Below are 57,671 nucleotides of genomic sequence, written 5' to 3' on the forward strand. Positions count from 1 at the left end.
TCCCAATCCAGAAAAAACCTTTCCCAACAACCCCATGCGAGGAAGCCGGAACATCCAGTATTAGACCCAGTTTCCCAGGCTTATCCCAAAGAAAAGGGCAGGTTACTCACGTGTTACTCACCCGTTCGCCACTCTCACCAAAAGTGCAAGCACCAATGGATCCCGTTCGACTTGCATGTGTTAAGCACGCCGCCAGCGTTCGTCCTGAGCCAGGATCAAACTCTCCAAACAAAAACATTCAGAAAACACCCAAAAAAGGGCAATCCCAACCAAAAAAACAAAAAACAGACTCACACAACCAAAAAAGAAGTGCAAAGCCCACACACAAAAAAGAGCAAAAAACAAAAACACACTATCGAGAACAAAAACAACCCCACCACGAACCCCTATACTTAGAGGTTGGGCAGCTGCGGCAAGCGCAGCAACGAGAACTCATTCTAGAATAGCGACTCCGACTTTGTCAAGATGACGCTTCCCGAGAACTATTTCTCTTGTCCGTCGCGGCGAACCGCAACGGGAAATACTATAAGCACGCACCCGCCCTATATGCAAAATTCGGACGCGGTGAGCCTCGCCACACCGCGTCCGAACTGGGAAAATATGCTACTCGGCGGTCGCAACCGCTAGATTTCGCTTGCCTTTTCGAATTAGTACTTTCCCACCGGACAGCAGATCTGAAGTACTAATCACTCGATCTTCATCTTCTACCTTCACATTGTTCAAGTAGGCACCGCCAGACTTAATAGTCCTCCGGGCAGCCCCTTTCCCTCTCTCGAGACCAGTGCCAACCAGTAAATCCACCACGGAAGAAGTACCCACTTCAAAGTGTGTAGCAGGCAACGATTCCGTTGCCGAAGCAAGAGTCTTTTCGTCAATAGCTTTCAGATCGCCCTTGCCCCAAAGGGCTTCGGTGGCCGCCAACACCTGATCCGTGGCCTGGTCGCCGTGCACCAGCCGAGTTACTGATTCGGCCAGCGCCTTCTGCGCCGCCCGCAGGTGCGGTTTTTCATTAGTCAACCGCTCGAGCTCTTCAATCTCTTCACGTGACTTAAAAGTGAATACCTTAAGGAAACGCACCACGTCTGCATCTTCCGCAGTCAACCAAAACTGGTAGAAAGCGTAGGGCGACATCATCTGCGGATCCAGCCAAATGGCTCCGCCCTCGGACTTGCCGAACTTTGTCCCATCCGCCTTAGTAATCAGCGGAGTAGTCATTACGTTAACCGACTTGCCATGCACCTTGCGGATTAAATCCATGCCTCCGACAAGATTCCCCCACTGATCATTTCCACCCGTTTCGAGGGTGCAGCCGTAGCGTTCGTACAGTTGTAAAAAGTCATTTGCCTGCAATACCTGGTAAGAGAACTCCGTGTAGGAAATCCCCTCCTCAGAATTCAGACGCTTGGCTACCGCATCCTTCGAAAGCATGGTGCCCATGCGGAAATTCTTCCCCAAATCGCGCAACAAATCTATAGCGGACAACTCGCTAGTCCAATCGAGGTTATTCACCATCACAGCAGCATTGTCGCCCTCGAACGAGAGAAAGTGCGCAATCTGCTTGCGCAACCGCTCAACCCAGCCCTCGACAACCTCACGGGACTGCAAAGTACGCTCGCCCTTCATACGCGGGTCTCCGATAAGCCCCGTAGCTCCGCCAACTAGCGCAATCGGCTTATGTCCAGCATTTTGCAGGTGGCGCATCATAAGCACCTGAACCAGGTGACCGTGATGCAATGAGGCCGCAGTTGGGTCGAAACCACAATAGAACGTGACGGGCCCCTCGGCTAAAGCCTTGCGCAACTCAGCTAAATCAGTATGCTGAGCAATCAGACCGCGCCATTGCAGCTCATCAATAATGTCGGTCACTGTGGTTCCTTCCCTACAGGTATTTACACATTCGCTCATAGTGTCTCGCACTTAGTAGACAAAATGCCAACTCGGGCATCCCCAGTTACTTCTTGCAACTCCATTTACGGAGGGCGTCAGCGAGGTTTTTCGCCTGGACAATCTGCTCTGCCACCCGTTCCGGAGCAGTCCCCCCGACCCCCGACCTAGCGCATACCGAGCCGGAGGCACTCAAAACACTGCGCACCTGCCCATCGAAAGCGGGATCAATCTGCGCAAATTCCTGATCGGTGAGCTCCCACAGTTCCCTACCAGTCCGTTCCGCCAAAGCAACCGCCTTTCCAGCAAGCTCGTGCGCACTACGGAATGGAACACCACGGCGAACCAGCCACTCCGCAATATCCGTAGCCAGCGAGAACCCCCTAGGGGCCAAGTACTCCATCCGCTCTGTATTGAGCTCCATCGTACGGACCATCCCCGCCATAGCCGGAAGAAGGACCGACAAAGTATCTATTTGGTCGAAAACCGGCTCCTTGTCCTCTTGCAAATCCCGATCGTAAGCCAGCGGAAGCCCCTTCAAAACGACCAGCAAAGACTGCAAATCCCCAATAAGGCGCCCAGCCTTGCCCCGAGCAAGCTCCGCTACATCCGGATTCTTCTTCTGCGGCATTATCGACGAGCCAGTAGAAAACTGATCGGCCAGCTTCACATACCCAAACTCGACCGTATTCCAAATAATTATTTCCTCGCCCAAGCGAGACAAATTCACACCGAGCAAGGCACAGATAAACGAAAACTCAGCAACCACATCCCGGGAGGCAGTCCCATCAATAGAATTCTGGCAAGGAGCAGAAAAGTCCAACTCACTGGCAATATTATTGGCATCCAAACCGAGCGTATTACCCGCCAACGCCCCACCGCCGTAGGGACAATAAGCTGCTCTCTCCTCCCAGTCCAGAAAACGTTGCAGGTCACGCAGCAAGGGCCACACGTGAGCAAGCAGGTGATGGGCAACCAACACCGGTTGAGCGTGCTGCATGTGAGTACGGCCAGGCATAATAGCCTGCCCTGCGGCCTCGACTTGGGCCAACAAAGCATCCACCAGCTCCAGGACTGCCCCACCCAAAGATTTTGCTGCATCCCTCAGGTACATTCTTATCAGAGTGGCAATCTGGTCATTGCGGGATCTGCCAGCACGCAGCTTGCCCCCTAACTGAGCTCCTGCTCGGTCGAGCAAACCGCGCTCCAATGCAGTGTGCACGTCCTCATCTGTAGGGCAGGGCTGGAACCGGCCACATTTTACGTCCGCCAACAAATTTTCCAAAGCCGCGAGCATTTGAGCCAGCTCGGTGCTCGTAAGCAGCCCAACGCGGCCAAGTTCGCGCGCGTGAGCAACAGAACCTGCAATGTCGTAAGGCGCTAGCCGCCAATCAAAATGCGTAGATACCGACAGCGCGTCCAGAGCTTGGTCGGGGCTGCCACTAAAACGACCGCCCCACAAAGAAAGAGGATGATTTGCCATTACGCTACCTAGAGATTCCCAATTCCAAAATCGACACCGCGACCAAACTTCACGTCACGTGCGGCCGCAAGTTTAGCTGGCAGCCCGTAGATTTCGATAAAGCCTTTCGCATGAGATTGGTCGAAGGTATCGCCGGTTTCGTAAGTCGCTAGATTGAAATCGTAAAGAGAAGAGTCCGAACGCCTCCCCGTAACAGTTGCGCGCCCACCATGGAGAAGCAAGCGAATGTCGCCACTCACGTAAGTTTGAGTGTCCTCGATAAACGCGTCCAAAGATTTCTTCAAAGGGGAAAACCACTGGGCATCGTAAACCAGCTCAGCCCACCTCTCGTCGACACGCTGCTTGAAGCGCGCCTGTTCCCGTTCAATCGTGACGTTTTCGAGTTCCTTGTGGGCTTCGATCAACGCAACAGCCCCAGGAGCTTCATAGATCTCGCGGGACTTGATGCCAACTAGGCGATCCTCAACAATGTCAATACGACCAATGCCCTGCGCTCCAGCCCTGGAATTCAACTCTTGAATAATTTGCAGAGGCCCGCAGGCCTTGCCATCAATAGCTACGGGGACACCCTTTTCGAAGGTGAGCGTAAGTTCGTCCGGCAAGGGCGGGTAAGTTGGATCGTCAGTGTAGGTGTAAACATCTTTAGTCGGACTATTCCATAAATCTTCCAAGTACCCCGTCTCGACGGCCCTACCCCAAACATTCTGATCGATGGAAAAAGGATTGTGCTTAGTAGTTTCAATTGGAAGCTCATGGCGCTGGGCATATTCAATTGCCACGTCACGGGTAAGTGCTAAATCGCGAACGGGAGAGATGCACTTCAAATCCGGAGCCATCGAGGTGAAAGAGACTTCAAAGCGGACCTGATCGTTACCCTTGCCAGTGCAGCCGTGAGCCATAGTGTCCGCCCCGAACTGCCGGGCAGCGCGAACTAGGTGTTTCACAATAAGTGGGCGAGAAATTGCCGACACAAGTGGGTACTTGCGCTGGTAAAGGGCATTTGCTTTCAAGGCTGGCATGCAGTATTCAGCTGCGAATTCCTCTTTAGCATCGGCGACATACGCCTCTACAGCACCACAATCGAGTGCCCTTTTCCTGATCACTTCGAGATCCTCGCCGCCTTGCCCGACATCAACAGCTACGGCAATCACCTCGGCTCCAGTCTGTTCCCCTATCCACCCGATCGCAACCGAGGTATCCAAGCCTCCCGAGTACGCTAAGACAATTCTTTTCTTCGTCATTTCTGCCTTCTTGTGAGATTCAATTTCCGCGTGATTCTGCGAATTTCATTAAATATTCAGTAATTAGCTCTGCCTGGTCCGAATCCACGCAAATGATGAGGACGGTATCGTCTCCGGCGACACATCCAATTACGCCCTCGAGCATCGCTCCGTCAATAGCTGAAGCGAGGAGCTGGGCCGCGCCCGCCGGGGTGCGCAACACTACCTGATGTGCCACCGCCGTAGCTGCGACGACAAGATCTTGACTCCATCGCCGCAAACGTACTACCCCAGACTCCGTACTTGCCTCGCCGGGAACGGTTTGCGGCGCCGACAAACCATAGACATAGTCCCCATGCTCGTTACGCATTTTAGTCGCGTGCATTTCAACAAGGTCACGCGAGAGCGTTGCCTGGGTAGTAGTAATTCCCCTCGTCTGCAACGCCTCACGCAACTGTGCCTGTGAACCAATAGTTTCAGACGCGAAGATCTCGGCGATCGCCGCCCTTCGCGCAGCCTTTGTTTCTGGACGTAGCCGTCCCATGCGTCCTCCTCGCTATCAACAAAGCACGCGTATAACTATACACTATTACGCATATTCATCAAAGGTGCTGGGGGCGCCGACAAATAAGCAAACTAAGACGCTCCCCAAAGGAAGAAACCGAAAATCCGGCCCTTCCAATGAGGAGCGCGAAGGTAAGCGTCAAACTCGACCGCTATTCGCCCCCGTCAGCCTCCTGCTGATACTCATTGAGGCTAGCCGCCACCTTTCCTGCCCAGGCACGAATGCGATCCCACTCGCGGAAATCCCCCTCCAGAGCGCCCCCTAGACGGGCTACGGTGCGCTCACGCAAGTTGAGAACCGAGGGGTCGAGCTTACCTTTGAAGGTTACGTAATCGATTGGCTCCATAGCCAAAAGCACCGGACCCACTCTAGAGGGATCTTGCACGTTCCCTTTAGGAACTCCAGAAAGGCCAACAGAAAAAGCCCACATAGGCAGCTTCCTAAGTTCATCACCGAACTTGTTGGCAAAATCGGACGCGCCCTCGAGCCACTGAGTCATATAGACCGCGCTACCCAAAATCACGGCATCTACGCCGGAGAGGTCGCGGACTTTAGCGGGATCAACTCGTTTCGCCTCATGGCCTGCATTGCGCAGCTCATCGACGATAACGTCACCGATTTCACCTGTGGAACCATGTTTTGTCGCAACTGCTACTAGCGTCTTCATGTTCTAAGTATCGCCCTAAAACTGTTCTCATGCGTAATAAAAGGTCCCAATAGATGAAATTCCGCGCTCCCGAAAGAGCGCGGAATTTTCTAGCTGGGTCCTCTTACCTAACTGCGCAATTTAGCACCAAACTTCCTCCCAGCTTTCTTCACAACCCGTTTCCGCAGGCCAGCCGTCTCTTCGGCGGTAAGAGTACGATCCGGGGCACGCATCTTGAGGGAGAACGCCAAGGACTTCTTCCCCGAACCAATGCCCTCGCCACGATAAACGTCAAATAGCCGAACGTCTTCACAAACTTCGCCGAGCGACGACCGAATCAAGGCTTCTACGCTGCCCGCCGGAACGGCCTCGTCTACTACTAGCGCAAGGTCCTCTTTGGACGGCGGAAATGTAGAGACCGGCAAAACCTGTTTGGCAGCCCGACCAGCGCTATCGAGTAGCTTAGACAGGTCAATCTCGCAAGCGGCCGAACGGGCAGGTAAGTGGTATTCCTTTACCACTCGCGGATGCAATTCACCTGCGCGTCCAAACACCTTATCTTCTACCTTGAGCAAACCAACTCGTCCAGGATGGAACGGGCCGGTGTCGCCGGAAGCAGACTCCACAGCTACGGATACCCCTACCGTGCGGCCAATCGAGCGAGCCACTTCAATAGCATCCGCCCAATCAAATTCGCGCGATTTACCAAGCACACTAATCGGCTGCGCAGCCCCGGCGAAAACCACCCCAAGGTGGTCGGGCTGAGCAGGGACACCGCGCTGCAACGCCGCGATCGTCTGCTCGTCGGGGCGCGAGTCAGCACTTGGCAGCGCTGCCGGCACAGTGCCCTGGGGATGGTAAACCTTCCCGCATTCAAAAATAGCGAGTGAATCTATCCCACGCGCCACATTGAGTTCCGCAACAGGCAACAGAGTATCCAGTATTGAGGTTCGTAAATACGGGTGGTCCCCAGCAAGGGGATTAGCAAGCTTCACACACTTACGTGCAGGATCATCTTCGGAAAGATGCTGCCGATCATGTGCGTTTCCAATAAATGGATAAGAAAGCACCTGCGTCAAGCCAGCCTGTGCCAAACCAGCTTGCACATCGCGCTTTACCCTCTGTGCAAACGAGTAGCCCGTGCCGGCCGGGGCAGCAGGAACTACAGAATCAATCTTGTCGTAGCCATCTAGACGAGCAATTTCTTCGACAAGATCAGCCGGTCCTGTAAGATCCGGACGCCAAGAGGGAGCGGTGACGACAAACGAATCGCTCTGTTCTTGAACCTTCGCACCAATCCTACGGAGCAACTCACAAATCCGTTCGCGAGAGTAGTCAACTCCCGTGAGTCTGCAAGGGTAATCCTCCGCCATAGCTATTCGGCGGGGCTCGGGTACCTCGTTCAAATCAGTGGCATGAGCATCTGCCACCCCAGAACCGTACTCGACTAACAGCTCTACCGCTCGCTGGGCAGCCACGGCAGGCAGCTGCGGATCCACCCCGCGTTCGAAGCGTTTGGCAGCCTCGGAAGGTATCTTGTGGCGCCGCGAAGAGCGAGCCACAGAAACCGGATCAAAGTGAGCAGCCTCGAATAAGACCTCGGTGGTTTCACCGTCGACTTCGGTATCGGCACCCCCCATGACCCCGGCAATTGCGAGCACTCTATTGGCCGAATCCGAATCACAGATAAGCAGGTCTTGCTCGTCTAGAGCGCGGTCCACCTCGTCCAATGTCTTAAGGCTTTCACCACTTCGAGCACGCCTTACGACCAGCGGCCCCCGGACTTTAGAGAGGTCGTAGGCATGCATAGGCTGGCCTAAATCCAACATCACATAATTAGTAATGTCGACAGGCAACGAAATAGAACGCATACCCGCCACCTCTAGACGGTGTGCCATCCACCCAGGCGTTTTCGCCTGCGGGTCCACGCCGCGCACAACCCGTGTGACAAAGCGATCACAACCCACATTCCCGCGAATGGGCGCCTCATCGCAAATATCGACTGGGAAGCCCTTCCCGTCGGCTGCCTTAACCTCAGCCAATCCGGGATCGGTAAATGGACGCCCAGTAGAGTGCGAATACTCGCGAGCCAAGCCACGCATCGAGAAACAGTAACCGCGGTCGGGAGTCACATTTACTTCCAGAATCTCCTCGCCAAAGCCGAAAAGCTCCATCAGCGATTCGCCCGGAGCCGGAATCTGCTCAGACGCATATTTTTCAGTCAGAACCAAAATTCCTTGATGCTCCCCAGACAGGCCGAGCTCTCGCTCAGAACAAATCATTCCGTCTGAAAAATGCCCGTACGTCTTCCTAGAAGAAATCGGGAACGGCCCGGGCAGTACCGCACCCGGCAATACCACAGCAACCAAGTCGCCGGGGCCGAAGTTGTGTGCCCCACAAATAATGCCTCGCGATGGCAGTTCAGAGGGCTCCTTGCCCTCTCCGGGAGCATCGTTGTACTTGCCCACATCTACGCGGCAATAATTTATGACCTTCCCGTTTTTCTGTTCTTTAGGCTCCTGCGTTAAAACCTTTCCAACTACTAAGGGACCCTGGACCTGGGAGGGGTGAATCTGTTCCTCTTCTATCCCCACTTTGACCAAGTCACTAGCTAGTCGCGCAACGTCAGTGCCTTCGGCAATTTGTACATGCTCGCCAAGCCAATCCAAAGTTACGTACGGCATTAGTTTCCCCTTCCTGTAGTACCGAATTGACTGGAGAAGCGGACGTCGCCCTCGACAATGTCGTGCATGTCGGCAATTCCGTGCTGAAGCATCAAAGTTCGTTCAATCCCCATCCCAAACGCAAAACCTGTGTAAACCTCGGGGTCGATGCCACAAGCGCGCAGCACATTCGGGTTGACCATTCCGCAACCGCCCCATTCAATCCAGCCCGGACCGCCCTTCTTTTGAGGGAACCACAGGTCCATCTCGGCACTGGGTTCAGTGAAAGGAAAATAAGAAGGGCGCAGGCGAGTCCGAGCATCAGGGCCAAACATCGCCCTGGCAAAATGGTCCAAAGTTCCCTTCAGATGCGCCATTGTAATGCCTCTGTCTACTGCAAGCCCCTCTACCTGGTGGAAAACAGGAGTGTGTGTGGCATCCAGTTCATCCGAACGGAACACCTTTCCCGGACAGGCCACATACACGGGAGGGGTACGGTCGAGCAGCACACGGGCCTGCACAGGCGAGGTGTGAGTGCGCATAACCAAATTTCCGTCGCGCAGATTCTTACCCCCGACAGAAGTGCCGTCTATGTAAAAAGTGTCCTGCATCTGACGAGCCGGATGGTCGATGTCGAAATTGAGCGCATCAAAATTAAACCACTCATGCTCGATCTCGGGACCGTCTGCAATATCCCATCCCATAGAAACAAAAAAATCAGAAATCTGTTCCATCAGCGTCTGCAGCGGGTGGCGAGCTCCCACAAGCGTCCGCCCAGTGGGGACGGTAACATCTACGACCTCTTCGGCAAGCGCCTTAGCTTCGGCTTCTTCGGCAAGTTCCTGATTGCGCTTAGCAAACGCCTTCTGCACGGTAGCCCTAGCGGCTCCCATGCGTTTGCCGGCCTCGGCCTTCTGTTCTTTAGGAACTTCGCGCATCTTGCGGTTTGCCGACGCAATCGGCGAATCGTCGCCAATATGCTGCGCCTTCAAGGACTTCAAATCAGCCAAGTTTCTTGCAGCAGAGAAGGCCTCTAGAGCTTCTTTGACCGCTGCTTCGATACCTGGCCCATCTAATGGGGTGAGCTGGGTTGTCATAAAAACTTTTCCTCCACCAAGTTCTTTTGCACCCCAAGGTTACCGCGCCTTGGACAAGCTTATGAATTTAGCCCACACGCGTTGCGCCATAGAATGAGGACATGACAAATCTAGCTAACCGCGCTCCTTTAGGAAATACCTCCCCCGGCACCATCTCGCCGCGCCGCTCTGTGCCCGCGCACATCGATCGACCAGAATACATGTTCCACGACGGCCCCGAAGTAGTAACCGCATCCGATACCAAGGACCCCGACACAATAGAAAAAATTCGCCGTGCCGGAACTATCGCTGCCGACGCCCTCGCCGCAGCTGCGAAAGCTGTTGCACCCGGGGTTACTACCGACGAACTAGACCAGATTGCCCACCAATACATTGTCGATCACGACGCCTACCCATCTTGCTTGGGATACATGGGTTTCCCAAAATCCATTTGCACCTCTGTCAACGAGGTAATCTGCCACGGAATCCCAGACGATCGCCCACTAGAGAACGGCGACATAGTAAATCTGGACGTAACCGCCTACAAAGACGGCGTACACGGAGATACCTGTGCAATGGTCGAAGTGGGCGATGTAGATCCAGAGTCCAAGCTGCTTATTGAGCGCACCGAAAAGGCAATGATGCGCGGTATCAAGGCTGTCAAGCCCGGCCGCGAAATAAACGTAATAGGGCGAGTAATCGAATCATATGCAAAACGCTTCAACTACGGGGTAGTTCGCGACTATACCGGCCACGGGGTAGGCGAGGCCTTCCACTCAGGCTTGATTGTCCCCCACTACGATGCCTCGCCCGGCGCAGCTGAAGTTATGGAAGTTGGAATGGTATTCACCATCGAGCCAATGCTGACGTTGGGTAGTATTGACTGGGAACAGTGGGAGGACGACTGGACCGTGGTCACAGCCGACCGCTCCCGCACCGCACAGTTCGAACACACGATTGTTGTCACAGAGGACGGGGCCGAAATCCTGACCCTGCCAACACAAAAATAGAAAGGTCTTTAAATGGCGCTCGCGTTTGGAGTTGATGTTGGCGGATCTGGCATCAAAGGAGCACTCGTCGACCTCGAAACCGGAGAACTAGTTCACGAACGCGAGCGCATAAAGACCCCTATCCCCGCCACTCCTAAGGCGGTCTCCCTCACCATCGGAGAACTAATCAAGCGATGCGAAGTTCCCGACGGTACCCCTATCGGGGTGGCGCTACCTGCGCCCCAACGCAACGGAGCTGTAGCCTTTATGGCAAACCTGGATCAATCCTGGGTTGGCGTGAACGTCTGCGAAGAAATCAAAAAATATACTGGCTACGAAGTCAGCGCAGTAAATGACGCCGATGCAGCAGGATACGCGGAGGTAGCCTACGGCGCAGCGAAGGGTCACAAGGGCGTAGTGATTGTAACTACCTTGGGAACCGGCATAGGTTCAGCGGTGGTGGTGGACGGCGTATTGGTCCCCAACACCGAACTAGGTCACATCGAAATTGATGGCCGCGATGCTGAAGAAAAAGCTGCCGCCTCCGTACGCGAAAAGAAGAAGCTCTCTTGGGACAAGTGGGCGAAACGTCTCCAAAAGTACTATTCCACCCTCGAAAAACTATTTACCCCCGATCTGTTCGTAGTCGGCGGCGGAGTGTCTAGGCATCACGAAAAGTTCTTGCCAAAGCTGTCGCTCAAGACCGAAATAAAACCTGCACAACTTCGCAACACGGCCGGAATTGTGGGGGCAGCAATTCTGGCGGCTAAAGGCTAATTTTTAGGGGCAGCAGCGCTGCCCCTAAAAATTAAAAGCTGGCCTGTAAGCCGGGTTCTGTACCTCCGAAAAGGCGACGGCCATCCATCTGCACCCCACGTTGCCGAAGGGCTCTAGCAACCTACCCGCAGATAAAGGCGGACAACCAATCTGCTGCTCGGTCTTGCTCCGGGTGGGGTTTACCTTGCCGCTCCAGTCACCTGGCGCGCGGTGAGCTCTTACCTCGCCTTTTCACCCTTGCCGTACGGCGGTTTATTTTCTGTGGCACTAGCCCGCGGGTTACCCCGGGTGGCCGTTAGCCACCACCCTGTCCTGTGGAGCCCGGACTTTCCTCGACTTGCGCCGCGACCGTCCGGCCAACTTGCCAACATATTTTACGCGTGCACGGGCAAAAGTAAAAGCTAGAGTTTGGGCAGCCTCACGATGAGGTATTCGTATTCCTCAGAGTAAATCACCTCGTCTGGTGCCGCAGAACGAATTTCTTCCCATTCCGCCGGCGAGAAATCGATGTTCGAATCAACGACGTTTCGCCCTCGCACGCACACTATGCCAACCCCACCGGTGCGGGACGCGATTCGCTCATACTCATCCAATAGCGGTCCGTCGATGTTGGCACTTACTAACTCACGCTGTTTTGAAAGGGCAGCTATCTGCTCTTCGAGGTGAGACGCTTCTTCGCCGCATTGGGACTGTTTCTGGTTAATTTTGGCCTCAATATCCTGAACCACTGCGCTAGCTTCGCGCAGCTGCTGCTCGAGTTTTTCAGCCCGCTCCAGCTGAGAGAGCGCTGCCGTCTCGAGTTCCTCGCGCCTGCGCGCCAGCTGCGCCAACTCCCCCTGCAGAGCCGAAAGTTCTTTATGGGAGGCCTGCCCGGAATCGAGACGATCTTGTTGGAGTTTTTGCCGACTAGTGACTTGATCCACATCATTTTCGGCCGCACGCTGGGCTCTCAGCGCATCGTGTGCGCGAGTCTTGAGCGCCACCTGGGAAGCCAATACGGACTTTTTCTCCTTTTCCAACTCACTGATCTGCACCAAAACAGGCATACTTTTCTTCTGGTGCCTGAGTTTGGCGAGCTTTTGGTCCAGTTCTTGTAGCTCTACCAGTTTGAGCTGTTCAGCTGAGGCTGCCTTCATAGTTCCTTCAATTCTGCCGGAAAGTACTCTACCCATGGATCTGTAATGGTATGGGATAAACATATCTGCATACCAAGTCCCTCCCGCTCAAACTGGACACCTAAATCCCTCGCCGCCATAGGTAGCCAAGGGAACTCCGTTGCGAAGTGGGAACCGTTGATCAGGGCGGGACCCCCATCTTCAATATGTTCCGAACTCGGGTGGTGACGCAAATCGGACGTGATATACGCCTGCGCTCCAGCTGACCTTGCCCGAGATAATAACGAATCGCCGGCCCCTGGCGATACAGCCAGTACCCTAACCTCGGAATCCAGATCGCCCGCCACGCGAATGGGAGACTTACCGACCGGCAATACGCGGGCAGCCTGTTCGGCCAAAGTCCGCACCGTGGTGGGTTCCTCTAGCATCCCAACCCGCCCGATCCCTAAAGTGGGTTCGCTCGCTAAAGGCTGAAGCGGGGATGCGTGAAAAAGGCCAAATAGGTTTGCCAGCGCTTCACTCACCCCTCGACGCGCGGCATCGGCATTGGTGTGCGCATTCATAAGCGAAATGTGATTAGTAAGCAAATCCTGAACGATTCTGCCCTTGTAATTCGTTGCCGCCACGAAAGAGGTACCCCGCAAATAAAGAGGATGGTGAGTAACAATCATGTCTGCACCTACGCCCAAGGCTTCCCGAACTACGCTCGGTACTATGTCTACGGCAAGCAGGATCTTCGAGACGTCCCAAGCTGGATCCCCAACAATTAGGCCCACTTTGTCCCACTCCTCGCGAAGCGCTTCAGGGTATAGACGCTCCATTACCCTTAAAACATCCTCGACGCAACTTCGCCTGCCTTGCAGGCTTGTTATTAGTTCAACATCAGGAATATACATACTCACACCTTGCAATATTCATCTTTAGCTGGGCACAATTTATAGGTCGGAAGTGCTTATAGCCCAAAACTAGCATGTTGATCTGTCCATTAGAGGAGTTCATGTGGGTAAACATCGTGTCGTCATAATCGGTTCGGGATTCGCAGGCCTATTCGCGGCCAAAGCACTGACGAACGAGGACGTTGCTATCACCTTGATCGACAGGACTTCACACCACCTTTTCCAGCCCTTGCTGTACCAGGTCGCGACCGGGATCTTATCGCCCGGACAAATTGCCCCCTCCACCCGCGAAATCCTGCACAAGCAAAAGAACGTGCGCGTACTGCTAGGTCTCGTTGAAGATATAGATCCCAAAAATAAGCAAGTAATATGGCGCAATCACACGAATCGATATTCGACAGATTACGATTCACTCATAGTTGCCACCGGAGCCGGACAGTCGTATTTTGGCAACGACCAATTTGCCCGCTTTGCCCCCGGTATGAAAAGCATCGACGATGCTCTCGAGCTGCGAGCCCGGATTTTCGGCGCCTTCGAGCGGGCCGAACTTGAAGAAGACTCAAAGGCCCAACAGCGACTATTGACCTTCGTAGTAGTTGGTGCGGGGGCGACCGGGGTGGAAATGGCCGGGCAAATCCGCGAATTAGCCTCCCGCACCCTAAAAGGTGAATTCCGAAATGTAAACCCCGAAGACGCCCGTGTGATCTTGGTTGACGGCGCCTCTACCCCGCTACCGGCTTTTGGCGAAAAACTAGGTGGACGCACCCGGCACGAATTAGAAAAGCTAGGTGTAGAGGTTCGTATGAACCAACTCGTAACAGATCTAGACGCCGACTCCGTAACTTTGCAGGACAAAGACAAAAATATCGAGGTCATCCCGTGCGTGTGCAAAGTCTGGGCGGCAGGTGTGCAGGGCTCCGCCCTCGGTAAGAAACTGGCAGCCGCCACGGGGGTAGAACTAGACCGTGCCGGCCGCGTAAAGGTAGACGAGCACCTGCAAATACCAGGCTATCGGGACATCTTTGTGGTGGGCGACCTCATGGCCCGCGAGGGCGTACCAGGAGTGGCTCAAGGCGCCATCCAATCGGGCCGATATGTGGCTAGAGTAATTAGCGCCAGGTTGGCCGGGCGCGAGGTTAGCCCCTTTGAATACTGGGATAAAGGATCTATGGCGACGATCGCCAAGTTCAGCGCGGTTGCTTCAATTGGAAAGTTTAAGTTCCACGGATTCCCCGCCTGGCTCGCCTGGTGCTTCCTACACCTCCTCTACATCGCCGGATTTAAAGCCCGAGTAGGTACTCTCTTGCACTGGCTAATTTCTTTTCTTTCCAACGCTCGCTCCGCTCGCACAACCACAAACCAACAACTAGTTGGCAGGCTTGCGCTTGAACGCTTCGGCACAGGTGCCTCCGGAAAACTCCTGAGAGGCGAAAATCTTCATTTAGATGAGGACACAGATACTGTTAAGTAATGCTGATTTTACTGCCCCCATCCGAGGGAAAGACTCGGCCAAATAAGGGCCCAGTATTGGACCTTTCTGAGCTTCAACCGTTTGCGCGGGAATTAGAACAAAGCCGTAGACAGGTGCTAAAAGAACTTGTCAATACCTCCAAGAGCGAAGAAGCAATGGAAATACTCTCGGTTGGCCCAACCCTTGCTGAAACTGTGGGTGCTAATACCGAGCTCGAGACGGCTCCCACAGCCCCGGCTTACGCGGTGTATTCCGGCGTCCTTTACGAGGATGGAGGCCTTAGTGCCATAGCTGCTCAGAATGGCCCTTCGCCGCAGGTCGAGATCTTAGTTTGCTCTGCCCTTTTCGGAGTAGTGGATCTCTTTTCGCGAATTCCCGCATACCGGCTATCAATGGCAGTAAAACTACCCGGGCTCGGGGCGCTAGCCTCCTACTGGAGGCCACACTTAGAGCCACTGTTGGATGCCCTTGCAGGAGACCAGCTAATTTTGGATTGCCGGTCGGGCCAATACGCCAAAGCATGGCCGGGCCACAGCCATCATCTTTTTCCGGTCAGAGTGGCCCGAATCAAAAACGGAAAAGAACAAATTGTCTCGCACATGGCAAAAAAGTACCGTGGGATGGTTGCCGCAGCCCTTTTAAAGCAGGGCCGAGACTGCTCTATTAGCGAAGTCGTGGAGGTTGCCAATTCTCTTCCTGCTGTGTGCCAAGCTCAGCTGAGAGAGGGATCCAAAGGCAGCTATTTGTCTCTCGTTGTAGGTTAGCTTCACCCTCCGGGCTCCAAGCAGCGTATGTATTAACGAGGGCGGAAATTGCACCTTAGGCCGCGAAAACTCTTAGATTGCCTAAAAGACGCCCTCGGTACGAGCGCGATAAGATTTAGAGGTGTCTAACAGTAAGCAACGAGCCCGCAGGCTGAGGCAAAGGCAGCAAAAAGCCGGGGTGATCGACAAAATTTTCTTCATCCTTGCCTTTGTTGCCGGCCTCTGGCTAAACATCTTCCTGCTCCTAGAAGTCTGGTCGCGAGGATGGTGGGCAATATTGCTGGCGCTAATCATTTGGGCGGTGGCCTCCTACCTCACCCTACCCAGGCTTCACTCTATCCTCACTGACATCTACGTACCGAATTATTTTATTGGGAGGGCGAGGACCTCAGACGGCTTACTTGGCGACCCAATAAATCTGGCTGCAATGGGGACAGCCCAACAGGTCCACGCGGCAATGCGAGGGGCAGGTTGGACTCTTGCCGACCCGATTACGGCCTCGTCTGCACGGAAGATGATTCAATCTACCCTTACCCGCAAGTCTTATCCCGAGGCCCCCATATCGCCGCTACACCTGTTTGGACGCAAACAAGACTTTGCCTATCAGCAAGAAGTTGACGGCAATCCGAAAGAACGTCACCACGTTCGTTTCTGGGCGGTTCCCAAAGACTGGCTGCTCCCCGGGGGCCATAGGGTGGACTGGCTAGCAGGTGGAACCTTCGACAAAGCAGTAGGACTTTCAATTTTCACGCTGCAAGTGACACACAAAATTGACGAAGACACCGACGTGGAACGCGACCATATAGTAGACACAGTGAGGGAGCATATTCCCCAGGTAAAGGTCGATGTACTAGAGGACTTTTCAACCGGCTACCACTCCCGCAACGGGGGCGGAGACCAGATCAAGACCGATGGCGATCTTCCGATATTAGATCTTCGCGAAGTAGAGGCCGAAGAAGTTGACAAACGACGCGCGCAAAAGACCCTCGACAACATGAAAGCCCAAGAAGCGACGGGGGGCAGTACCGATTCTTCGTTTATGGAAGCCTTCAAACTGCACGGAAATCACTCTCTGTCAGACGCTTCTAAGATAACGAAGGATCTGGCTCAATCTCGACCTCTTTCTGCTTTTCTAGGGGTCGTCACAGTGCTTGCCTCCGCGGGTATCGGCATCGCTACTTTCGCCTGGACATTGTGGCATTGGGACCATTACGTACATGCCGCGGTAGCAAATGAGATTGTGGAGAAACTACCGGTAACGCACGTAAGCGAAGTTGCTCCTCTGTTAGCAACAGTTGGCGGGGCCACGATGGCCGTACTGTTGGGGGTACAGTTTCTGTTGTGCTGGCGCATGATGAATGGTTCGCAACTTGCCAGAATCTTCCTTATGGGGGTAATACTCGCCCAACTAGTACTTTTCTCAGTCGGTTATTTCCTATCCTGGCAAGCCGATTTCCCGGTAATCGTTTTACATGTAGGCCTGCTCACGATCGCCCTTATGCAACTCTCAGAACCAGACACTAGACGATTCGTCTCGAAACGAGCTTTGGAATCAGACTAGAACCTGGTCCAGTGAATCCAAGAAACGCGAGTTCTCCTCCGGCAAACCGACACTGACGCGAATCCCCTCAGCAAACGGGCGCACCGCAACACCACGCTCCAAGTAAAAGTGGGCAACCTCAGGCACCGATGCGTTGAAAACCTCTGCACCTAGCCAGTAGAAATTAGCCTGCGAAGAAATAACCAGCCCCACCTTGGCTAATTCAGCCAGCACGCGCTCTCGCTCAGCTACTAATTTCGCCACGGCTTCAGCGACGGCCTCGCGATTTTGTAGGCTCGCCAGTGCTAGGGCTTGGCTTGGCGCCGACACCCCAAAAGGCGTAGCCACTGCGCTGATAGCTGAAATTACTTCGCTATGGCCAACCAGATACCCTACTCGGGCGCCGGCGAGGGCAAAAGCCTTCGAAAAAGTTCGCGCGACAACGACATTTGGAAAATCCTCTAGCTCGCCTACAACGGTACTGACCGGGCCTGCAGAGAAGTCTATGTAGGCCTCGTCCACAATAACCAGCACCCGCGGGTCCACTGCCCGCAAGAATGCCACAAGGTCGGCATGGGACACCCCCTTGCCCGTAGGATTGTTTGGATTACAGATAATAATCGCCCTAGTGCGAGCAGTTATTGCCGCCGCCATTGCCTGCAAATCGTGGACGCCCTCTTTGAGCGGTACTGTCACAGGCTTTGCGCCAGCGGTCACAGTGGCAATCGGATAGGACTCGAAGGAGCGCCAGGCGAAAAGCACCTCCGCACCGGGTCCAGCTACTGCCGTGAGTGCATGCACCAGCAAGGCAGAAAGGCCATTACCGCATACAATCTGCTCTGCCTTCACGCCATGGTAGCGCGCTAATTGCTCCCTTAAAGACGTGCAGAAGAGATCGGGATAGTGATTTATCTTCTGAAGTGCCAGCCTACCCGCCTCAAGCACCGCCTCCTTAGGTAAGTAAGGATTCTCGTTTGAAGAAAGCTTAATTGCCCCGGCTCCTAGCGGAGTTTTTCCCGGCTTGTACCTGGGCAAAGAAAGAACTTCCGGACGAAAATAAACACTCATACGCCCACCTTATCCATTTAGTTTCGCAGCCGTATCGAAGTTCCGACCTGCGACCCAGCGAGCAGAAAAGTACATGGGCCTAGCTACTAGAGGGCGCACCACCAGTTCGAAACTCCCAAGCAAAGTGGGTCCCAATACTGCACCCATGCAGAATAATCGGGACAAAAAAGGCCCCGGCTAACGCCGGGACCTGCCTGGTGGGCCCAGAGGGACTCGAACCCCCGACATCCACGGTGTAAACGTGACGCTCTAGCCAACTGAGCTATAGGCCCTGGAGCCACAACAATAACTTATTGCGACTCAAAAACAAAAATCCTGCTATGCACGATCGCGGGTTTGTACCCTGGTGCCCACCCACTCCGGCGCGACCACGACCGAGGAGGTGGCGTGCAGACCTGCCACCTGAGCTGCGCTTTCGATAGTAAACGGCGAAACATGCCCGGGCTGATTCGGCTTAGGTGTGATTACCCACACTACCCCTGGACCCGCAAAATTTTGGGTGGCATCGACAAGACAATCCGTGAGGTCGTCGGCCTCCCCGTCGTCCGCGCGCCACCAAATAATGGCACCGTCGACTAAATCCGCGTAGTCTTCATCTACTAGCTCGTTGCTAGTTTGCTTGGCGATTGCCTCACGCAAAGCTTCGTCAGCATCTTGATCCCAAAGAAATTCCTGAACAATCTGGTCTTCTTTGAAATCGAGCGGCTTCACAGCCGACTTCTGGGACACCTTTTTCTCCTTGAAACAATAAATCGGGTACGTGTCTGTGTTCACTTTACATTGTCAGAAGCCAAGATGGGACATATCACCCTCAGTTGGGACAGGAATATCTCTCTTCAGCCCGAACTTTTCCGGGACTTATGGCACAATTCAAATTGAACGAGGGACCCTTGTGCCCCTGACGGCAAGGACGCCTTCTTGGCTGATCCTTCAAGAGGAAAGAGATGACGTGCCCGAACAGAAGCAGTCGAGCCCACTTGTTGACGGTTTGCTAGTTCAGATTCCCGACAATGATCCTGAAGAAACTAGCGAGTGGATTGAATCACTGGACGACTTGATCGAAGAACGGGGTGCAAATCGCACGCGCTATGTCATGCTTGCCATGCTCAACGCCGCACGCCGCAAAAACGTGTCCGTTCCAGCCTCTTTCACCACCCCTTACATCAACACGATTCCGGCTCAGGATGAACCATATTTCCCTGGTGACGAAAACACTGAACGAGCCTACCGCCGCTGGATTAGGTGGAATGCAGCAGTTCAGGTAACTAGGGCCCAACGCCCCGGGATAGGCGTAGGTGGGCACATTTCCTCCTATGCTTCAGTCTCTACCCTCTACGAGGTCGGCTTCAATCACTTCTTCCGCGGCAAATCACATCCGGGAGGCGGCGACCACATATTCTTCCAGGGCCATGCCTCCCCCGGAATTTACGCCCGCGCATTCCTAGAGGGACGCCTTTCCGAGGAAGAGATGGACGGCTTCCGCCAGGAGGTCTCCACGCCCTCAGGCCTGCCCTCCTATCCTCACCCCCGCCAACTGCCTAACTTCTGGGAGTACCCAACCGTTTCGATGGGTCTAGGACCAGCCGAGGCCATCTATCAGGCCTGGTTCGACAAATACCTGCATCTAAATGGCATCAAAGATACCTCCGAACAACACACTTGGGCGTTCCTCGGCGACGGCGAAATGGATGAGCCAGAATCCCGCGGCATGCTTCAGACTGCAGCAGCACAGAATCTGGACAATCTAACATTTGTTGTCAACTGCAACCTGCAACGCCTCGATGGGCCGGTACGTGGCAACGGCAAAATCATTCAGGAACTCGAATCCTACTTCAAAGGCGCCGGCTGGAACGTTATCAAGGTGATTTGGGGCCGCGGCTGGGATGGTTTGCTAGCAGCCGACAAGGACCACGCACTAGTGCACCTAATGGACGAGGTCCGCGACGGGGACTACCAAACTTTGAAGGCAAACGACGGCGCCTACGTCCGCGAGCACTTCTTTGGTCGCGACCCACGCACAAAGGAACTCGTAAAGAACTGGTCCGACGAGCAAATCTGGGAATTGCGCCGTGGCGGCCACGACTACCGCAAGGTCTATGCTGCCTACGATGCCGCCCTCAAACACAAGGGACGCCCAACAGTAATCTTGGCGCACACCATCAAGGGATACGCCCTCGGCGAACACTTTGCCGGACGTAACGCCACCCACCAGATGAAGAAGCTCACGTTGGAAGACCAAAAGGCACTTCGCGACAGGCTCCACATTCCAATCACGGACGAGGAACTCGAAAAGGATCCTTACAAGCCTCCTTACTACATGCCTGACAAGGACGATCCGGCGCTGCGGTACATGCTTGAGCGCCGTGAGGCACTGGGAGGATACCTACCCTCCAGGCACCGCGAAGATCCACACCTAGAGCTGCCCGGCGAAAAGACCTACAAGATGATGACCAAGGGCTCGGGAAAGCAAAAAGTAGCTACCACTATGGCTCTAGTGCGATTGCTCAAGGAACTCATGCGGGACAAGAACATCGGCAAGCGGTTCGTCCCAATCATTCCGGACGAGGCGCGCACATTCGGCCTCGACGCTATGTTCCCAACCGCCAAGATCTTCAACGTCCACGGCCAAAACTACACCGCAGTGGACCACGATCTAATGCTTTCCTACAAGGAATCCGAGCAAGGAAGATTGATGCACACCGGCATCAACGAGGCCGGCTCGGCTGCTCTAATGCAGGTGGTAGGCACCTCCTACGCTACCCACAACGTTCCCATGATCCCGTTCTACATTTTCTACTCGATGTTCGGGTTCCAGCGTACGGGGGACCAGTTCTGGGCCGCAGGTGACCAACTTACACGCGGCTTCGTTATTGGCGCTACCGCGGGACGCACCACACTTACCGGTGAGGGCACCCAGCATATGGACGGGCACTCGCCCGTACTCGCAGCCACCAACCCCGCATTCGTGCACTACGATCCCGCCTATGCCTACGAGATTGGCCATATTTTCCGTGACGGCTTGCAGCGCATGTATGGCGATCCAGGCGACCGCGATCCGAACGTAATGTACTACCTGACGGTATACAACGAACCTATTGTGCAGCCCGCCCAACCTGAAAATGTTGACGTGGAAGGCATATTGCGAGGCATCCACAAGATTGACGAGGCCGCCCCTGACCGCCCTGTCGTGAACCTACTAGCATCTGGCGTGGCAGTCCCCTGGGCTCGCCATGCTCGTGAATTGCTACTAAACGACTGGGGCATCGGAGCCAACGTTTGGTCTGTAACATCCTGGGGCGAGCTCCGCCGCGACGGGATGGAGGCAAACCGGAAAAACTACCTCGATCCAGACCACTACACCAAACCCTATGTGACGGCGAAGCTCGAAAACACTGGCGGTCCGTTCGTAGCCTCTACAGACTTCGACCACATACTTCCCGACCTCCTAAGGGAATGGATCCCCGGACGCTACTACACCCTGGGGGCCGACGGCTTTGGATTCTCGGACACCCGCCCGGCAGCTCGACGCCACTTCCTAATCGACGCCGAATCGATGGTTGTGCGCGCGCTGCAGGCAATGGCCGACGACGGCATGATTGAACGCGATCTAATCCGTCAGGCTATCGAGAAATACGATCTCATGAACGTGAACGCTACCTCCCACCGAGTTGACGATTCCGACGACTCCGTAGCCTAAAGAAATAAGTTGTGGGGCATCACGTACACGTGATGCCCCACAACTTATTTAACACTCGCTTCCAATTAGCCTGCAGCCAATGGGCAACCGGAACAGTGTACCCGGACGGCGGCGCTGGTAGGTGTCTCCGGGCTACAAGCCCCCAGCCCGGAAGCACACACACTCTTTGCGCTCTGCGCTATTCCCAGGCGGCGGTAGTGTTCCAAAATAACTTTGACGAAGGGTACGCTGACTCGAAGATTGTTTGCCACCGCTGGCAGCGTCTTTCCTTGTGAAATCTGCTCCATGACTTGCTGAGTTAAAGCCCTTCTCATCGGAATATCAACGTTCCAATCTGAAATATCCCTACTGACAATATCCAGGCCAACACTAGTTGCCCCAATACGGCAGCTGCAGTAAGTCTGCCACCAATTTGGCGTACTTGTTCGGCAACTGTTGCCATACAGGGCGTATAGGCGAGAACAAACACTAAGAATGCGAGGGCGGCGATGGGCTCATTGCCCTCGCCTGCCGACTTAGTTAGAGAATCGCGCAGCAACGTTGGCAGTTTCCCTAAATCATTGCCACCGTCCTCGGCATCGCCGCCATCATTTTCGGGATCCATGTTGTAGGAGGTAACGATGGAAGAAATCACAGTCTCTTTCGCCACAAATCCCGTCATCAGCGCCCCGGTCATGTGCCATTCGCCGAATCCGGTGGGAGCAAATACCGGTTCCAATGCCTTGGCAGTCTTGCCATAAAGAGACTGCCCAGTTGTAAGCGTTGGGTCTGCAAAATGTTTCTGGGCCGCATCCTGTCCCAGCGGTATTGAGCTCATGAGCCACACAATCATTGTCAGCAAGACAATAATCTTGCCCGCGCCCTTGACGAAAGCCCACGAGCGCAGCCAGGCCCTGCGCAGCGTTAGAAGCACCCGGGGGCACTGATAGGCGGGAAGTACGAGCATGAGCGGCGCTTCACTATCGGTTGGTAGAAAATGTTTAGCTATCCAGGCCGCAGCAACTACTAACAGAATCGACGTCACATACATTGCCCACACCACGGTGCCGGTATGCCGCGGGAAAAACACCTTTGCGATAAGTAAGTAAATAGTGAGCCTAGCGGCGCAGGAAGTATACGGAATGATTAGCGTAGTAATGATTCGCTGATTTCGATTGGATAGTGTTCTGCACGCTGCCAAGGAAGGCAAATTACAGCCAAACCCCATGATTAGAGGCAATACCGCCCGCCCGTCTAGGCCGATCTTTCGCATAATACGATCGGCCAGAAAAGCTGCGCGAGCCATGTATCCGGAATCCTCTAGTACTGAAATAGCGAGGAATATTACCAGCATCAACGGCAAGAACGAAGCCACTACCCCCAGCCCGGTAGCCAAACCGTTTACGAGCAGCGAATGCACCCAAGAATCTGCAAGCGAAAGTTCGCCCAGCACCCAACTTAGGCCGTTAGCTAAGGAAAACGCCCCGGATTCGGTAGAAGCAAAAAGGTTTTCGAAAAAATCTTGTAACGGACTTACCCAACTTCCAGCGAGCTCAAAGAGCAACCACATTACCGCAAAGAATATTGGTAGCCCTAGGAAGGGATTCAAAAGAATGCGATCAACCTTGTCCGAAAAGGAGGGCTCGGTGAGGTTTGCAGAATTAAGCCCGGCCCTTGCTAAGATCTGCTCTACCCATTCGAAAAGCTGCTCCGCATTTTCCATTTTGTCCCCGAAATCGCCCGTGGCATCGAGCGAGCCACCCACATCAATAACTGCGGGATTGGCAAGCGCTCGGGCAATAAATTCATCGAGGCGCGCCTGGGGACGATGCCGAGGATCTACCACAGTAACGGGAACTTTCAGCGCCCGTTCGAGCCGCTGCGGATCAAGCTCGATCCCGTCTTGGCGAGCAACGTCCGCTAACGTAACCACGCAAGCTACAGGCAATCCCGTCTGCGCAACCTGTCCTGCCAGGTAGAGCGAACGTTCAAGCGACGTCGCATCAAGTACCACCAACGCCAGTGACAAAGGCGCCTCTTGCCCTCCAGGGACGGAAGTCCGTTGGACAAGTGTATCGACTACAACTTGTTCATCCGGACTCTTTGGCAACAACGAATAAGTGCCTGGCAAATCCATCAACCGCACATTTGCACTCTGCCAAGTACCAACCATGCACTCCACTGTGGTTCCCGGAGCATTTACGCAATGCTGCTTAGACCCAGTAAGTGCATTGAATAGGGTGGACTTGCCAGTATTGGGATTCCCAACTAGAGCCACCGACACGGACGAGTCGGGTCGGGGCAAAGTCTGTACTGTAGGCGCGCATTTAGGGCAACTCATGCTATCTCCTCTACTTCAATGCACCCGGCAGAACGATGATCCACCGCCAACCGCGAACCAGAAATATTGATCACGACTCCACCCATGCCGCCCTTGCCTACTACAGCCAAGTTTGCTCCTGCCCTGATTCCAAGTTCCGACAGGCGCAAAGAATGTTGCTCAGCAACTCGTACTTTTATTATGCGAGCTCGCTTTAGCCTCGGCAGTTCGAGCAGCGACACAGACACGGTTAGAAGGCCCCCCAAGCTTGCGATCAGATCAGGTTAAGCAAGCCTAACTCCAAATACCGTTTTCATACAATTGCGTCTGCACAATTCACTATCACCCGAAAACATACACTGCGGCAATATAGAGGGGCCCAGCCAAACGGCCCGGCAACAATTTTGAGACCGAAAGGATCGGTCAGCCTTTCGAGAAAGCCTCTATCAAATCGCGCACAGTCTTAGCTGCGTCTACATCGCCGTCTTTGGCTTGGTAGCCTTCGCCTTCAACTCTCGCCACTACCGCGTAGCGCTGTATCTCACTCAAATTGATATCAGCAAGCACATCTTGCTTTGAAACAGTACCTACTTCTGCACTAAGGGCTTCAAAAACTAGGCTTTCAAGTTCTTCAGTAGAATTCTGTTCTTCCCTACCCTGCTCCTTTTCGGAAGAAAAATCCTCGTCGCGAAGCGCCGCCAACTTAGCTAGAGCCTGTTCGTCTAACGCCATTTACCCCACCTGATGAAGCCATCGCACGGGGGCGCCCGAACCGGCATACCTGAAAGGTTCGAGTTCCTCGTCCCACGCCTCGCCCAGCGCAATAGAGAGCTGCTGTCTCAAGAGCGCAGGGTCGCCCTGAGATTGCTCAATCGCTGCCCTAATCCTGTTCTCGGGTACCACCACGTTTCCCGCCACATCGGTCTGAGCGTGAAAGATTCCCAGCGAAGGCGTGTGAGACCAGCGTCCTCCGTCTGTTGTCGCAGAAGCATCTTCCGTGACCTCGTAACGCAAGTGCTCCCACCCGCGCAGGGCAGAAGCGAGCTGAACGCCAGTACCAGCCTTCCCCACCCAACTAAATTCGGTGCGATATGTCCCCTCTTGCGCCGGTTGCGGCGTCCAATCCATCGACACCTTGGAGCCCAAGATATCGGAAACGATCCACTCTACGTGAGGACACAGCGCACGGGGTGCTGAGTGCACGAAAAGTACACCGCGCGAGAACGTTCCTGTCATTTGGACCTCCATATTGCTGAGGGACGTCTTCCCCTACGACCTCAACCGTGGCCCAGTCGGCGGTGTGCAACACTATTCAACACCACTAGTGCACCCAACACAAGTTGGCGCGCCGCACACCGGCGCGCCGCACTTTCGCTACAACCCTTGTTCGCGCAATTCCCTCATGGCTTTGCGACGATACTTCTTCGACAACCTGTCCAGGTAAAGATGGCCATCAAGATGATCGCACTCGTGTTGTATACAACGCCCCATCAGTTCTTCGCCCTCGACAACTACCTTTTTGCCGTCGAGGTCGATCCCCTCCGCGCGGGCATACCAAGCCCGCTCAGTTGGGAACCAGAGCCCTGGGACCGACAAACACCCCTCATCGCCATCTTGATACTCATCTTGGGAAAGTTCGACAATCCTCGGGTTCAGTATGTAACCGATGTCACCATCAATATTCCAGCTGAATGCGCGAACTCCAACCCCGATCTGGTTAGCTGCCAGACCGGCTCGCCCATCCATGTCTACAGTCTCTAAAAGGTCTTCAACAAGTTCCTTGATTGAATCGTCAATGTCCTTGATTGGCTCACACTCTGTGCGCAAAATAGGATCACCGACGATCCGAATATCGCGTAATGCCACTAGTCCTCCTTTGCAGAAACTATCGTATAGGCGATCTTATCGACTGCCCCATCGAAAGGCACTCGCGTGCGCTCGCCAGTGGCACGATTACGCAATTCGACTACCCCTTCGTTCTCGAAGTCACGCCCCACAACAACCGAGAACGGCATCCCGAGCAGCTCAGAATCCTTGAATTTCACCCCTGCAGAGACCTTCTTGCGATCATCGTAAATTACGTCGAGCCCGCAGCTCTCCAAACCCCTAGCAACCTCGGCAGCAGCATCGAAAACATCGGCATGTCTGCCCGTAGCCAAAACGTGAACATCGAACGGGGCAATAACCGGATTCCAAACAAGACCGGCCTCGTCGTGGCCAATCTCGGCCATCGCAGCAAGCACCCGCGACACCCCAATTCCGTAGGAACCCATAGTCACGACTTGCGACTTACCATTCTGGTCCAAAACAGTAAGATCCAACGCCTTCGCATACTTCCGGCCTAGCTGGAAAATATGTCCAATTTCAATACCACGCGCGAGTTCCAAAGGCCCCGAGCCGTCGGGAGCTTGATCGCCCTCGCGAACTTCAGAAGCCTCCAGGAAACCATCGGCATCGAAATCGCGCCCGTAAACAAAATCGTAAAAGTGATGGTCTTTCTGATTCCCGCCGGTAATCCAGCCTGACCCCTGCGCCACGTGTGGATCCAAATAGTACTTGGGACCGGTAGAGTTGCCCTCGGCATCCTTGGGGGCATTTGGTCCGCACACCGAAGGACCAATATAACCGGGCACAATATTTTCAAAGGCAGCTAGATCAGCTTCCGTGGCGAATTCGATCTCGGCTGGCGAGAGCGCAGCCTCGACGCGACGCAGATCTACTTCGCGGTCGCCGGGAATGCCAATAACAAAAACTTCACGACCACCGTCTGGATGCACCGCCGTCAGTGCCACGGACTTCAGTGTGTCAGAGGCCTGCCACTTCCGGTCTGCCCGGGGCAAGTGCTCGTTAGAAAAATCGACCAACGCAGCAATAGTGCCGCAATCCGGGGTCTCTTCAAGGTGAGCAGGGCTAAACTCCTGGGTAACCGGATCCGGACGCGGAGTGGTTACAGCTTCCACGTTAGCTGCAAATCCGCCCTGTGAACGAACAAACGTATCCTCGCCAATCTGACACGGGAACAAAAATTCTTCACTGCGAGAACCACCCATAGGCCCCGACATGGCGGAGCAGATTACGTAGGGAAGGTTTAGACGCTCAAAAATGCGCTGGTAGGCCTTGCGCATTACCTCGTACGAATCATCCAACCCGTCGTCGTCAATATTGAAGGAATAGGCATCCTTCATCACAAACTCGCGGCCCCTAATAAGCCCAGCGCGAGGGCGAGCCTCATCCCTGTACTTGGTTTGAATTTGGTACAAGATAGCTGGCAGATCCTTATACGAGGAATACAGATCCTTCACTAGCAACGTGAACATTTCCTCGTGGGTGGGCGCGAGCAACATCTGGGCGTCCTTACGATCAGACAAGCGGAACAGATTGGGCCCGTATTCCTCCCACCTGCCCGTCGCCTCGTAAGGCTCCTTCGGGAGCAAGGCAGGAAATAGTACCTCTTGCGCGCCTGCGCGATCCATTTCCTCGCGAACAACTTTCTCGAGCTTGCGCAACACCCGAATGCCAAGGGGCAACCAAGTGTAAATACCAGGAGCCACACGGCGGATATAGCCTGCCCGTACCAAAAGCTTATGACTCGCGACCTCGGCATCGGCCGGATCTTCACGTAAAGTTCGTACGAAGTACGATGACATCTGAGCTAACACGCCTACAACTGTAGTAGACGGGGCGGAGATTAACCTAGTCCGACCTAGACGAGGACTTGTACCCCCTCACCTTCAGACTCGGGCATATCCTCGGCCAACTTGTTAGCGTACTTGATAAGGGTGGGTACGATTTCGGACTCGGGAACAGTCTCGACTACCTTGCCCTTGATGAAAATCTTGCCCTTTTGATTGCCGGAAGCAACGCCCAGGTCTGCTTCGCGTGCCTCCCCTGGCCCATTTACGACACAGCCCATTACTGCCACGCGCAAGGGCACCTTAAGATCTTTCAACCCTTCCGAAACCGAGTCAGCCAAGGTGTAAACGTCAACCTGAGCCCGGCCGCATGATGGACAGGAGACAATTTCGAGGGTACGATCGCGCAGCCCCAAGGACTGCAAGATCTCGATGCCCACCTTCACTTCTTCCACCGGCGGAGCCGAGAGCGAGACACGAATCGTATCGCCGATGCCCTGCCGTAGCAGAGCACCGAATGCCGTAGCGGACTTCACTGTCCCCTGCAGAGCAGGACCAGCCTCAGTAACCCCAAGATGCAGCGGCCAATCCCCTTTAGAAGAGAGCAGCTCGTAAGTTTTTATCATAGTCACCGGGTCATGATGTTTCACAGAGATGGCGAAATCGTGGAAATCGTACTGCTCAAAAAGCGAAGCCTCCCATACTGCAGATTCCACCATGGCTTCAGGGGTTGCCCCGCCATACTTCTTGTATAGCTTTGGGTGCAGCGAGCCCGCATTTACCCCTATGCGCAAAGAAGTGCCATGATCCTTCGCAGCCTTCACGATGTCGGCGATCTGATCATCAAATTTGCGAATATTTCCCGGATTCACGCGCACCCCCGCGCACCCGCCCTCGATTGCGGCAAAAACGTACCGGGGCTGGAAGTGGATATCGGCAATAACCGGAATATTCGACTTCTTTGCAATGATAGGAAGGGCCTCAGCGTCGTCGGCAGACGGGCAAGCCACACGCACGATGTCGCAACCGGCTGCCGTGAGGGCGGCAATCTGCTGCAAAGTTCCACCAATGTCTGTCGTCTTGGTAGTGCACATAGATTGCACCGTGACAGGAGCGTCCCCGCCAACCCACAAGTTTCCAAGTCGAACCTTGCGAGTCTTCCTGCGTGGAAATACGTTCCGGACTTCTGGCATTCCTAAAGATACAGCTTCACTCACAAAAACAAGTATGCCCAACTGAGGACAAAATGTCGCCTGGCTTCGCGGCGAGCCATATCACGATAAGTGTATTGGAGCCACAATATCAGCTGCCACGAGAACTACCGTGATCACCAAAAAGAGGCCGAATATTGCATACGTGAGGGGCATGAGCCGCGCGATATCGACAGGACCCGGATCTTTTTTGCCGCGAGCTGAAGCAATCGCAGAACGGACTTTTCCAAAAATAGCCCCCGCAATATGCCCGCCATCTAACGGCAACAGTGGAATCAGATTGAATGCGAACAAGGCCATATTTAGGCCGCCCAGCAGAGAAATTAGGCTAGCAAATCGGTCTATAATTGGCACCGGCCCGTTAGAAGAAGCCACATCCCCGGCGATCCGTCCGACTCCCACCACTGAAACGATTCCGTTCCTATCGCGCGGGGTGTCCGTAAAAATAGACTTTGCTACCGCAAATACCTGTGTCGGCAATTTGCCTATGACCGCTACAGTGCCAGTGAACTGGTTGAAAATATTCTTTACCACCCCGGTAAACGGCATGCGTTCGCGGGTAACGGCGGCTGTAATACCTATTGGGCCATCCGCTGGTATCTGGACTAGAGCATGGCACGTCTGGCCACCGCGTACATAGGAAAAATCAACGCTACGTCCCCTATTAGCCTCAATCTGTTTTTGCAGGATCGGCCAAGAGTCGATCCTGGACTCACCTACCGCAACAATGCGATCGCCTGGGCGCAAGCCCGCCTGGTAAGCAGCTCGGGGGGCTTGTGGGCTAGCAGAATGGGTTACCGCCGCCAAAGTAGTTTGGGGGACGTTTATTCCTATGCCCCCCAGCGCAACGAAGGCACACCCAATTGCCAACAGAAGGTTCACGGCAGGCCCCGAGAACATTACCAGAACCTGCTGAGCCCAGCTCAGCTGCCAAAATGGCTTGAGTTGGCCTTGCCCACGCATGTCTAAGCTCGAAGCAATTCGAGCCTCGTGGGCGAGCGACAAACGGACGTCGTTTTGGCGGGCACTATCCAGGCGTTCAAACTGCTGAGCCGTGAGGTAGTGCCCTAAATACGTCCCCACTATCTCGGTTGGCTTTGCAGGCGGGAACATGCCGCCGATGCGCACATACCCGCCGAGCAAAATAGCTTTCAGCCCGTACTCTGTTCCGCCGACCTTCTTAGACCACAGCGTAGGACCAAATCCCACCATGTACTGCGGAACGGCAGCACCAAACTTTTTGGCCGGTATCATGTGTCCGCACTCGTGTAGAGCTACCGAAATTACCAAGCCCACCACAAGTACCAGAACACCGAAAAAGAAAGCCATGTCAGTCCAAAAAAGAAAGAGCTCGCGATTTAGCCCACTTTTCAGCCCGGTGAAGAGAGCCTAGATCCGGGTTGTCCATACCCGCAAAATCATCCACTACCTTGGCGACGGTATCCACGATGCTCAAATACGGGATCTTCTCTTTCAAGAAGAGGTCGACCAAAGCCTCGTTCGCGGCATTGAAAACGGCAGGATGGGCGGCCGACGCTGCCACGGCAGCGCGCGCAATGTCGATCGCTGGGAAGGTATCCAGGTCGACCGGCTCGAAGGTCCAGGCACTAGCCTCACTCCAGGAGAGAGACGGCGCCACGGCTGGCAGCCGCCTTGGCCATGACAGTCCGAGGGCGATCGGAATCTTCATCGAGGGCGGCGACGCTTGCAAAACTGTTGCCCCGTCCTTGAAAGTAACCATCGAGTGCACGATTGACTGCGGATGTACCACTGGGATTATGTCCTCGGGCGGGATGTCGAAAAGGAGATGTGCCTCAATAAGTTCCAGGGCCTTGTTCACTAGCGTTGAAGAGTTTACCGTGACTACTGGCCCCATGGACCAAGTGGGATGGTGCAATGCTTCCTCGACGGTAACGTTTTCCAGCTCGGCACGGCTGCGTCCTCTGAAAGGCCCCCCAGAGGCAGTTAGGACCAGCTCATCTACTTCAGATGCGCCGTCCAAATTGACACTCGTCAGCCCTCTGTGGTGGAGTCCTGCCAGAAGGGATTGCGCAATCGCGCTGTGCTCGGAATCGACTGGCACAATCTGACCGGGTCGTACCATCGCCTGGCGCACCAGGGCGCCTCCCACAACCAACGATTCCTTGTTGGCAAGTGCCAGAGTGGCTCCGCTTTTGAGAGCCGCGAGCGTGGCTGAAAGACCTACCGCCCCATTGATTCCGTTAAGTACGGTTCCCTGTGGCACAGACTTAGCGGCTTCTACTACAGCCTCAGGGCCGAAAGCCACGTTAGCAACCTCGGCCAGGTCTTTTTCAGCCCGTCGATCGGCCACTGCCACTAGCTGAGGAGAAAACTCCGCTACCTGTTCCCGCAACAAGCCAGTGTGCGAGCCACCGCAGGCAAGAGCTACCACCTGGTATTCACCGGGATGGGAACGAATTACCTCGAGTGCCTGTGTTCCGATGGATCCAGTTGATCCTAAAATCGCTACCTGTTTCATTCTACCGACAGCAAAATCTCGATAGCACGGTTTAGATACGCGTCGACTACGCCCTCGTCGTAGGCTTTAGGTCCGCGCGCGTCCTTAAAGGTGACGCCCCTAATCTGATCGGCGGTAAGTACCTCGCCATCGTCAAAGAAGGAAGCAATTCGGTCTAAGAACTGATCGACTTGTCTACTGTCGTATCCCTTGCCTGACTTGGGGTGGGCAAAGCGTTCACCTGCCGGGCGCAGAAGCCTTGGGTAAAGAGTAGTGGCCCTCGATGCCACCCGATCTAGCCAGGCTTGCTGACCGTTTACCGCCACGTGGTCGGCGCGATCCCGCTTCACAAAAGCCGCTTCCAGCCGATCTAGTGCCCCATCCACGACTTCGGTAGCATAGCCGCCACGGACAACGGAAAAACGCACAGCCCGCACCTCTGGCGAACTAAACTGCTCCGCAGGCATACCGCCCTCGTAGGCAGCCCGAGCTCTCTGAAAAAAGCCGTCAACCTCGCTCTGTGTATAGCCCTTCTTCGGCCATCGCGCTTTTGGAAAGACCTCGCTCATTAGCGCTCCTTCATCTTCTTCTGAACTGCAGTAGCTAACTGGCCACAAGCACCATCTATATCCGATCCCCGAGTATCGCGAATCGTTGTAGCCACTCCATTGCGTCTTAGTGTGTCAACAAAAACCTGTTGGTCTTTCTTCGAAGAGGCAGTCCAAATCGAGCCAGGAGTGGGGTTCAAAGGTATCGGATTCACGTGTGCCCATCCCCGGCCGCGCGCATTTAGTTCGTCGGCTAACAGCTGCGCCCTCCAGGCATGGTCATTCATATTTTTTATCAGAGCGTACTCAATGGATACCCGGCGCCCGGTGGTTTGGAAGTAGGAATACGCAGCGTCCAGTAGTTCCCCCACCTTCCACCGGGAATTGATCGGTATCAAATCGTCGCGCAGATTGTCGTCGGGCGCATGCAAGGATACCGCTAAGGTGACCGGCATTCCTTCTTGTGCAAGCTTCTTGATAGCTGGCACTAACCCGACGGTAGAGACGGTGACATTTCGGGCAGAAAGTCCAAATCCCTCCGGGGCTGGGTCGATGAGCCTGTGTAGCGCCCCAACTACCGTCTTGTAATTGGCCAGTGGCTCCCCCATGCCCATAAATACGACGTTAGTGAGGCGGGTTGGCCCCCCCGCCAATTTCCCGTCACGGGCAGCGCGGGCAGCGCGACGCACCTGATCGATGATCTCGCCGGTAGAGAGATTGCGGGTAAGCCCCATCTGCCCTGTGGCGCAGAACGGACAGGCCATGCCACAACCGGCCTGCGAAGACACACATAGAGTAGTGCGAGAAGGGTAGCGCATGAGGACGGATTCCACCTGGGCCCCATCAAAAAGCTGCCACAAGTGCTTTACAGTGCGTCCGTCATCGGCAGAAATCGCAGCGCTCTGCTCAGTCAGTTTGGGAAGCAGTAGGCCGCAGATTTTCTCGCGTGATCCTGCAGGCAAATCGGACATCTGCTCGGGAGAAACGTTGAGGTGGGTGAAAAAGTGCCTAGAAAGTTGATCGGCACGAAAGGCCGGCAAACCTGCCTCCTTCAAAGCAGCCTTGCGACCCGAAAGATCAAAGTCAGCTAAATGTGTTGGAGCCTTGCCACGCCTCTTAGCCTGAAAAGAAAGCTTTGGTCTAGCCCCTGGGTGGGTAGCTCCCTCAGGAGCCTGATCCGTAGGCCTTACCTGAATATTCATGTCACCACCCAAACGCTACTCGGAAGATCAAATAGCATACAGGAGTTACCAGCAGAATCGAATCCAATCTATCCATGACGCCACCGTGCCCTGGCAACAGCCAGCCCATATCTTTTAGGCCCAAATCGCGTTTTAGCAGGGATTCCCCAAGGTCTCCTAGAGAACCAAATATGGCCGCACATATGCCAAGTAAGATGCCCCACAATGGGTTTGCCCCCAGCAAATACATACCCAGTGTGCCCGCAACTAAAGCGGCGGAAACAGAACCTGCAAACCCCTCCCATGATTTCTTAGGTGAGATCTTAGGCGCCATTGGGGTATTTCCCCACTTCACCCCGGCGGCATAGCCACCTGTATCGGAACAGACGGGCAGCAATACCGCCAACGCGACCGGCGCAGTCCCCTTGGGAGAAGAACCGATTAACACTAAGAAACTCCCCAAGAAGGGCACGTAGGTGGCAGCAAAAGTGGATACTACGATATCGCGCATTGCTTTTTGGTCGATCGATTCAACCGAACGCCACACTACCAAGGCCAGCAAGGTGGCAAAATAAGCCCCCATGAGCCCCTCGGGCCCGATGAAATAGGCACAAACCACCATACCTACCAGACCAACCCACAGAGGCGGCAGCATGACCTCGGCTTTGGCTCTGGCGAAAGCTCCAGCCAGCTCGTACAGCCCCAGCGCCCCCGCTACCACAATCAGTACAGCTAGCGGCAGCGGATGCAACAAGCAGAGTAAAAGTGCGCCAATGAGCCCAGCTCCTACCCCAATTGCCGCCGGGAGATTTCTGCCCGCCTTGCCATTTCCAGCAGGCTTAGGCTTCTCCTTGGTGGCCCTGGGCCGGAAGATCCTACTTGCTCTTTGACGCACTTTCCCTGCCCTAACTTAGATAGTCAGAAGCTCTTCTTCTTTAGCTTCCATCACCTTGTCGACCTTTTCTACATAGGTCTTTGTAAGGGATTCCAGATCCTTCTGGGCGCGCTCGACCTCGTCTTCACCGGCATCTCCGTCTTTTTTAATCTCGTCGAGTTGATCCATGCCCTTGCGACGGATGCCTCGAACAGCAATGCGTCCCTCTTCAGCTTTAGTCTTTGCAAGCTTGACGTATTCCTTCCGGCGCTCTTCGGTGAGAGCCGGCAAGGTAACGCGAATGATCTTGCCATCGTCGGTGGGATTTACACCTAAATCAGACTCACGGATCGCCTTGATAATCGAATCCATGGCTCCCTTGTCAAAGGGATTGACGATAACCGTCCGAGCTTCAGGAATATTGAACGAGGCAAGCTGCATTAGCGGAGTGGGGGCACCGTAGTAATCAACCTGAATTGAGTCGAACATTGACGTATTTGCACGCCCCGTGCGAATGTTAGAAAACTCCTCCCGGGTGAAAGATAGAGCCTTCTTCATTCGGTTCTCGCAGTCTGTCAAAACTTCCTGAATCACTTGTCTGTCCCTTCGTCTGCAGTGACTAACGTTCCAATCTTCTCACCTAACAGCGCGCGGGTAACGTTGCCTTGCCCGTTCATCCCAAAAACGCGCATGTTTAGGCTGTTCTCGCTACACAGCCCAAAAGCAGTTGCATCTACCACGCGCAGCCCCTCTGCCAGTGCCTCCCTATAGGTAACGCGGTCATAGCGCACTGCATCGGGATTGGCCTTAGGATCATCAGTGTACACGCCGTCAACCCCGTTTTTAGCAACAAGTAATTCCTGGCAATGGGTCTCTAGAGCCCGCTGAGCAGAAACCGTGTCAGTAGAAAAATACGGCATGCCCGCTCCGGCGCCAAACACTACTACCCTGCCTTTTTCCATGTGCCTTATCGCACGCAAGGGGATATAGGGCTCAGCAACCTGCGTCATAGCAATAGCAGATTGAACCCTACAAGTGACTCCAGCCTGCTCAAGGAAATCTTGAAGCGCCAAAGCATTCATGACCGTACCCAGCATACCCATGTAATCGGCACGCGCCCGATCGAGACCTTGAGTTACCAGCTGAGCCCCTCGGAAAAAGTTGCCCCCGCCAACAACGACCGCCACCTGCACGCCCTGACGAACGGCCTCCGCAATTTGCTTCGCAACGCCCGAGACAACGGCAGCATCGAGGCCTACCGCTCCTCCTCCGAACACCTCCCCGGATAGCTTCAAAAGGACGCGTCGTGGTTGATTTGCAGACATAGTTAGCCTCTCTTCGCTGTAAACATGCCGGTGGCCCCGAGCTTACCGCCCGGGGCCACTCTTTGCTGGAGTTAAGCGCCTACGTGGAAGCGGACGAAAGACTTCACTTCCCCGCCGGCATTCTTCACAACCTGGCCCACAGTATGCTTAGGATCCTTAGCATAATCCTGGTCAAGCAAGCAGTGGTCCTTGTAGAAGGACTTCATGCGGCCTTCAACGATCTTCGGAACAATCTTCTGGGGCTTACCTTCGTTGATGGTGAGCTCAGTAAGGGTCTGACGTTCCTTCTCGAGATCCTCGGCCGGAACATCTTCCTCGGACAAGTAGTCGGGCTGGTAAGCAGCGATATGCATAGCGACGTCGTGAGCGACCTTCTCGCCAGCCTCATCTGTACCGACTAGAACGCCAACCTGCGGCGGCAAATCCGGGTTCGAGTAGTGCAGGTAGGAAGTAACGCGCTCGGCCTCGACACGCGCCATGCGAGAGACCTCAATCTTTTCGCCAATAACGGCTGCGATCTGGTCAACCTTGTCCTTCACAGTACCTTCGGCAGCCTTGGCAGCAAGGAGCTCCTGAGCGTTAGTAGCGCCCGATTCGACCGCCGCCTCGAGAACCTCTTTAGCGAAGTCGATAAACTTTTGGTTCTTAGCAACGAAATCAGTCTCGGAGTTGACCTCGACCATGATGCCAACCTGTCCCCCATCGACATCAGCAATGTGAGTTAACACGAGGCCAGCAGAAGCACTGCGATCCTCGCGCTTAGAAATAGACTTCAGGCCCTTCAGACGAATGATCTTCAGTGCCTCGTCGTGATCGCCGTTCGCTTCGTCAAGAGCCTTCTTGACGTCGAGCATTCCAGCGCCAGTTTCCTCGCGCAAAGACTTGATATCTGCGGTGGTGTAGTTCTTTGCCATTTACATTCCCCTAATTACTCGGCGGAGGCAGCTTCTGCTGCCGGAGCCTCAGACTTGGAATCCTGGTCCTTGGCCGGAGCCTGCTCTTTAGCCTCTTCGGACTTTGCTTCTTCCTTGGACTCGGATCCCTCGAGAATCTCGCGCTCCCAGTCAGCCAGCGGCTGGCCTTCCTTCTGCTGATTCGAAGACTTAGAGTTCGACCGGGCCAGCAGCCCGTCTGCAACCGCATCTGCAATTACCCGAGTGAGCAGCTCGACTGCGCGGATCGCATCGTCGTTACCGGGAATACGGTAGTCGACCTCGTCGGGATCGCAGTTAGTGTCGAGAATTGCCACGATCGGAATATTGAGCTTGCGGGCTTCAGCAACCGCCAGATGTTCCTTCTTGGTATCGACAATCCACACGGCGGAAGGCACCTTGGCCATGTCGCGAATACCACCGAGGGTACGGGCGAGCTTGTCGCGCTCGCGACGCATCATCAGCAGTTCTTTCTTGGTGTAAGAGGAACCCGCGACGTCGTCGAAATCAACCTGTTCCAGTTCCTTCAGACGCTGCAAACGCTTGTTCACGGTGGAGAAGTTGGTGAGCATACCGCCCAGCCACCGCTGGTTCACATACGGCATACCTACGCGAGTAGCCTGCTCTGCAATTGCCTCCTGGGCCTGCTTCTTGGTCCCAACGAACAACAAAGTACCGTTGTGCAGCACAGTCTGCTTGACGAAATCATAGGCCTCGTCAATGCCGGTCAGGGTCTGCTGCAGGTCAACAATGTAAATGCCGTTGCGATCGGTAAGAATGAACGGCTTCATCTTCGGGTTCCAGCGACGAGTCTGGTGACCGAAATGAACGCCAGCTTCAAGCAGCTGACTCATGGTTACTACTGCCATGATGATTCCTCTCTGACGCGCCGTGGCGCGCAGGGCCTGTGCCCTTATTCGGTTTCGCTTCTAGCGGTTCCTGGTGCGACGACCGCTGACCCCCCAACTGGGGACCGCTGCCAACGATCCGACAAAAGCCGAAAATCGCACGCGAAGTCACCCGCCGATGGTGGGTGCTAAGTAAAGTTTAGCGAAGACGATGCCTTCTTCCAAGCTAATCCCCGTGATCTCGCCCTCCAAAACCACCGGCTGCGCTAACCGACAGACATTGTCAGAGCGGCTTTAGGCGGATGGGCCCGGCCAGGAATTGCAGCGGATTCACGTAGACATCTTTTCCAACTAGCGCTCCCCAATGGAGAGCACCATGATGACCTGCATTTAAGCTGCCGATAACCTCACCTGCCTTGACTCGCTGGCCCTTTCGAAGCGTTGAGACGACCGGCTCATAGGTGGTGCGTAAATGTGGGCCATGAGCTATTGAGATAACCGGCTTGCCTGCAACTTTTCCGGAGAAATAAACCGTGCCATCTGCCGGAGCCACGATGGTACTTCCGCACGCAAGGTCCACCCCGCGATGGCCCGCGAGCCACTTTTTCGCCGGAGGATCGAAGCGAGCCACCACCCGAGCGCGGAAACCGCAAGGCCAGCGGAAACGTACCTGGTGAGCGGCAGAGGCAAAATTGTTCAAAAAACCAGCGCAAAGCACCAAGAACAGACAAACCAAAATTTTCTTCTTCATACCTCTAACCAAACGGCTTTCGGCGTACAAAAGAAAGAACGCCAATACACGCCTGTGGACAGTCAAACGGGGGAAAATTGTTGATAGTTAGGCTCGCGGGTGAGCCTGCAAGAACGCCGCCTTCAACCGCGCGTCATCGACATGGGTATAGCGCTGAGTGGTCTGCAAGGAAGAATGCCCCAGCAGCTCTTGCACCGAACGCAGATCCGCACCCCCTGCCAAAAGAGCCGTAGCTGCAGAATGTCGCAACCCGTGGGGGCCAATATCTTCAAGCCCCGCGAGCGCACTAATGCGCGTGACCGCGCGTCTAACAGCTCTATCTGTTAGTCGCCCTCCCCGGTTTGCAATTAGCAGTGCCTGCGTGCTGGACCCGCGCGCCAGAAGCGGGCGAGAGTGAGTCAAGTATTTTTCTAGGGCGTGCAATGCGGGCACCCCGAACGGCACAGTTCGCTCTTTAGCGCCTTTGCCGAACACCGTCACTAAGAGTTCTTCCCGGTTAACGTCGCCCAGATCGAGGCCGACTAGTTCAGAGACACGGATTCCCGTAGCGTAGAGCAATTCGACAGCTGCCCAATCGCGCAAGGCAGGTGCGGAGGTGGCGCTCTGCTTGGCTAGTTGCAGAAAGCGGGCAGCTTGGCAGGTGGAATAAACCCCGGGCAGGGTTTTTTCGGGGCGAGGAGATTGCAGGCGCGCTGCGGGATTATCCGGTAATATCCCCCGTGCTTTTAGCCACCCACAAAAGGACCTCAGTGCTGCGGTTTTACGGGCCAGTGAGGATCTAGCTGCGCCCCTGCGAGCCTCGTTTCCTAACCAACTACGCAAAAGCCGAAGGGTAAATACCTCCGGGGTTAGCACTTGTTCCTCTTCGATCCTGCTAAACGCGAGGTATTCGCGTACGTCTCCGCTGTAGGCCCGCACGGTGTTTTGGCTCATCGATCTGGCCGAGGCCAAATACTTGCTGTAGTTGGCTAATGCCTCTTTTGACTCCACAATAGATCCAATTCTACTTCACCCTCTTGTAGGCAGCACCAATTCTTGTGATGCGCCCTGCCATCTCGAGGATTCCCAGCGCAGCTTGAACCTGGTCGGGAGCGATTGCAGCGACAACTACTAGTTTTTCGGTAGTGGTTGTTCCCACCTTGGGAAAGGCATCTAGCACTCGTGATTCACGTTCCTCCAGATCGTCGAGTAGCCCGGGTTGGCTGGCCCACTGCCTAGGCGAGACTAGCTGGCCTAATATTTGGAGAATATCTTCGGCCCCAGTGATGCAACTTGCGCCCTCGGAAATTAACCTGTTAGCGCCTTTGGACATCTCGGATGTTATGGGCCCCGGTACGGCCCCGATTTCGCGGCCTAGCTCCAGGGCATGCCTGGCTGTGTTCAATGCCCCTGAACGATGGGCCGCCTCGACAACTACAGTAAGCGGGCTAAGAGAAGCAATTAGCCGATTTCTATCCAAGAATCTCCACCTAGAAGGACGCCCCCCGGGGCCAATCTGGGAAAGGATTCCCCCCTCCTGCTGTATTTGGGAAAACATTTGTGCATTTAGTTGGGGATAAAGTCTGTCTAAACCGCCAGCCTGGACTGACAGGGTGCTTCCCCCTCCCGCGAGCGCCCCCCGGTGTGCGGCGGCATCAATGCCATAGGCTCCCCCGGATATAGTGACCACATCCTTTTGGGAGAGTTCGTATGCCAATTGGGTTGCAACTTGTTCGCCGTAGCGGGTTGCTGCTCGAGCTCCGACAAGCGCTACAGACCCGGGTAGGGCTTCTAGCACCTTTTCGTTTCCTATAAACCACAGCCCAAACGGCACTGCCTCGAGAGAGTCCGTGTCGAGGGGCCAGTTCAGATCGGAGGGAATTAAGAAACGATGCCCGGCTCGTAGCCACTTCGGCAGAAGGGCGTCTACTTTGCAGCTGGCTAGCCGAGCCCGCCAAGCGGGAAGCCGACTCGCTATTTCTTTTCCTTCCCTACCGGTAACCGGCACGGCGCTCGATTCAGTTTTGAGCCAAGCCCATGCCTCAATCACTCCCAATTTTTCGGTCAGTAGATGAGCCATTGCGTCTGCTGGCTCAGCTACCATCGCCCACCCCATACGGGCTTCGCGCTCATCCATTCTGACCTCCACTGTGAGTGCGCAAAGCGAATGCTTGGGCTATGTCGTCACTACTTACGCTTTGCCGTTCCTCTAAGTCCGCAAGTGTGCGGGCCACGCGCATAATCCGATCTTTGCCCCGCATGGTAATTACGGCCTTTTCAACTAACCCGTCTAAACGCGCGAGGTCTTTCTTACCTATGAAAGAGCGCAACACCTTGCCAGATAGGGCGGCGTTCAGCTGGTGAGAACGTTCCATTTGGATCTGTTGGGCCCTTACTACCCGAGGGCGCACCTGGGCTGACGATTCGGGAACTGCCCCATTGAGCGTGCCCGGTTTCGGAGGGGCCATCTGCACGTGGATGTCGATTCGGTCGAGCAGAGGGCCAGATAGTCGAGTGAGATAGCGGCGTCGCTGATAGGGCGTGCACTTACAGGTACCAGAGGTGTGACCAGCGTATCCACACGGGCAAGGATTCGCCGCCAGAACCAATTGGAACCGTGCTGGCAAAGTTACGGCTCCCTGAGAGCGGTGAATTGTGAGAGCGCCAGATTCGATCGGCTGGCGCAGGGCATCTAGCACCTTGGGAGCGAATTCGGGGGCTTCATCGAGAAACAATATTCCGTTGTGGGCTAAAGAGATTGCCCCCGGACGGGCGAGGCCGGCGCCTCCGCCGATCATTGCTGCCATAGAGGCATTATGATGTGGCGCTATAAACGGCGGCGTATCGATAAGGCCCGACGTAGGATCCAAAGTCCCTGCTACCGAATGTATCGCAGTGGTTTCAATTGCAGCCCGCTCGCTCAAGGGCCCCATGATAGTTGGGAGGCGACGCGCGAGCATTGTTTTCCCTGACCCAGGAGTGCCTAACAGAAAGAGGTTGTGCCCTCCTGCAGCAGCTATTTCGAGGGCCTTTCTGCCTTGATATTGGCCGTAGACGTCTGCCAGGTCGGCCTCCGGACCAGCTTTAGTAGCGTCGGGGAAATACCTTTCGGGGTCTGGATATTCCACCTCGCGTTTTGGAGTTAGCCCCAAATGCTCTGCTAAGTCACCAAAATTACGCACACCTACGGGAGCCGCTCCGGGCACAAGCTCGGCCTCTTCGAGATTTTGGATTGGGACAACCACCTTATTTCTGCCTTCTTCTACCGCTGCAATCACAGCAGGCAAAATCCCGCGCACCGGGTGAATCATCCCGTCTAGGCCGCATTCACCCAAATAAACGTATTCCTGAGCCACCTCACGACATTTCACTGAGGCAGTGGCAATGGCCGCCACAGCTATTGCCAAGTCGAAGGCTGTACCCGTTTTCTTTAGCGAGGCTGGGGCTAAGTTCACAGTCAAGTGGCCACCCGGAAACGGTAATGCCCCACTTGAAATAGCTGCCCCAACCCTATGGGAAGCCTCCCTTAAAGCCGAGTCGGGCAAACCGATAATTGTAAAGCCTGGAAGCGACTGCGAATTTTTCGCCTCGACCCGAACAAGGTGACCTTTTGCCCCCAAAACCACAACTGAAAACGTGTGCGCATAGTTAGTCATTTGACGTTCCTCAGGTAGGTGACCCTAGGTGGCCTACCCCCGTCGATACCGACCACATCGATACGCATCAAGGTGGGCCCGTGCAGTGCCACCCAATGGGCAGCTAGCGCGCGCAAGTTTGAAAGTTTCCGCCAGTTGACAGCTTCTACCGGAGCCCCACCGTAGCGGGAGGTGCGAGTTTTTACCTCGCAGATTACAGTAGCGCCGCAGGAGGGATCGAAGGCCACAATATCGGCTTCCAGATGGCCGACCCGCCAATTTCGTTCGAGTATTTGCAGGCCCTTATCGCACAAAACCTTGCACGCTAGGGCTTCCCCTGCTGCTCCAAGTGCATCGCTCATGAAGCTGAGTCTTGCTCATAAGAAAATCGAATGCACCCGGTAAGGCACACAGCTGTGGACAACGGCAAACCACCGTTTTGTGGATAACTACAGGTCGAGCTCGGGTTTGTTCAGCTCTTCAACATTGACGTCCCGGTAGGTGATAACTCGAACAGACTTTACGAATCTGGACGTGCGGTAGATATCCCACACCCACGCATCGGTTAGAGTCAGCTCAAAGAATACGTCCTCGCCAGCTGTGCGAGCCTGCACATCGACCCCGTTAGCTAGGTAGAAGCGCCGCTCGGTCTCGACTACGTACGAAAACAATCCAACTACGTCGCGGTATTCGCGCAATAAGTCCAGCTCTAAATTATTCTCGTAGCTTTCCAGATCTTCAGCACTCACGGCGCAATTATTTCAGACCACCGACTCAGATTCCCGGTAGGTGCCAGGAGCGTCGGTGAAATGGCGACACCCCGAGCGTTTGCAGCCCGAGCTTATGGGCCTTAGACGCATAGCCTTTGTTCGAAGCCCAATCGTAGCCAGGATCTACAAGCTGCTCCATAATACGGTCGCGAGCTACCTTTATTAGCACCGAGGCCGCAGCCACCGCAGCACAGTTCGCATCGCCCTTAACCTGGGTCACCACCGGGGGCACCGAAGGCAGAGACGGATCTAAGTCTGGGTGATCGGCAGGAGTAAGCAAATCCGGATCAGGCACCGAAAGCCAGTTATGGCTACCGTCTAGCAGAACCACTCCAGGTGCGGAAACCTGTGCCAGCGCCCTCCGCCCGGCTAAACGCAACGCCGCAACAATCCCCCACCGGTCTATTTCTTCATTGCTGGCATATCCCAACCCATACTCACACACCCAATCCTGGATCAGCTTTACTAGGGCACAACGTGCCTTGGGCCGCAAAAGTTTTGAATCCGCCAGCCCCTCGGGTACCGGCCCCATCTGCGCCCTCACTAAAACGCACCCGACCCCAACTGGCCCGGCAATAGCACCCCTGCCGACTTCGTCCATGGCAGCCACCACGCCGTAGCGGGAAGCAAGTTCAAGCTCAATTTGCCGAGTTGGATGAATCATTTCACCGAATTAAAAACTTCCCGATGGCCTATTTTCCCCCACCGCTCCACCGGCCACATAATGCGACCGGCCGGCCCGACAATGTCCTTTTCGCTTATAGCTCCCGAAAGCGGCCCGGACATGTGCAGTCGCGAATCGCCCGAATTATCCCTGTTGTCCCCCATCATCCAATACGAATTAGCCGGCACCTTGACATCAAAAGGAATCAGGGAGGGATGGGTGCCAGGTTTCAAATACGGTTCGTCGATGACCGTGCCATTGACCGAAATCTTTCCGTCGGCACTGCAGCAGTGCACCCTGTCTCCGCCAACCCCAATGACGCGCTTAATTAAGTATTGCTTTGGTTCCTTACCTTTACCCACAAGCGAAAAAGCTAGCCGCCGAATTTTATCTGAAAAAGATTCAGGCACGTCCTGCCCCTTTAGCCACCCCTGGGAATCCTCAAAGACAGCCACATCCCCGCGTTTTACCTGCTTGTCAAATTTAGTGACCAGCACCTGGTCGCCAATCAGCAGGGTGTTTTCCATCGACGAAGACGGAATCCGAAACGGCTGCGCCACAAACGTATTCAAAAGCACAGAAAGCAAAACAGCAACAACGACTATCACCAGGATCTCTTTTATAGAAGAGAGAACCGGATGCTTCGCTTTTGCGTCAGCTTCGCCCTCACCCTGCATATGTTTGCCCATGGTGTCCTTTCAAAAGATATACGGGTTCATCTTAGCCCGCCGCCCCGGATGCGGCATTTTGGCTCTACCCACGCAATGCCCGCTTCTGCTTCTCGATCTCCATGAGAGCTGAAAACACGCTGTTGTACTGACTATCTTGAGGTTTTAGACGCCCCAGCTGAGAGCGCAGCGCCGCCGCACTTCGAGTTAGCGACATCCCCACCAAAGCCTTCACTATAGCCTGCACGTAGTCGCGCATTCTAGCCGGGTCATCTTGATGAAGCGGCCTAACCGCCAACTGCCTAATATAAGGGGCAACAAAATCGCCGCCCTCGTCAAGAATCGACTCCAACCATTGCGTCTGGGCAGCTCGTTGCCCCGCCTCATCGGTGGGAGCACTTAATGCAGAAGCCTTCGCAAAGGCCGCCAGCCCCCCGGCTGCTCGAATGGCATCGTGAACTGCCTTATGGGTAGGAGCTAAAAACGCCTCCCCCGTAAGCTGGTCGAAACCAGCCCCAATCGCATCGCCCGGACGCTGCAAAACCACCTCTAAGCACTGCTGCTCCAAGCGTGTAATCGGATCCTGCGAAGCCTTGGGCGAGGGCGGAAGAGGAATTCCCGCACCAGCCATTGCCTCCGACGACGGAACCGGGTGAGAGGACGAAGAATGATTTACCGCCCTCATTACCTCTGTAGAATCCATACCCAACCAACCGGAAAGCTCACGCGCATATTCGCGCCGCAAAGCCCTATCCCTAATGCGGGCGACAACCGGGGCTGCCGCGCGCAAGCCCGCTACCCTGCCTTCAGCCGTATCCAAATCCAAAGACGAAAGAACCGAACGAATTACAAAAGCAAACAGAGGCTCTCGCGAATCTACAAGAGCCCGCACTGCCTGATCGCCTTTCGCCATGCGCAAATCGCAGGGATCAAGACCGTTCGGCTCCACCGCCACAAAAGTCTGGGAGGCAAAGTTCTGGTCCTCGCGAAACGCCCGCAACGCCGCCTTCTGGCCAGCCTCATCACCGTCGAAGGTAAAAATTACCTCGCCCCCACGGGCTTTGCCAGACGAAAGAATTACCCCGGCCGCCGGATCAGCGGAATCGCCAATGAGCCTCCGCGCAATACGCACGTGCCCAGCCCCAAAAGCCGTCCCACAGGTTGCCACCGCCTGCGGCACACCCGCCAAATGGGCAGCCATTACGTCCGTATACCCCTCCACCACGACTAGTTTGCGCGAGCTGGCAATTTCTTTCTTAGCCAGATCAATCCCGTACAGCACCTGTGACTTCTTGTACACGACCGTTTCGGGGGTATTCAAATACTTAGGGCCCTTGTCGTCCTCGCCTAGTCTGCGAGCCCCAAACCCCACAGTAGTTCCAGTAAGATCCCGAATAGGCCAAATTAGGCGGCCCCTAAAACGATCGTAGATGCCACGCGCCCCCTGCGAGACCAACCCCGAAGCCTGAATCTGCGCCTCCGTAAACCCTTTTGACCGCAGCAGTCGCAGCAACTCATCCCAAGCATCTGGTGCATAACCAATTCCAAAATGGGCAGCTACCTGCGGCCCGAACCCCCGCGAGGCTAAAAAATCCCTTCCGGGCCTTGCTTGCTTAGTTGCAAGTTGAGAAACAAAAAACTCCTCGGCCAGCCGGTTCGCATCAATAATCCGCGAGCGCATTGAAGCCTCTTCGGGCGAACGCGAAGAGACCCCATCTTCGTAGTGCAGCGTGACGTTTACCTTGGCAGCCAAAAATTCGACTGCCTCAGTAAACGAGATGTGATTTATTTTCTGGACAAACGAAAAGACGTCCCCGCCCTCACCACAACCGAAACAGTGCCAAAGCCCCATCTGTGGGCGCACGTGGAAGGAGGGAGTGCGCTCGTCGTGAAAAGGGCATAGGCCCTTCATAGAGTCAATTCCTGCGGGCCGCAATGTCACGTGGTCTGAGACAACCTCGTCGATGCGGGTGGCCTCGCGAACCGCATCTATGTCTTCGCGCTTAATTAGTCCTGCCACATGCCCAGTGTAATGGCTGGCTGGACGGTTACGAAAAGATAGCTAGATGCCCGAGAGCATCCCACAGATGCGCCCGTGCCATTGGTTAGCGGAAATGTCGGTAAGAGAGGCCACCTGATCTATAACCACGCGAAGTCTTTCAGCATCGTTTCCACTTCTACGCCAAGCATCCGCAAAGGGACGTTCAAGAAGTGAGGGACCACCTTCCAAAAGGGCATCGACGAGGTCGAAAAGCGTGGTCCGCTGGTTCAGGTAGACCGGTTCCATCTCGCGAGGAGCCATGACGTAATAGACCGCTATCCCCTTCAGAACCAGAATTTCAGCGGTTGTCTCGGCAGGTACTACCAAATCTGTCGCGTAACGGGTTAGCGGCCCTTGCCCAGCCGCTTCGCGAGTGGCGTCGTGGGCCGCTCCGCAAAAACGTCCAATGAGCTCAGAGGTCAAATCTTTAAGCGCCGCCTCGTCGTGGTAGGTCCAGTTAAAATCTCGCAGCCAGAAATTAGCGCCCAGTAGGCGGTCGAGAGCACTGGAGAGGGAGTCCTCGCTAATTTTGTTGCCATACCAGGTGCGGGTACAGTCGAAAATTTTTTGTTGCACATCGTAGTTGTATAGCTCTGAGAGCTTCGCCTTACCCATCGCAATTGCGTCTTCGACGTCGTGTACCGAATAGGCTATGTCGTCAGACAGATCCATTATTTGCGCTTCCAAACAACGCTTGCCAGCAGGGGCTCCCTGCCGCACCCAATCGAAGGCGGCAACGTCGTCGGAATAGACACAATATTTGCGCTCCGACTTCTGCCGATCTGGGCCCTGCCCCCTCTGCCATGGATATTTGAGAACAGCATCCAGCGATGCGCGAGTGAGGTTAACTCCTGCTGGTTGGCCAGCAGGGCCTATGACTTTTGGTTCGAGCCTGGTGAGAATCCGAAAAGTCTGCGCATTTCCTTCGAAACCCCCACATTCGCCCGCGACCTGGTTGAGAGCCCGTTCGCCATTGTGCCCAAACGGCGGATGCCCTATGTCGTGACTGAGACAGGCAGCATCCACCACGTCTGGATCGCAGCCCAGCTCGCGTCCTAGAGTGCGCCCCACCTGGGCTACTTCGAGCGAATGGGTCAGGCGGTTGCGCGCAAAGTCTGAATTGACGGGCCCCATCACCTGAGTTTTCGCAGAAAGACGACGCAGTGCCGAAGAGTGCAATATACGCGCCCTGTCGCGTTCAAATTCGGTCCTAAGTTGAGATTTAGGAGGTTCTTCGACATGCCTTTGGCGATCTTTACTTGAGTAGGCCGATATGGCCAGAGCAGGTTCTTTTCCAGCGCGTGCGTCACTCACCTTGCCAGTGTATCTATTCCGGACGTGTTCGCCCTCGTTAGAAACAAAAATTAGGCTATGTGGGAGCGTCCATTTTCTTTTTCGGGTGCATCGGGTCACAATGGATAGGTGAGTGTTCCGTTTTCCCTACCGGGTACTGTTTGTACCCACCGCATCCATCCCCCGACGAGGGGGACCCAGCCGTGGTGGCGCAACGGACTCATCTATGACTTCCGCGGATTTTTAGATAGCCAAGGCGTACAAGCTGCTACAGCCCATCTGCCCTGGGTAGCACATCTGGGGGCAACCGCCGTGGAATTGCGCCCCGCTTTTGTGCAACTGGGGAAAGACCAATGCCTAAGGCAATTTGTCCAGGCCGCCCACAAAATCCACCTGAAAGTGATTGTTCGAGTTTCGGGCAATATCTACACCCACGAACCGGTATCTAGCTCTAATCCAGCCTGCGCGCTTGGCTACGAGGCCCCCGACCCCATTCGCCACCTATCGGCTGCTCTAGAGGCCGGCGCAGATGGTATTGACCTCGGCATGCTCGCCAACGACTCGTCAGCTCCCGAACTGTTTAGCTGGTACAGCGAATACATGCAAAATGCTCGCTCCGAGGTAACCACCTTTATTCCTCACGATGGACTACTGGCCGCAAGTGCTACAACTAATACGCAAGAGGGGCTTCAAGGTCTGCTGACAGCGGATTATTTGGATCAGGTGCGCGACGACGGTCTAATTCGGGTGGAATTCGAAGCAATAGACTTCCTCTCGACTATCGTCACTACCATTCGCGACCACAACACCTCAGGATCTGGTCTTGCCTGGTCAATAACTCCCCCCTCTACCAAACGGTGGCGCCTGGGAGTATTCGACGACCTGGCCTGGTACAAGCCTGAACACGACTCCATCTCAGAAAGAATCCGGGCGGTAACCTCCCTAGTACTAGCCCTGCCCGGATGCGTGTACATGCGTTCCGGCGAGGAAACAGCCAAACCGGAACTAATTACTCCCGAATTTTCCCCCGAAGTAGCGGCAGAATCGACAAAACTAATTCAGGACACCACCTCAGAATGCGAACTCCAAGCCGAAGATTCGTCCTCGGCATTTTCGACTGCCGTGCAGGCAAGTTCGCTGCGCAGGCACTACCAGCTAGGGGAATCGTCATGGTCGTGGGTCGAGGCCGAAGCCTACCCCCGCAACCAGGTGCTCGTTGCTACGTCGGGATCGCTAGTTACGGTATTTAACACCTCGAACACCACCCAGTACATTCCGCAGTCAATGCGCCGGGTACACGTATCTGCTCCCTCCGGCGTAGAGGCAATACCGTCAGTAGAACCGGGCAGCTGCGCCTGGTTCCGACCTGTCTCGGCCTAGCCCCCATCCGCAACGCGGGACTCGGCCTCGGCAACCATGCGCATTTGAGAGGGCGAAAGCTCCCTGGAGTCCAACCACCCTTCGGGCAGGTGAGGCCGCTTAGGTTTGCCCTTTCGGCCCCGCGCTCCACTAGCAGCCGCCGGATACTCCTGATCCAGATCTAGCCCGCTCAGCAGATTATCCAGTTCGCCAACTGTGGACACTAGGTTTAGATCGTGCCTGAGCTGGCCACCAACTGAAAATCCGCGCATATACCAGCCAACGTGTTTGCGCATCTCGCGCATAGCACGCTCCTCGTTGCCACTCCACTCACTCATGAAAGTGGCATGATCCAGTAGAATTTGGCGCACCTGCCCAAGAGAAGGACGAACCCGCTTCGAAGAACCGGCAAGAGCATAGACGATATCAGCAAATATCCAGGGACGGCCCTGCGCGCCGCGGCCAACTACTACCCCGTCGCAGCCTGTTTTAGCCATCATCTGTACCGCATCAGTACCACTAAAAATATCCCCGTTGCCGAAAGTAGGGATGGTCATTTTTGCCTTGAGCTCGCCAATCAAATCCCAGTTGGCATGCCCGGAATAGTATTCAGCCGTAGAGCGGGCATGCAAAGTCACCGCAGCGCAGCCCGCATCTTGGGCGATCTTTGCCGCGTCAAAAATAGTTTGGTGCTCAGAGTCTATGCCGGTGCGCATTTTTACAGTCAGCGGAACATTCCCCGGACCCGCCTCGCGATCCAGAGCTTTGCGAGTACGTTCCAAAATGTCACGTAGCAGCCCAAGTTTCCACGGCAAGGCTGATCCTCCACCCTTGCGAGTTACCTTGGGAACTGGACAACCGAAATTTAGATCTATATGCTCAGCTGCCCCACAGGCGACTGCTTTAGCTGCCGCTGCCGCAGTAGTAGCTGGGTCTACTCCATAAAACTGGACTGACTTTACCGGATCGGTAGGATCCGGTTTGATCATGTCTAGTGTACGAGCATTGCCCTCGACCAGTGCCCGGGCAGTGATCATCTCGGTTACATATAGCCCCGCAGGTGCCCTGCCTTTCCCGCCAGCAGAGCAAAACCCCAAATCCTCGAGCGCATTTTGGGCGAAGCTGCGGCAGATACGCCTAAATGGGACATCAGTCACGCCCGCCATGGGGGCCAGCATCATTGGCACTCCCAAGGCGAGGGGACCGATCTTAACTTCCTTTAGCAAATGCCGATCTTGTCTAGTAGATAGTTCTTGACCTGGTCAATTGCGATGCGATCTTGAGCCATGGTGTCGCGGTCGCGAACCGTAACTTGCCCGTCCTCGAGCGAATCAAAATCGTAGGTAATGCAGTACGGGGTACCTATTTCGTCCTGACGACGGTAACGGCGGCCCACCGCTCCAGAATCGTCAAAGTCTACGTTCCAGATGCTGCGCAATTCCTTCGCGAGAGCGCGAGCCGGCTCACCCAGTTCGGGCTTCTTAGACAGAGGCAGCACAGCGGCCTTTACCGGGGCTAGCCTGGGATCTAGGCGCAACAGGGTGCGCTTGTCTACCCCGCCCTTGGTGTTTGGAGCTTCATCCTGTGTGTATGCCTCCACCAGGAAAGCCATGAGAGAACGGGTTAGCCCCGCAGACGGCTCAATTACATAGGGAGTCCAACGCTTGTCGTTGGCCTGGTCGTAATAGTCGAGCTTGGAGCCGGAAGCCTTGGCGTGTGTAGAGAGGTCGTAGTCGGTGCGGTTTGCAATACCTTCTAGCTCGCCCCACTTCGAGTTCTGGAACCCGAAGGCAAATTCGATGTCTACGGTGCGCTTGGAGTAATGCGAAAGCTTTTCCTTCGGATGTTCGTACAGACGCAGATTTTCCTCGGAGATTCCCAGGTCTGTATACCAGGACCAACGCTGGTCTATCCAGTACTGGTGCCACTGCTCGTCCGTGCCAGGCTCCACAAAGAATTCGAGCTCCATCTGTTCAAATTCGCGGGTGCGGAAAATGAAATTACCAGGGGTAATTTCGTTCCGGAACGACTTACCGATCTGGGCTATGCCAAACGGCGGTTTCTTACGAGCAGACGACATTACGTTGGCAAAGTTGACGAAAATTCCCTGAGCAGTCTCGGGACGCAAGTAGTGCAAACCCGATTCGTCGTCCACCGGCCCCAGATAAGTCTTTAGCAAGCCAGAAAACGCCTTTGGCTCTGTCCACTTACCGCGGTTTCCACAATTAGGACAAGCGAGGCTGGCAATGTCTACCTGATCTTCACTGATGCCCTTCTTCTGGGCATATTCTTCAACCAACTGATCTTCGCGCAGGCGTTTGTGGCAAGCCTGGCATTCGATGAGGGGATCTGTGAAGGCCTTTACGTGCCCGGAAGCTTCCCAAACCTGGCGAGGCAAGATTACCGAAGAATCCAGCCCGGCAACGTCGTCGCGCTCGCGCACGATACGCCCCCACCAAGCCTTCTTGATGTTTTCTTTCAGTTCCACGCCCAGTGGACCGTAGTCCCAGGCAGACCGGGTGCCGCCGTATATTTCACCGCACGGGAAAACGAATCCGCGCCGCTTTGCTAACGAAATTACCGAATCTAGGCGAGATGCCACGTTGACTCCTTATTGTTGGCGCACCTGGCTGGTGCGTGAACCGTCTGGTCCAGTCTACCTAGAAGCCCCACGCGGTCCTAACCGAAGCTAGCCCTTCACCGAACCCGCGGTAAGACCCGATACGATGTACTTTTGCAAGAACAAGAACAATACGATCACCGGAATTGCGGCAATTACGGCTCCCGCAGCAAACTGCCCCCACGGCGCCGTGCGTTCGTCGGCCGACCATTGGAACAACCCCACGGCCAGCGTGAGTTTGGATTCGTCTTGCAAAACGACCCTAGCTATGACGAAGTCACCGAAGGTAGCCACGAACGAAAGTAACCCCACAACTGCTAGCACCGGGGTTACCAGGCGCATGATTATGCCCCAAAATATTTGGGCATGGGAAGCCCCATCGATGCGGGCAGCCTCGTCTAAGGAAGTGGGAATAGTATTGAAAAACCCGTACATCAAGAACGTATTAGAACCGAGCGCTCCTCCCAGGTAGACGCAGATGAGCGTAAGTAGCGAATTTAGGCCGAGGGCGGGAAAAACCTCCCCTATAGCCAAAAGCAACAGGTAGATGGCCACGAAAGCGAGCATCTGGGGGAACATCTGAACCAGCAGCAGAAAAGTCAGTGTTGCCCTGCGCCCTCGAAATCTAAAACGCGAGAAAGCGTAGGCCGCGCACGCCCCCATTAGTACGGCGCCAACAGCAGTCACTGAAGAAACGAAAAGCGAATTGAGTGCCCAAGTCCAAAATTTGGTTTTTCCTAGGGCAGCGAAATTCGCCAGAGAGAAAGATGCGAATAGGTTGTTCGACCCTGTTAGCGTCGCATGCTCTTGCAGCGCGGTAGAAAGCACGTAAAGCAGGGGCAAAAGACAGTAGATGATGACGAGAAGAGCCAGCAGGTGTTTCCACCCAACCTGTTTCAGCCAAGTCCCGAATCTCTTTTTAGACCTACCCAGAGTATTAGTACTCAATTTATATTTCCTCCAGCGTCCTAGTCCGCCTAAACGAAATCCAGGCGATCAACCCCACGATTACGAAGATGACCAACGACATCGCCGAGGCCAAGCCGTAGTTCTTTGCCCCCGAGTCAAAAGCAACCGTGTATACAAACGAAATTAGAATGTCGGTCTCGCCCACACCGAGCGGATTGCCAGGATACTGAGGTCCCCCGCCGGTGAGCATATAGATCAGAGCGAAGTTGTTGAAATTGAATGCAAAAGAAGAGATTAACAGCGGCGTCGTGGCGACGAGGACGAGCGGCAGCGTTATAGATCTGAGCCTGCGCCACCATCCTGCCCCATCGATGCGCGCTGCCTCCATTACGTCCTCGGGAAGCGCCTGCAACGCGCCCGTGCACACAAGGAACATGTAGGGAAATCCCAACCACAAGTTGACCCCCAAAATGGCGAGTTTTGCTAGCGTCCCATCGCTCAGCCAAGGAATAGAAGCTCCGTGCAAAAGCACCGTGTTTACAAAACCAAATTTCTGGTTCAACATCCCCTTCCAAACCAGTGCCGCCAAAAACCCTGGGAACGCATAGGGCAAAATGAACAGTGAGCGGTAGATCTTGCGCCCGCGCACGCGTTTATCGTTATATATCAGGGCCAGTATCAATCCGAAGGCGAAGGTTGAGGCAACCGAGCAGATCGCGAAAACAAAGGTCCACAAAAGTGATTTGAAAAACGGGACCCCTATCTCGGTTCCAGTAACCATATCTTTGAAGTTTTTAGCCCCTACCGCAACCCTCCAGCCTGGCGTGAGAGAAGTTCCATCTGAGGCAGTGAATTGGCCCTGCTCGGTTTCTTTGTATACTTTGCCCGTTTGAGTATCAGTCATAGTGTGACGACCCGGGTCGTACTTTATGGTCGATTGGGCGATATAGGCACTTTCGCCGTCTTCGGTGCGCCAGGCGCCTTTTTCTTGAGCAGGTACTCGCAGCTGACTAATTTTTACCTGGTCGGAAACTACCTGAGCGAAATTAGCGACCTTCCAATTGGGGACCGAAACAATTTCGTTTCCCTTCACCTTAGCTCCGGGAACTGGTTCCATTTTTGCTCCGTCCTCGCCAACGTAGACAGTGCCATCTTTTACAATAGCTAATCCAGTTTTCCCCAAAGAAGTAACTACCTTTGCTGGCACCTTGGGACTAATGCGTGTTTCGTATTTAGCGACGATCGCAGAAACCGCATCGTCTTTGGAAGAATTGTGCCCACTGCCGTAGTTAGTGAACGCGATGTAGCCGGTGTACACCATCACAAAGAGCTGGAATATTAGTAAGAACACCATTCCGGGAAGCAAATATTTCCCAGGCAAAGCCCGTTTGGAAAAATAAACGGCATCTATTATGAGCAACGAAACAAGGACTGCAACAAACAGATATACGGAGCCGGCCGCCCAGCAGGCAAATAGGCAGTAGAGGCCGAAAGCATTGAGAGCTGCCATTAGCGCTAGCTTGACCATTGTCCCCGCGCTAAAGCGCACTGAATTGGAGCGCATTTACTTGGCCTCCATTTCGTTTCGGATGTTCGCAATCATCTTCTGCCAGCCCTGGTCGGGATCTTGCTTTCCTGTAAGAATATTTAGTTCGGTAGCTCCCCAGAATTTCCACACAGATCCCATCTGGGGCAGCGCCGGCATTGGGGCTGCCCCCTTTCCTGCTGCCAAGAATCCCTTGAGCACGGGGTCGGTCATATTCTGAGCAATCTGCTTTTGTGCCGGCACCCGAGGATCAACCTCAAAGAGTTTTTGCTGGCCCCTCTTTGAGGCAACATAGTCGAAAAACTTGCGCACCAAGATTGGATTAGAGGTTTTATTGGAAGCAAAGAAGACCTGCACCCCAAGGAACGGGGCCGCTTTTTGCCCGCCAGCGGACGGAATGGGCAGAACTGTTATGTGCCGGCCTGCCTGCTTGTATGCCGAGGTATTCCACGGTCCAGTAACTTGAAAAGCTACCTTGCCGTCAAGAAAAAGTTGCTTTGATTTATCGCCTGTAATGTGAGCATCTATAGACCCGTTTTTCCCTTGCTCCGCTAGCCAATGGGCGAACTTGCTGCCTCCCTCGGAGCCCATCCCCAATTCAGTGGTATAGCCGAATTTGTCGGACTTGAATACCGGGGCCCCAAAGGAATTTTGGAAGGGATACATATGGTAAGGGTCGCCTAGTTCGGGATCCTGATCGATGACGAACGGATATTCTGCCCCACTTGCCCTACCAGCTTCAATCATTTCCGCAAACGTTTTTGGTTCTGCTTTAGTCAGTTCGTCGTTGCGGACCAGCCCCAGATTTTCACTCGCGTACGGCACGCCGTAGATCTTGCCATCGTAGGTAACCGCTTTTATGGTCTCGGGACGGAATCCCTCTGTGGGAATATCTACTGGATTTACCACACCATTTTCAACCAGCTTGCCGAGACCATCGTGGGCGGTGACAATCAAATCTGGCCCCTTCCCTGAAGGGACCTGCTGAACAAAGTCGTCGGTAACCGCATCGCCCTCGCGCATAACCACGTTGATCTTTATTTGCTCCTGGCTTTCAAAATCTGCCGCCAGCTTTTTCATCGCTTCGAAACGCACACCATCGGTCCACAGCGTTAGAGGACCATAGCTAGCCGACGTTGCAGCATCGCTACATCCGGCGAGCGCGAGCATAGTTGTAACTACAAAGGCCAAAAAAACGCGTTTGCGCATGCGGTTCCTTCGTCTCTGAATGAACTTTTACATAGACACTCTACTCCGGAACTACCAGGGTGAGGAGAACTATAGAAAACCTACATTGTTGACAACCGTTTTCATTACTCTTAATCTGCAGACATGAAGAAAACACTTGCCCTCCTAGCCGCCCTTACCCTAGCGCTTTCAGGTTGCGCTACGACCAATTCGGGGACCGACAAAGTAAACGTTCTAGCCTCGTTCTATCCCCTGCAGTTCTTAGCCCAAGAAATTGGCGGACAAGCTGTTACCGTGGAATCCCTTACCCCCGCTGGCGCCGAACCACACGACCTCGAACTATCCACCAAAGACGTGGCTAGCCTTTCCAAAGCCGACGCAGTTATCTACCAGAAAGGTTTCCAAAAGGCCGTTGACCAGGCAATAGCGCAAGCGGAGCCGTCTACCGTCGCAGACGTTTCTAAAGCTGCCTCGCTGGTACCCATTTACAAACACGAAAGTGCTAACGCAACAAAAAGCCAGGACTTAGACCCCCATTTCTGGCTTGATCCGGTGCGCCTAGAAAAGACAATTACTCCCGTCCTAAAAGCTCTCCAAAAGGCCGCTCCTGAGCTCAAAAAGGAGTTTGCTAAAAACGCGCGGGCGCTAAGCGAAAAACTGAAAAAACTCGACGCGAACTACGCCACTACCCTAGCCGACTGCAAGCTCGACAAAATCGTAGTCTCCCACGAAGCCTATGGTTACCTTGCCGAACGCTACCACTTCTCTCAACTAGGACTTTCCGGCTTCGATCCAGAGCAAGAAGCCTCCCCCGCCCAATTGTCTAAGATCCAAGGCGCGGCAAAATCCGCCGGCGTTGAAGTAATCTTCTCGGAAGACCTGATCAACCAGAAGACGGCTAAGACCATGGCGAAGGATTTAGGAATAAAATCCGAAGTGCTAGACCCCCTAGAATCCAAAACAGGTAAAGGTGACTACCTCCAAGTCATGGACTCCAACCTTAGAAAGGTAGCGAAAGCCCTAAAGTGCAAGACGAATTAGCCCTGCAGGTCAAAAATCTGAGCGTTTGCCTCTCCGGGAAAACCATCCTGCACGACCTCTCTGTAGATATTCACAAGGGCGAGGCCGTAGCGCTGCTTGGAGGCAATGGTTCAGGTAAGTCCACACTGGTGAAGGCCCTAGTTGGGATTAACCCAATTCAAAGTGGAAGCGTTTGTTTTTACGGAACCCCTGCCGCGCAATTGCGAAAATCTACTCAGTGGAAGCGCGTTTCTTACGTTCCCCAGCGGCTCACGGCGGCGGCCGGAGTGCCGGCTACCGCCTTGGAGGTGGTTATGGCGGGTTGCCTTGGCAGGGGCCGGATGCGCTACCGACGGGGAGACAGAGAGCGGGCGCTGCAAGCACTCGACCAGGTGGGCCTTGCCTACCGCGCCAACGAGTCGGTGCAGACTTTTTCGGGTGGGCAGCAGCAGCGCGTGCTGATTGCGCGCGCACTGGTGCGGAAAGCAGATTTTATAATTATGGACGAGCCAGCTGCGGGAATTGATTTGCATTCACTAGATACGCTCGCCCGCACGCTGCAGGGGTTGCGCAGCCCCGAGCGTTCCTTCTTGATTGTCATGCACGAGACAGGCCCTTTGACCAGTTTCTTTGACCGCGGAGTGACCGTCCGCGGAGGGCACATTAGCCATTCCGGCCCGCTTCCAGGCGCAGCCGCGACCGGTCACCGCCACCTAGGCCCTCCTGTAGGCAACCTTTCTCCGCAACTCAGCGAAGGCCCCCTACCTACTGAAAGTCACAATGGTTGAAGCTCTCTTTTCACTATTAACCACCCCGTTTATGCAGCGCAGCCTAATAGTTGCTCTGCTGGTGGGCATCTCGGCCCCGGTGATGGGCACCTACCTAGTGCAACGGCGGCTAGCGCTGTTGGGAGATGGAATTGGCCACGTAGCACTGACCGGGGTTGCCCTGGGGTGGCTGGTTGGCAACGCCATGAATCTGACCAGCTCGGACGCCCTTGCCGTCCCTGGCGCGGTTGCCGCCTCCGTTGTAGGCGCCGTGCTAATCGAGGTGGTGCGGGCCAAGGGAAGCACTTCCGGCGACGTAGCCCTGTCACTGCTGTTTTACGGCGGCATTGCGGGGGGCGTGCTCCTTATTGGCCTAGCGGGCGGCACAACCGCCAATCTTAACGGGTACCTATTCGGTTCCATTGCCTCGGTGTCTTGGGCGGATGTGGTGCTGACCGGGCTCCTTGCAGCACTAATTTTGGGAGTTGGCCTGGGTCTGCGTCCCGCCCTCTTCTCGCTTTGCCACGACAGTGAATTCGCCCTCGCCAGCGGGCTTCCAGTGCGAGCTCTGACCACCCTTATCGCAATCGTGTCGGCTCTTACAGTATCTACCGCTATGCGCGTGGTGGGGGTGTTGCTGGTTTCGGCAATAATGATTGTCCCAGTGGCAATAGCTCAGCTTGTTACTTCGTCTTTTAGTTCCACTATGGCTCTGGCGGCATTTTTCGGTACCGCGCTCTGCCTCAGTGGATTAGCTGTGTCTTACTTTTATCCTGTATCGTCGGGGGCCACGATTGTGGTTATGGCGATTTTCCTCTACGCTGTTGTGGCATTTGCACGCCCGGGTATCCTTGCCCTTAAGGGACGTTTCAGGAGGAAAAATGGCGGAACAGCGCAACACTAAGCAACGCGAGGCAGTATTAGCAAACCTGAAGACATCTAATAGTTTCCGCTCTGCGCAGCAAATTTTTACAGACCTTTCCCTATCGGGCTCAAACGTTGGACTAACAACGGTTTACCGCAACTTGCAGCGCCTTACCGATTCCGGCGAAGTGGATGTAATTAAAAACGACGAGGGCGAAGCACTCTATAGGATTTGCAACACAGACAGGCACCACCATCACATCGTGTGCCGAAATTGCGGAAAAACAGTGGACGTTTCCGGCCCCGAGTTCGAAGCATGGGTGCGCAAAGTAGCCGACGAATGCGGCTTTAGCGACGTAACACACTCTGTGGACCTATTCGGTATCTGTCAGGATTGTTCAAAGCGTCATTAAA

Annotated in this window: 53 protein-coding genes, 1 tRNA gene, 1 rRNA gene and 1 other RNA gene; 11 read left to right on the forward strand and 45 right to left on the reverse strand. The window is 54.7% G+C overall.

Annotation, left to right across the window (positions count from 1 at the left end; all coding sequences use genetic code 11):
- From G437_RS0108010 to pheS, 8 genes are all read right to left on the reverse strand, one after another.
- Positions 1–231 (reverse strand): 16S ribosomal RNA (locus G437_RS0108010); the annotation flags it as partial.
- Between the two features lie 372 nt (positions 232–603).
- Complete coding sequence (gene tyrS, locus G437_RS0108020; RefSeq protein WP_024332044.1) at positions 604–1,866, reverse strand: tyrosine--tRNA ligase; 1,263 nt, start codon at positions 1,864–1,866, stop codon at positions 604–606.
- Between the two features lie 85 nt (positions 1,867–1,951).
- Complete coding sequence (gene argH / locus G437_RS0108025) at positions 1,952–3,367, reverse strand: argininosuccinate lyase (RefSeq protein WP_024332045.1); 1,416 nt, start codon at positions 3,365–3,367, stop codon at positions 1,952–1,954.
- Positions 3,368–3,375: 8 nt separating this feature from the next.
- Positions 3,376–4,608 carry an argininosuccinate synthase gene (locus tag G437_RS0108030; protein WP_024332046.1) on the reverse strand — a complete coding sequence of 411 codons (1,233 nt, stop codon included), beginning with the start codon at positions 4,606–4,608 and terminating at the stop codon, positions 3,376–3,378.
- 19 nt (positions 4,609–4,627) lie between these two features.
- On the reverse strand, positions 4,628–5,131 hold the full coding sequence (locus G437_RS0108035) for an arginine repressor (RefSeq protein ID WP_024332047.1): 504 nt from the start codon (positions 5,129–5,131) through the stop codon (positions 4,628–4,630).
- 172 nt (positions 5,132–5,303) lie between these two features.
- A complete protein-coding gene (locus G437_RS0108040; protein WP_024332048.1) occupies positions 5,304–5,819 on the reverse strand; it encodes a flavodoxin domain-containing protein in 516 nt (171 codons plus the stop codon).
- A gap of 107 nt (positions 5,820–5,926) precedes the next feature.
- Entirely contained in the window at positions 5,927–8,482 is a 2,556-nt protein-coding gene (gene pheT, locus G437_RS0108045) for a phenylalanine--tRNA ligase subunit beta (RefSeq protein WP_024332049.1), read from the reverse strand.
- Entirely contained in the window at positions 8,482–9,558 is a 1,077-nt protein-coding gene (gene pheS, locus G437_RS0108050) for a phenylalanine--tRNA ligase subunit alpha (protein ID WP_024332050.1), read from the reverse strand. Before pheS ends, pheT begins: the two co-directional genes overlap by 1 nt.
- 101 nt (positions 9,559–9,659) lie before the next feature.
- Between pheS and map the strand changes: the two genes are divergently transcribed.
- Together map and ppgK are read left to right on the forward strand one after the other, a co-directional pair.
- Positions 9,660–10,547: a type I methionyl aminopeptidase gene (map, locus tag G437_RS0108055; RefSeq protein WP_024332051.1), complete on the forward strand. Its 888-nt coding sequence runs from the start codon at positions 9,660–9,662 to the stop codon at positions 10,545–10,547.
- A 12-nt stretch (positions 10,548–10,559) separates the two neighbouring features.
- The gene (ppgK, locus tag G437_RS0108060) at positions 10,560–11,303 is read left to right on the forward strand and encodes a polyphosphate--glucose phosphotransferase (protein ID WP_024332052.1); all 744 of its coding nucleotides are present in this window, start codon (positions 10,560–10,562) and stop codon (positions 11,301–11,303) included.
- Positions 11,304–11,333: 30 nt separating this feature from the next.
- Here ppgK and rnpB read toward each other — a convergent pair.
- The 3 genes from rnpB to G437_RS0108070 form a co-directional block, all read right to left on the reverse strand.
- Positions 11,334–11,667, reverse strand: an RNA gene (rnpB, locus tag G437_RS11000) — RNase P RNA component class A.
- Between the two features lie 37 nt (positions 11,668–11,704).
- The gene (locus G437_RS0108065) at positions 11,705–12,439 is read right to left on the reverse strand and encodes a zinc ribbon domain-containing protein (protein WP_024332053.1); all 735 of its coding nucleotides are present in this window, start codon (positions 12,437–12,439) and stop codon (positions 11,705–11,707) included.
- Entirely contained in the window at positions 12,436–13,314 is an 879-nt protein-coding gene (locus G437_RS0108070) for a Nif3-like dinuclear metal center hexameric protein (RefSeq protein ID WP_051141926.1), read from the reverse strand. Before G437_RS0108070 ends, G437_RS0108065 begins: the two co-directional genes overlap by 4 nt.
- Before the next feature lie 103 nt (positions 13,315–13,417).
- Here G437_RS0108070 and G437_RS0108075 point away from each other — a divergent pair, with 103 nt between their 5' ends.
- From G437_RS0108075 to G437_RS11230, 3 genes are all read left to right on the forward strand, one after another.
- On the forward strand, positions 13,418–14,785 hold the full coding sequence (locus tag G437_RS0108075) for an NAD(P)/FAD-dependent oxidoreductase (RefSeq protein ID WP_024332055.1): 1,368 nt from the start codon (positions 13,418–13,420) through the stop codon (positions 14,783–14,785).
- Complete coding sequence (locus tag G437_RS0108080; RefSeq protein ID WP_024332056.1) at positions 14,785–15,549, forward strand: YaaA family protein; 765 nt, start codon at positions 14,785–14,787, stop codon at positions 15,547–15,549. The genes G437_RS0108075 and G437_RS0108080 overlap by 1 nt, the downstream gene beginning before the upstream one ends.
- A gap of 121 nt (positions 15,550–15,670) precedes the next feature.
- Complete coding sequence (locus tag G437_RS11230; RefSeq protein WP_024332057.1) at positions 15,671–17,110, forward strand: LssY C-terminal domain-containing protein; 1,440 nt, start codon at positions 15,671–15,673, stop codon at positions 17,108–17,110.
- On the opposite strand, the gene hisC is transcribed toward G437_RS11230, so the two are convergent.
- From hisC to G437_RS0108100, 3 genes are all read right to left on the reverse strand, one after another.
- Entirely contained in the window at positions 17,102–18,157 is a 1,056-nt protein-coding gene (gene hisC / locus G437_RS0108090) for a histidinol-phosphate transaminase (protein ID WP_024332058.1), read from the reverse strand. The two genes, G437_RS11230 and hisC, sit on opposite strands and share 9 nt — an antisense overlap.
- Positions 18,158–18,352: 195 nt before the next feature.
- A tRNA-Val gene (locus G437_RS0108095) sits at positions 18,353–18,429 on the reverse strand.
- Between the two features lie 46 nt (positions 18,430–18,475).
- Entirely contained in the window at positions 18,476–18,886 is a 411-nt protein-coding gene (locus G437_RS0108100; RefSeq protein WP_024332059.1) for a DUF3052 domain-containing protein, read from the reverse strand.
- A 220-nt stretch (positions 18,887–19,106) separates the two neighbouring features.
- Between G437_RS0108100 and aceE the strand changes: the two genes are divergently transcribed.
- A complete protein-coding gene (aceE, locus tag G437_RS0108105; protein ID WP_024332060.1) occupies positions 19,107–21,854 on the forward strand; it encodes a pyruvate dehydrogenase (acetyl-transferring), homodimeric type in 2,748 nt (915 codons plus the stop codon).
- A gap of 310 nt (positions 21,855–22,164) precedes the next feature.
- Here the strand turns inward: aceE and feoB are convergent, their stop codons facing one another.
- The 26 genes from feoB to G437_RS0108235 form a co-directional block, all read right to left on the reverse strand.
- Positions 22,165–24,174, reverse strand: a complete 2,010-nt coding sequence (feoB, locus tag G437_RS0108110; RefSeq protein ID WP_024332061.1) for a ferrous iron transport protein B — start codon at positions 24,172–24,174, stop codon at positions 22,165–22,167.
- Positions 24,171–24,401, reverse strand: coding sequence for a FeoA domain-containing protein (locus G437_RS0108115; RefSeq protein ID WP_231782338.1), 231 nt, complete (start codon positions 24,399–24,401; stop codon positions 24,171–24,173). Before G437_RS0108115 ends, feoB begins: the two co-directional genes overlap by 4 nt.
- 175 nt (positions 24,402–24,576) lie before the next feature.
- Complete coding sequence (locus tag G437_RS0108120) at positions 24,577–24,885, reverse strand: hypothetical protein (protein WP_024332063.1); 309 nt, start codon at positions 24,883–24,885, stop codon at positions 24,577–24,579.
- Positions 24,886–25,389 carry a DUF3145 domain-containing protein gene (locus G437_RS0108125; RefSeq protein ID WP_024332064.1) on the reverse strand — a complete coding sequence of 168 codons (504 nt, stop codon included), beginning with the start codon at positions 25,387–25,389 and terminating at the stop codon, positions 24,886–24,888.
- 138 nt (positions 25,390–25,527) lie between these two features.
- Entirely contained in the window at positions 25,528–26,019 is a 492-nt protein-coding gene (gene def, locus G437_RS0108130; protein ID WP_024332065.1) for a peptide deformylase, read from the reverse strand.
- Positions 26,019–27,812: a proline--tRNA ligase gene (locus G437_RS0108135; RefSeq protein WP_024332066.1), complete on the reverse strand. Its 1,794-nt coding sequence runs from the start codon at positions 27,810–27,812 to the stop codon at positions 26,019–26,021. The genes def and G437_RS0108135 overlap by 1 nt, the downstream gene beginning before the upstream one ends.
- A gap of 44 nt (positions 27,813–27,856) precedes the next feature.
- The gene (ispG, locus tag G437_RS0108140; protein WP_024332067.1) at positions 27,857–28,978 is read right to left on the reverse strand and encodes a flavodoxin-dependent (E)-4-hydroxy-3-methylbut-2-enyl-diphosphate synthase; all 1,122 of its coding nucleotides are present in this window, start codon (positions 28,976–28,978) and stop codon (positions 27,857–27,859) included.
- Positions 28,979–29,059: 81 nt separating this feature from the next.
- Positions 29,060–30,325 carry a M50 family metallopeptidase gene (locus G437_RS0108145; protein ID WP_024332068.1) on the reverse strand — a complete coding sequence of 422 codons (1,266 nt, stop codon included), beginning with the start codon at positions 30,323–30,325 and terminating at the stop codon, positions 29,060–29,062.
- 1 nt (position 30,326) lies between these two features.
- Positions 30,327–31,496 (reverse strand): 1-deoxy-D-xylulose-5-phosphate reductoisomerase, encoded by a 1,170-nt coding sequence (gene dxr, locus G437_RS0108150; protein WP_024332069.1) that lies wholly within the window; start codon positions 31,494–31,496, stop codon positions 30,327–30,329.
- Positions 31,493–32,044 carry a DivIVA domain-containing protein gene (locus tag G437_RS0108155; RefSeq protein WP_024332070.1) on the reverse strand — a complete coding sequence of 184 codons (552 nt, stop codon included), beginning with the start codon at positions 32,042–32,044 and terminating at the stop codon, positions 31,493–31,495. Before G437_RS0108155 ends, dxr begins: the two co-directional genes overlap by 4 nt.
- Complete coding sequence (gene rlmN / locus G437_RS0108160) at positions 32,044–33,225, reverse strand: dual-specificity RNA methyltransferase RlmN (RefSeq protein ID WP_024332071.1); 1,182 nt, start codon at positions 33,223–33,225, stop codon at positions 32,044–32,046. The genes G437_RS0108155 and rlmN overlap by 1 nt, the downstream gene beginning before the upstream one ends.
- 1 nt (position 33,226) lies before the next feature.
- Positions 33,227–34,099 carry a phosphatidate cytidylyltransferase gene (locus tag G437_RS0108165; protein WP_024332072.1) on the reverse strand — a complete coding sequence of 291 codons (873 nt, stop codon included), beginning with the start codon at positions 34,097–34,099 and terminating at the stop codon, positions 33,227–33,229.
- 15 nt (positions 34,100–34,114) lie between these two features.
- Positions 34,115–34,672 carry a ribosome recycling factor gene (gene frr, locus G437_RS0108170; protein ID WP_024332073.1) on the reverse strand — a complete coding sequence of 186 codons (558 nt, stop codon included), beginning with the start codon at positions 34,670–34,672 and terminating at the stop codon, positions 34,115–34,117.
- Positions 34,669–35,403, reverse strand: a complete 735-nt coding sequence (gene pyrH, locus G437_RS0108175) for a UMP kinase (protein ID WP_024332074.1) — start codon at positions 35,401–35,403, stop codon at positions 34,669–34,671. The genes frr and pyrH overlap by 4 nt, the downstream gene beginning before the upstream one ends.
- Before the next feature lie 71 nt (positions 35,404–35,474).
- Positions 35,475–36,317, reverse strand: coding sequence for a translation elongation factor Ts (gene tsf, locus G437_RS0108180; RefSeq protein ID WP_024332075.1), 843 nt, complete (start codon positions 36,315–36,317; stop codon positions 35,475–35,477).
- A 14-nt stretch (positions 36,318–36,331) separates the two neighbouring features.
- The gene (gene rpsB, locus G437_RS0108185) at positions 36,332–37,204 is read right to left on the reverse strand and encodes a 30S ribosomal protein S2 (RefSeq protein WP_024332076.1); all 873 of its coding nucleotides are present in this window, start codon (positions 37,202–37,204) and stop codon (positions 36,332–36,334) included.
- 262 nt (positions 37,205–37,466) lie between these two features.
- On the reverse strand, positions 37,467–37,934 hold the full coding sequence (locus G437_RS0108190) for a M23 family metallopeptidase (RefSeq protein WP_024332077.1): 468 nt from the start codon (positions 37,932–37,934) through the stop codon (positions 37,467–37,469).
- A gap of 87 nt (positions 37,935–38,021) precedes the next feature.
- Positions 38,022–38,924 carry a tyrosine recombinase XerC gene (locus G437_RS0108195; RefSeq protein ID WP_024332078.1) on the reverse strand — a complete coding sequence of 301 codons (903 nt, stop codon included), beginning with the start codon at positions 38,922–38,924 and terminating at the stop codon, positions 38,022–38,024.
- A 13-nt stretch (positions 38,925–38,937) separates the two neighbouring features.
- Positions 38,938–40,050 (reverse strand): DNA-processing protein DprA, encoded by a 1,113-nt coding sequence (gene dprA, locus G437_RS0108200; protein ID WP_024332079.1) that lies wholly within the window; start codon positions 40,048–40,050, stop codon positions 38,938–38,940.
- Positions 40,043–41,569, reverse strand: a complete 1,527-nt coding sequence (locus tag G437_RS0108205; RefSeq protein ID WP_024332080.1) for a YifB family Mg chelatase-like AAA ATPase — start codon at positions 41,567–41,569, stop codon at positions 40,043–40,045. The genes dprA and G437_RS0108205 overlap by 8 nt, the downstream gene beginning before the upstream one ends.
- The gene (locus tag G437_RS0108210; protein WP_024332081.1) at positions 41,566–41,910 is read right to left on the reverse strand and encodes a YraN family protein; all 345 of its coding nucleotides are present in this window, start codon (positions 41,908–41,910) and stop codon (positions 41,566–41,568) included. Before G437_RS0108210 ends, G437_RS0108205 begins: the two co-directional genes overlap by 4 nt.
- 87 nt (positions 41,911–41,997) lie before the next feature.
- The gene (locus G437_RS0108215; protein ID WP_024332082.1) at positions 41,998–42,297 is read right to left on the reverse strand and encodes a DUF2469 domain-containing protein; all 300 of its coding nucleotides are present in this window, start codon (positions 42,295–42,297) and stop codon (positions 41,998–42,000) included.
- A gap of 25 nt (positions 42,298–42,322) precedes the next feature.
- Positions 42,323–42,982, reverse strand: coding sequence for a ribonuclease HII (locus G437_RS0108220; RefSeq protein WP_024332083.1), 660 nt, complete (start codon positions 42,980–42,982; stop codon positions 42,323–42,325).
- Positions 42,979–43,671 carry a signal peptidase I gene (gene lepB, locus G437_RS0108225; RefSeq protein WP_024332084.1) on the reverse strand — a complete coding sequence of 231 codons (693 nt, stop codon included), beginning with the start codon at positions 43,669–43,671 and terminating at the stop codon, positions 42,979–42,981. The genes G437_RS0108220 and lepB overlap by 4 nt, the downstream gene beginning before the upstream one ends.
- 64 nt (positions 43,672–43,735) lie before the next feature.
- Complete coding sequence (gene dnaG / locus G437_RS0108230; RefSeq protein ID WP_024332085.1) at positions 43,736–45,670, reverse strand: DNA primase; 1,935 nt, start codon at positions 45,668–45,670, stop codon at positions 43,736–43,738.
- 42 nt (positions 45,671–45,712) lie between these two features.
- Positions 45,713–47,005 (reverse strand): deoxyguanosinetriphosphate triphosphohydrolase, encoded by a 1,293-nt coding sequence (locus tag G437_RS0108235; protein ID WP_029769486.1) that lies wholly within the window; start codon positions 47,003–47,005, stop codon positions 45,713–45,715.
- A gap of 108 nt (positions 47,006–47,113) precedes the next feature.
- On the opposite strand from G437_RS0108235, the gene G437_RS0108240 reads away from it, so the two are divergent.
- Positions 47,114–48,364, forward strand: coding sequence for a hypothetical protein (locus tag G437_RS0108240; protein ID WP_070622397.1), 1,251 nt, complete (start codon positions 47,114–47,116; stop codon positions 48,362–48,364).
- On the opposite strand, the gene dusB is transcribed toward G437_RS0108240, so the two are convergent.
- The 5 genes from dusB to G437_RS0108265 form a co-directional block, all read right to left on the reverse strand.
- On the reverse strand, positions 48,361–49,569 hold the full coding sequence (gene dusB, locus G437_RS0108245) for a tRNA dihydrouridine synthase DusB (RefSeq protein WP_029769487.1): 1,209 nt from the start codon (positions 49,567–49,569) through the stop codon (positions 48,361–48,363). The two genes, G437_RS0108240 and dusB, sit on opposite strands and share 4 nt — an antisense overlap.
- Positions 49,563–50,945: a glycine--tRNA ligase gene (locus G437_RS0108250; RefSeq protein ID WP_024332089.1), complete on the reverse strand. Its 1,383-nt coding sequence runs from the start codon at positions 50,943–50,945 to the stop codon at positions 49,563–49,565. The genes dusB and G437_RS0108250 overlap by 7 nt, the downstream gene beginning before the upstream one ends.
- A gap of 87 nt (positions 50,946–51,032) precedes the next feature.
- Positions 51,033–51,911 carry a sugar ABC transporter permease gene (locus G437_RS0108255; protein WP_024332090.1) on the reverse strand — a complete coding sequence of 293 codons (879 nt, stop codon included), beginning with the start codon at positions 51,909–51,911 and terminating at the stop codon, positions 51,033–51,035.
- 1 nt (position 51,912) lies between these two features.
- The gene (locus tag G437_RS0108260) at positions 51,913–53,436 is read right to left on the reverse strand and encodes an ABC transporter permease subunit (protein ID WP_024332091.1); all 1,524 of its coding nucleotides are present in this window, start codon (positions 53,434–53,436) and stop codon (positions 51,913–51,915) included.
- Positions 53,437–54,627, reverse strand: coding sequence for a sugar ABC transporter substrate-binding protein (locus G437_RS0108265; protein WP_024332092.1), 1,191 nt, complete (start codon positions 54,625–54,627; stop codon positions 53,437–53,439). It lies immediately after the preceding gene.
- A 123-nt stretch (positions 54,628–54,750) separates the two neighbouring features.
- On the opposite strand from G437_RS0108265, the gene G437_RS0108270 reads away from it, so the two are divergent.
- The 4 genes from G437_RS0108270 to G437_RS0108285 are packed head-to-tail and all read left to right on the forward strand — an operon-like array spanning position 54,751 to position 57,670.
- On the forward strand, positions 54,751–55,647 hold the full coding sequence (locus G437_RS0108270; RefSeq protein WP_024332093.1) for a metal ABC transporter substrate-binding protein: 897 nt from the start codon (positions 54,751–54,753) through the stop codon (positions 55,645–55,647).
- Entirely contained in the window at positions 55,632–56,414 is a 783-nt protein-coding gene (locus tag G437_RS0108275; protein ID WP_024332094.1) for a metal ABC transporter ATP-binding protein, read from the forward strand. Before G437_RS0108270 ends, G437_RS0108275 begins: the two co-directional genes overlap by 16 nt.
- Positions 56,407–57,297 carry a metal ABC transporter permease gene (locus G437_RS0108280; protein WP_024332095.1) on the forward strand — a complete coding sequence of 297 codons (891 nt, stop codon included), beginning with the start codon at positions 56,407–56,409 and terminating at the stop codon, positions 57,295–57,297. The genes G437_RS0108275 and G437_RS0108280 overlap by 8 nt, the downstream gene beginning before the upstream one ends.
- Positions 57,275–57,670, forward strand: a complete 396-nt coding sequence (locus G437_RS0108285) for a Fur family transcriptional regulator (RefSeq protein ID WP_024332096.1) — start codon at positions 57,275–57,277, stop codon at positions 57,668–57,670. The genes G437_RS0108280 and G437_RS0108285 overlap by 23 nt, the downstream gene beginning before the upstream one ends.
- Position 57,671: the final 1 nt, after the last annotated feature.

The organism is Winkia neuii subsp. neuii DSM 8576 (assembly GCF_000420405.1).
Taxonomy (GTDB): Bacteria; Actinomycetota; Actinomycetes; order Actinomycetales; family Actinomycetaceae; genus Winkia; species Winkia neuii.

Coding starts and splice junctions, on each gene's coding strand:
- argH (WP_024332045.1), bottom strand. CDS start 3,367: ATGGCAAATCATCCTCTTTCTTTGTGGGGCGGTCGTTTTAGTGGCAGC.
- G437_RS0108030 (WP_024332046.1), bottom strand. CDS start 4,608: ATGACGAAGAAAAGAATTGTCTTAGCGTACTCGGGAGGCTTGGATACC.
- G437_RS0108035 (WP_024332047.1), bottom strand. CDS start 5,131: ATGGGACGGCTACGTCCAGAAACAAAGGCTGCGCGAAGGGCGGCGATC.
- G437_RS0108040 (WP_024332048.1), bottom strand. CDS start 5,819: ATGAAGACGCTAGTAGCAGTTGCGACAAAACATGGTTCCACAGGTGAA.
- pheT (WP_024332049.1), bottom strand. CDS start 8,482: ATGCCGTACGTAACTTTGGATTGGCTTGGCGAGCATGTACAAATTGCC.
- pheS (WP_024332050.1), bottom strand. CDS start 9,558: ATGACAACCCAGCTCACCCCATTAGATGGGCCAGGTATCGAAGCAGCG.
- map (WP_024332051.1), top strand. CDS start 9,660: ATGACAAATCTAGCTAACCGCGCTCCTTTAGGAAATACCTCCCCCGGC.
- ppgK (WP_024332052.1), top strand. CDS start 10,560: ATGGCGCTCGCGTTTGGAGTTGATGTTGGCGGATCTGGCATCAAAGGA.
- G437_RS0108065 (WP_024332053.1), bottom strand. CDS start 12,439: ATGAAGGCAGCCTCAGCTGAACAGCTCAAACTGGTAGAGCTACAAGAA.
- G437_RS0108070 (WP_051141926.1), bottom strand. CDS start 13,314: ATGTATATTCCTGATGTTGAACTAATAACAAGCCTGCAAGGCAGGCGA.
- G437_RS0108080 (WP_024332056.1), top strand. CDS start 14,785: ATGCTGATTTTACTGCCCCCATCCGAGGGAAAGACTCGGCCAAATAAG.
- hisC (WP_024332058.1), bottom strand. CDS start 18,157: ATGAGTGTTTATTTTCGTCCGGAAGTTCTTTCTTTGCCCAGGTACAAG.
- feoB (WP_024332061.1), bottom strand. CDS start 24,174: ATGAGTTGCCCTAAATGCGCGCCTACAGTACAGACTTTGCCCCGACCC.
- G437_RS0108120 (WP_024332063.1), bottom strand. CDS start 24,885: ATGGCGTTAGACGAACAGGCTCTAGCTAAGTTGGCGGCGCTTCGCGAC.
- G437_RS0108125 (WP_024332064.1), bottom strand. CDS start 25,389: ATGACAGGAACGTTCTCGCGCGGTGTACTTTTCGTGCACTCAGCACCC.
- ispG (WP_024332067.1), bottom strand. CDS start 28,978: ATGCCAGAAGTCCGGAACGTATTTCCACGCAGGAAGACTCGCAAGGTT.
- G437_RS0108145 (WP_024332068.1), bottom strand. CDS start 30,325: ATGGCTTTCTTTTTCGGTGTTCTGGTACTTGTGGTGGGCTTGGTAATT.
- dxr (WP_024332069.1), bottom strand. CDS start 31,496: ATGAAACAGGTAGCGATTTTAGGATCAACTGGATCCATCGGAACACAG.
- G437_RS0108155 (WP_024332070.1), bottom strand. CDS start 32,044: ATGAGCGAGGTCTTTCCAAAAGCGCGATGGCCGAAGAAGGGCTATACA.
- rlmN (WP_024332071.1), bottom strand. CDS start 33,225: ATGAATATTCAGGTAAGGCCTACGGATCAGGCTCCTGAGGGAGCTACC.
- pyrH (WP_024332074.1), bottom strand. CDS start 35,403: ATGTCTGCAAATCAACCACGACGCGTCCTTTTGAAGCTATCCGGGGAG.
- tsf (WP_024332075.1), bottom strand. CDS start 36,317: ATGGCAAAGAACTACACCACCGCAGATATCAAGTCTTTGCGCGAGGAA.
- rpsB (WP_024332076.1), bottom strand. CDS start 37,204: ATGGCAGTAGTAACCATGAGTCAGCTGCTTGAAGCTGGCGTTCATTTC.
- G437_RS0108190 (WP_024332077.1), bottom strand. CDS start 37,934: ATGAAGAAGAAAATTTTGGTTTGTCTGTTCTTGGTGCTTTGCGCTGGT.
- dprA (WP_024332079.1), bottom strand. CDS start 40,050: ATGGATGAGCGCGAAGCCCGTATGGGGTGGGCGATGGTAGCTGAGCCA.
- G437_RS0108205 (WP_024332080.1), bottom strand. CDS start 41,569: ATGACTAACTATGCGCACACGTTTTCAGTTGTGGTTTTGGGGGCAAAA.
- G437_RS0108210 (WP_024332081.1), bottom strand. CDS start 41,910: ATGAGCGATGCACTTGGAGCAGCAGGGGAAGCCCTAGCGTGCAAGGTT.
- G437_RS0108220 (WP_024332083.1), bottom strand. CDS start 42,982: ATGATTCATCCAACTCGGCAAATTGAGCTTGAACTTGCTTCCCGCTAC.
- lepB (WP_024332084.1), bottom strand. CDS start 43,671: ATGGGCAAACATATGCAGGGTGAGGGCGAAGCTGACGCAAAAGCGAAG.
- G437_RS0108260 (WP_024332091.1), bottom strand. CDS start 53,436: ATGCGCTCCAATTCAGTGCGCTTTAGCGCGGGGACAATGGTCAAGCTA.
- G437_RS0108265 (WP_024332092.1), bottom strand. CDS start 54,627: ATGCGCAAACGCGTTTTTTTGGCCTTTGTAGTTACAACTATGCTCGCG.
- G437_RS0108270 (WP_024332093.1), top strand. CDS start 54,751: ATGAAGAAAACACTTGCCCTCCTAGCCGCCCTTACCCTAGCGCTTTCA.
- G437_RS0108280 (WP_024332095.1), top strand. CDS start 56,407: ATGGTTGAAGCTCTCTTTTCACTATTAACCACCCCGTTTATGCAGCGC.
- G437_RS0108285 (WP_024332096.1), top strand. CDS start 57,275: ATGGCGGAACAGCGCAACACTAAGCAACGCGAGGCAGTATTAGCAAAC.